Source organism: Bradyrhizobium sp. USDA 4473, from assembly GCF_054063335.1.
Genome location: NZ_JBSSGE010000001.1, coordinates 7,550,367 through 7,608,037, shown reverse-complemented (window position 1 = coordinate 7,608,037; position 57,671 = coordinate 7,550,367). Strand labels below are relative to the sequence as shown.

Sequence of the window (57,671 nt, the reverse complement as noted above, 5' to 3'; positions counted from 1 at the left end):
ACCGTTCGCGAGCAGCACTTCGGTGAAGCCGCCGGTCGAGGCGCCGACATCGAGGCAGACATGGCCCTCGACGTCGATCGGGTAGTGCTCGAGCGCGCCGGCAAGCTTGACGCCGCCGCGCGAGACATAGGGATGTGCCGGCTCGGCGGTGAGTACGGCGCCGGACGCGACGATCTCGGACGCCTTCGCAATCCGCTTGCCGTCGGCGGTGACGAGGCCGGCGTCGATCGCGGCGCGCGCCCGGGCCCGGCTCTCGAACAGGCCGCGTTCGACCAGCAGCACGTCGATGCGCTTGCCGGCGGAGGCGTTGTTGTCGTTGTCGCCCGCCTTGGTCACTTGTGTTTGCTCACTTGGCAGCCTGACGGCGCTGCGCGGCGGCGAGCCGCACGCAGGCCTCGAAGGAGGTGAGGTCGTGCCAGAGGTCGGCCGCCGGCTCGCGCGGGGTGACCAGCGGGCTGCCGTGCAGATCGAGCGCATGCATCATCATCAGATTGTCCGGCAAGCCAAACTCTTCCACGGTCAGACCCTCCGCGTCGATCAGGCGTCCGTCGGATGCCGGCGCCACCTGGCTCAGCCGTGCCACGCGATTGGCGTAGGACGTGGGATCGTTCGAATAGGCGAGGCACAGCTTGCCGCGTCCCGTCATGTAGCCGAGTTCGTAGACGGTGCCTGCGTCGGCACTGGGGCCGCGAAACGGCGTCAAGTTGGCGATGATGGCGTCGGCGGACTCCATCATCGCCTCGTTGCTCTTGAAGATGCTGAGCGACGCGCCGGCGACGGTCGGATCGATGCTGTTGTCGAGCGGGTACAGCCCGGTCAGCCCGTGATAGGCGCAGACCTCCGCCTTGCGGCGGCCGATCTCCACGGCATCCGGCAGGAATACGTCAGGACCTGCCAGATAGATTCTCATGGACGTGCCGGTGCTATGGCGTTTCGTGCAAACGGGAAGCCAGAGCTCCGTTCTGATTCAATCAGAACCGGAAGTCCTCGGGCCGCCCGGAACGATTACGCGAGCTTGACGGTCTCGGTCTTGTAGTCCTTGCCGAGGGTTTCGAACACCTTGGCAACGATGCTCTTGGCGTCGAGGCCGGCGCGGGCATACATCGCCGCCGGCGTGTCGTGATCGAGGAACACGTCGGGCAGGATCATCGAGCGGAACTTGAGCATGCCGCTGTCGAGCATCGCGTTGTCGGACAGGAACTGCATGACATGCGAGCCGAAGCCGCCGATCGAGCCTTCCTCGATCGTGATCAGGATCTCGTGGTCGCGGGCGAGCTTCATGATCATCTCTTCGTCGAGCGGCTTCATGAAGCGCGCGTCGGCGATGGTGGCGGAGAGGCCGTGGGCGGCGAGCTCGTCGGCGGCCTTCTCGCACTCGGCGAGGCGGGTGCCGAACGACAGCAGCGCGACCTTCTTGCCCTCGCGGATGATGCGGCCCTTGCCGATCGGCAGGGGAACGCCGACTTCCGGCATTTCGACGCCGCGGCCTTCGCCGCGCGGATAACGCAGCGCGCTCGGACGGTCGTTGATCGCAACCTGCGTCGCCACCATGTGCACCATCTCGGCCTCGTCGGCGGCCGCCATGATCACGAAGTTCGGCAGGCAGCCGAGATAGGCGTTGTCGAACGAACCGGCATGGGTCGCGCCGTCGGCGCCGACCAGGCCGGCGCGGTCGATCGCGAAGCGGACCGGCAGGCTCTGGATCGCGACGTCATGGACCACCTGGTCGTAGCCGCGCTGCAGGAAGGTCGAGTAGATCGCGCAGAACGGCTTGTAGCCTTCCGTGGCGAGGCCGGCGGCGAACGTCACCGCATGCTGCTCGGCGATGCCGACGTCGAAGGTGCGGTCGGGGAACGCCTTGTTGAAGATGTCGACGCCGGTGCCCGACGGCATCGCCGCGGTGATGGCGACGATCTTGTCGTCCTTCTGGGCTTCCTTGACCAGGCTCTGGCCGAACACGTTCTGGTAGGCCGGCGCATTCGGCTTGGCCTTGGCCTGGGTGCCGGTCGCGACGTCGAACTTGACCACGGCGTGGTACTTGTCGGCGGAGGCTTCGGCCGGGCCGTAGCCCTTGCCCTTCTGGGTCACGACGTGAACCAAGATCGGCCCGGTCTCCATGTCGCGGACGTTCTTCAGCACCGGCAGCAGATGGTCGAGGTTATGACCGTCGATCGGGCCGACGTAATAGAAGCCGAGTTCCTCGAACAGCGTGCCGCCGTCCATCATGAAGCCGCGGGAATATTCCTCGACGCGGTTGGCGCGGTTGGCGAGGATCTTCGGCAGGCGCTTGTTGATCTGCTTGGCGGCCTCGCGCAGCGAGCGGTAGGTCTTGCCCGAGTAGAGGCGCGACAGATAGGCGCTCATCGCGCCGACCGGCGGCGCGATCGACATGTCGTTGTCGTTGAGGATCACGATCAGGCGCGAGTTCATCGCGCCGGCATTGTTCATGGCCTCATAGGCCATGCCCGCTGACATCGCGCCGTCACCGATCACGGCGATAACGTTGTTCTTGCCGCCGGAGAGGTCGCGCGCCACGGCCATGCCGAGGCCGGCCGAGATCGAGGTGGAGGAGTGCGCGGCGCCGAACGGATCGTAGTCGCTCTCGGTTCGCTTGGTGAAGCCGGAGAGGCCGCCGCCGGTGCGCAGGGTGCGGATGCGGTCGCGGCGGCCGGTCAGGATCTTGTGGGGATAGGCCTGATGGCCGACGTCCCAGATCAGGCGGTCGCGCGGGGTGTCGAAGATGTAGTGGATGGCGGTGGTCAGCTCGACGACGCCGAGGCCGGCGCCGAAGTGGCCGCCGGTCACCGACACGGCATCGATGGTTTCCTGGCGGAGCTCGTCGGCAACCTGCCGCACCTGCTCGACCTTCAGCTTGCGCAGGTCATCGGGCGTGTGAATAGTGTCAAGAAGCGGCGTTTTACTAAATGTGGTCACAGCGAATTTCCAATTTTTGCCTGTCGGAACGAACCGCCCGACGCGAGATGGGTTGGCGCGCACATCGCGCAGCGAATGCCAGACATCGGGTGCCGCCCCGGCAGACCGTGCCTGGTTGTAAGCCTCAATTCACTCCGGATTGGACCACGTGATATGCATCACCTTGGTCGCTCTTCACCCGTCCCGGTTCAGTTTTGTCGAACCATTTGAGATGCATGCCGCCCGAAAAATTCGGGCCGCCGGCCACCCTCAAATGCCCATAGAACTGGAAGCATTACACCAAAGCTGTAGCCAAAGCCAACCCGATCGGGGGTGCAGGGTTCCTATGCGCCGCATTGAAAAGCCTAGCCTTTTCAATGCCTGCGTCGGGTTCCGGTTCCACTTCGCCCATTTTTGCGGCAACCGGACGGTCCGGATCGGCCTGATTCGCGGCCGCACCCGATCGCCGCGGTGAGCTCCGCGTCGTCACGGAATGCTGGAAACACGCAGCAACAATCGCCCGCCGCGGCGGACATCGTGTCGCACGATCGAAGGTGCGAAAAGCCCGCGGCGCTACTGCACGTCGAGCGGCTCGGTGCCGGTCGGCTGGCCCGAGGCGTCGGTGGTGATCTTGTCGACGCGGGCTTCGGCCTGGCGCAGCAATTCCTCGCAGCGCCGCTTCAGCGCTTCACCGCGCTCGTAGATCGCAACCGATTCCTCAAGCGGGACCTTGCCGTCCTCGAGCCGCTTGACGATCGATTCGAGCTCCTCGATCGCGCGTTCGAAGGACAGCTTCTTGACGTCGGCTTGAGTGTTTTCGGCCATTCTTTGCGTTCCCGATTGCGTGGATCAGATCGCAACCTGATCTTGTCGTCCAAACATGACCCGTCGCAGGCCATGTTTGCCCCGGCGCAGAATCAATCGAATTTTTGCGGACGTATTGTGGCGGGTATTTACGCGCCCATCAATGCGGTGACATGAGATGCCACCGACTCTTTCAGGCCCTCGAGGTCGTAGCCGCCTTCCAGCACGGAGACGACCCGGCCGCCGGCGCTCTTGTCGGCAACATCCATCAGCTTGCGCGTGACCCAGCCGAAATCCTCAGCCGTGAGGTTGATCGAGGCCAGGGGATCGCGGTGATGCGCGTCGAAGCCTGCCGAAATCACGACGAGTTCGGGCGAGAATTTTTCGAGCTGCGGCAGGATCAGGTTCTCGAACGCGGCGCGGAACTTGGCGCCGCCGTCGCCCGGCGCCAGCGGCGCGTTGACGACGGTGTCGTGCTCGCCGCGCTCGCCCGAAGCGCCGGTGCCGGGAAATAACGGCATCTGGTGCGTCGAGCAGTACATCACGGTGGGGTCGGCCCAGAAGATATCCTGCGTGCCGTTGCCGTGATGGACGTCGAAATCGACGATCGCGGCGCGCTTGATGCCGTATCTGCGCTGCGCGTGGCGGGCGGCGATCGCGACATTGTCGAAGAAGCAGAAGCCCATCGGCGTCGACTTCTCGGCATGATGTCCCGGCGGGCGCACCGCGACGAAGGCGTTCTGATGCTTGCCCTCCATCACCGCTTCGGTCGCGGCCACCGCGCCGCCGACGCCGCGCATCACGGCTTCCCAGGTGCCCGGCGACATCGAGGTGTCGCCGTCGATATAGATCATGCCCGAGGTCGGCGCGATGTGACGCAGCTCGCCGACATAATGCTCGCCGTGGCAGAGCAGCACGGTGTCGAGGTCGCCCTCCGGCGCGAGGTCGCGCACCAGCGCCTTGAAGCGGTCCTCGCCGAGCACCTCGGCAACCGCGCGCAACCGGTCGGGGCGTTCGGGATGTCCGGGCGGGGTGAGATGGTTGAGGCAGGCGGTGTGCGTCAGAAGCAGTGTCATGCAAATTCCCGGCGCAATGGAGGCGCGTGCGAGGACGCATGATCCGGAAAAGTGCGCAGCGGTTTTCCGGACAAGATCATGCGCGAACGACCCCTAATCTAGGCCGTTAGCGGCGTTCCGGAAAGGGCCCGCCCTGAGCCGGTCCTCACCTTTTCGGGACAGCGACCGAACGTGGAGGCAAAAGCCGAACTCGTTCCACGTCATTGCGAGGAGCGACGCGACCAAGCAATCCATGCAGCCGCATGCGCGGATGGATGGATTGCTTCGCGGAGCCTGTCATCCGGCGGCGCCGCGCGCCGACCGGGTGGCTCGCAATGACGAAGGATGCAGGGGTATTCCATGCCCGCACGTCTTTCAATTGATCCGCTTAATTGATCCGCTCGATCCGCTTTCCGGCCGCCGGGCCGACCGGGCTGTTGACCTTGAAGTACGCATAGAGCGCGTCGACGTCGTAGATGCCGAACTGCTGCGCTGCTCCTTGCTTGAATACGGTGAAGCCGTCGCCGCCTTCGGCGAGATAATTGTTCACGGTGACGCGGTAGCTCGCGGCCGGGTCGATCGGCTTGCCCTCGAGCGACATCCGCTCGGCGATGATGCGCGCGCCGTCGCCCTTGCTCGCATCCCATGCATAGCCAAAGCCCTTCGAGACCTGCAGGGCGCGCGGCCGTTTCGGGTCGGCCCATTGCTGCTCCAGCACGTCCTTGAGCTGCTTGCCGGTCAGCGTCATCGTCACAAGCTGGTTGCGGAACGGCTGGCTGGCGAAGATATCGGCATAGGTGACCGCGCCGTCCTCGCGCTTGACGATGTCGGTGCGCACGCCGCCGGGATTGGTGAAGGCGATCACCGCGCCGCCATTCGGCTCCGAAGCGGTCGCAGCGAGCTGCGCGTCGGCGACGATATCGCCGAGCACGCTCTCGCCGGTCTCGGTGGGCGTACGCGATAGCGTTTCCGTGACCGAGCCGGCCGCGCGATTGGCGATCGGCGCGGCCAGCCGGTCATAGGATTCCAGGAGCGCGCTCTGCTCCGGATCCTTGGCCGTGCCGCCGATTTTCACGATGGTGTTGGCGGCCGTGGCGCTGATCACGTCACGGCTCTTCGGATCGAGCTTGAGATCGATTGCGGTGACCAGCGTGCCGTATTTGTCGCCCGATGTGACGAGACGTCCGTCGATCTCGCAGACATAGGCCTGGTGGGTATGGCCTGAGATCACGACGTCGACCGCGCGATCGAACTTCTTGACGATGTCGACGATCGGGCCGGAGATCCCTGGGCATTCATTGTAGTCGCCGGTCGGGAAGCCGCCCTCATGGATCAGCACCACGATGGCCTCGACGCCCTTGGCCTTCAGCTCAGGGACCAGCGCATTGACGGTGTCGGCCTCGTCGTGGAAGTCGAGGCTGGCGACGCCGGCAGGTGACACCAGGTTCGGGGTGTTCTTCAGCGTCAGCCCGATGAAGGCCACCGGAATGCCGTCGAATTCCTTGATCTCGTAGGGCGGAAAAACCGTCTTGCCGGTGCTCTTGTCGAAGGTGCTCGCCGCCAGGTAATGGAATTTGGCCCCTAGGAAGGGATGCGGGCCCCGGCACTGGTCGACCGGGTGGCAGCCGCCATTCTGCATCCGCAGCAGTTCGTCCTTGCCCTCGTCGAATTCGTGATTGCCGACCGAGGAGATCGCAAGCCCCATCATCGAGAGCGACTCGATGGTCGGCTCGTCATGAAACATCGCCGACAAGAACGGGCTCGCGCCGATCAGGTCGCCGGCGGCGACGAAGATGTTGTTCTTGTGTCCCTCGCGCAACTGCTTGACGACGGTCGCCATCCGCTCGGAACCGCCGGCGGGCACCATGATCTTCTTGGTCGCGTCGGTGGGATCGGTGATGCGGATGCCGCCCGGCGGCGGCCGCAGGTAGCCGTGGAAGTCGTTGATCGCGAGAACGCGCAAGTCGACCGGCGCTGCGCCCTGCGCCAGGCAGGGACTTGCTGCGGCGAGGCCAAGCGCGAAGAACGCGGCGAGGGGCGTGAGGCGGGGCTGTCTCATGACCTGTCCATGGAGCACACGATCATGGCGCGACGCCACTACAATTTTGCGACGCTTCGTTTCAATCCTTCGCGCGCGCCATGAACGCCTTGAAGGCGGCGATCGCCTCGTTGGAGCGCATCCGCTCGCTGAACAAATGGTTCTCCTGCTCGATGCGGCGGGTGACGTCCTCCGGCGGCAGCCGGATCAGGCGCCGCGAGGTCGCCACCGCCTCGGCCGGCAGCGCGCAGATCTCGCGCGCCACCTTGTGCGCCTCGACCTCGGCATGTCCCGGCGCCACCACGGTGTTGACGAAGCCGGCGACGCGGGCGTCGTCGGCCGACATGGTGCGGCCCATCACCAGCATCGCAAACGCCCGTTGGTGGCCCATCATCCGCGGCATCAACAGGCTGGAAGCGCCTTCCGGCACCAGCCCGAAATTGGAGAACGGCGTCGAGAACAGCGCGGTCTTGCTCGCCAGCACGTAGTCGCAGTGAAACAACATGGTGGTGCCGATGCCCATCGCGACGCCGTCGACGGCGGCGATGATCGGCTTCACATTGTGGGCCAGCGAATACAGGAACTTGACCAGGTCCGAGGCGGGCGGCGTGTCGCCGGTCGAGGTGCCCTGCGCGAGCAGATCCTCGATGTCGTTGCCCGCAGTGAACACGCCGGAGCCCCCGGTGATGATCAGGCAGCGGATCTTCGGATTGTTCTGCGCCTTGTCGACCGCATCGCTGATCGCGCGAAACATCTCCTGGGTGATCGCGTTCTTCTTCTCGGGCCTGCGCAGCCGGATCACGCGTGTGGCGGCTTCGTCGGTCACTATGACATGCGCGGTCATCAAGCGGTCCCAGGGTCGGCCGGCGTCGTCGCCGGGCGGAAGCATGCCGCCATCCTACATGATCCGGTGCAAGCCCCAAGGGCTCCAGGCCGCTTTTCCCGGTAGGCGAGCATGAGAACGGCGCAATGCAGTTAACCGGATTTCCGCGACTGCGGGCGGGCGACGTTGGTCGTAGGCCGGTCTCGCGTGGTGAGGCCGAGGGGCCGCGCCATAATGGCGCAGTGGCGGCCGGCCTGCGGCGGCGTACCGCGCTCTCGACGAGTTTAAGTTCGGGCGAGAAACATTCCGCTGCCCGCAGCATTCCCCTCAGGTCCAGCTGGAGCCGACCTGGTGGTTCCGCGCTCGGCCGATGCGTGAGGAGGAGAGCGGCATGCAGATCTCCGGACATTTGGAACTATCCCGGCGCCATCTGTTGATTGTCGGAGCCGCCTCGCTGGCGTCGGTCGCGATGCCGCCGCCCGCAGCTGCCCAATCTGCCCCAACCGGAGCGCCCGTGATGACGCGAGTATCCTTTGACGTGAACGGCGAAACCCATCAGCTCGAGCTCGACACCAGGACCACGCTGCTCGATGCCCTGCGCGAGCACCTGCATCTGACCGGCACCAAGAAGGGCTGCGACCACGGCCAATGCGGGGCATGCACGGTGATCGTCGATGGGCGGCGGATCAATTCCTGCCTGACGCTGGCCGTGATGCATCAGGGCGACGAGATCACCACGATTGAAGGTCTCGGCACGCCGGACGGGTTGCATCCGTTGCAGGCGGCGTTCGTCGAGCACGATGGCTACCAATGCGGCTATTGCACACCGGGGCAGATCTGTTCGGCGGTCGCGGTGCTGGCCGAGGTCAAGGCCGGGGTCCCCAGCCATGTCACCGATGACCTCAATGCGCCGGTGCGATTGACCAATGCCGAACTCCGCGAGCGCATGAGCGGCAACATCTGCCGCTGCGGCGCCTATTCCAACATCGCCGAGGCGATCAGCGAGGTCGCCGGGAGGAGCGCATGAGATCATTCAGCTATGAGCGCGCGACTTCGCCGCGCGACGCGGCCGCCGCAGCTGCCGGCACCGCGCACGCGAAATTCATCGCCGGTGGCACCAATCTGCTCGACCTGATGAAGCTCGAGATCGAGACGCCGGCGCACCTGATCGACGTCAATGACCTCGCGCTCGACCGGATCGAGGAGGCCGCGGACGGCGGCTTGCGCATCGGTGCGCTGGTGCGCAACACCGATCTCGCCGCGGATCGGCGCGTGCGGCGTGACTATGGCGTGTTGTCGCGCGCGCTGCTCGCCGGCGCCTCCGGCCAGTTGCGCAACAAGGCGACCACCGCGGGCAATCTGTTGCAGCGGACGCGCTGTCCGTACTTCTATGACACCAATCTGCCCTGCAACAAGCGCAAGCCCGGCAGCGGCTGCGCCGCGATCGGCGGCTTCAGCCGCCAGCATGCGGTCGTCGGTGCGAGCGACGCCTGTATCGCGACCCACCCGAGCGACATGGCGGTGGCGATGCGCGCGCTCGACGCAGTGGTCGAGACGGTGCGGCCCGATGGCACCACGCGCAGCATCCCGATCGCCGCGTTGCATCGTCTGCCCGGCGACAGCCCCGAGCTCGAGACCACTCTGGAGTCCGGCGAATTGATCACGGCGGTGACGCTGCCCAAACCGATCGGCGGCACGCAGGCCTATCGCAAGGTCCGCGACCGCGCCTCTTACGCCTTCGCATTGGTCTCGGTCGCCGCGATCGTGCAGCGCGACGGCAGTGGCCGCGTCGCGCTCGGCGGCGTCGCGCACAAGCCATGGCGCGTCGAGGCGGCGGAGTCGGAATTGCCAAATGGTGCCAAGGCCGTCACCGCACGGCTGTTCGCCGATGCAAAACCGACCAAGGACAATGCGTACAAGCTGCCGCTCGCCGAGCGGACGCTGGCAGCGGTGCTGCGCGAGGCCAGAGCCTGAGACAGGCTTGAAATGAAGGCTTGAGATGAGGGCTTAAGATCATGCGTTTTGAACATCCCGCCACCTTCAATCCGATCGACCAGCTCAAGGTGGTCGGCCATCCGACCAACCGGATCGAGGGGCCGCTGAAGACCACCGGCACTGCGACTTACGCCTATGAGCGGCACGAATTCGAAGCGAACCAGGCTTATGGCTACGTAGTCGGATCGGCGATCGGCAAGGGACGGATCGGCTCGATCGATCTCGAGGCCGCGAAGGCTGCGCCCGGCGTGCTCACCATCGTCACATCGGACAATGCCGGCAAGCTCGGCAAGGGCGAGCGCAACGCGGCGCCGCTGCTCGGCGGGCCGGAGATCGCGCATTACCACCAGGCCGTCGCCATCGTCGTCGCTGGAACCTTCGAGCAGGCGCGCGCCGCCGCGCAACTGGTCCGGATCGACTACGTCAAGGGCGACGGCCGGTTCGATCTTGCCGCGGAGCGCGACAAGGCTGGGACGCCGGATCCGAAGATCGGCGGCCCGGCCGATACCGCCGTCGGCGATTTCGCCGCCGCCTTCGCCGCTGCGCCGGTGCAACTCGACGCCACCTACACCACGCCCGATCAGGGCCACGCGATGATGGAGCCGCACGCGTCGGTCGCGGCGTGGGACGGCGACAAGCTCACGGTCTGGACCTCCAACCAGATGATCGCCTGGGGCGCGGAGGATCTGGCGAAGACGCTTGGCATCCCGAGGGAGAATGTCCGCCTGGTGTCGCCCTATATCGGCGGCGGCTTCGGCGGAAAACTGTTCCTGCGCGCCGACGTCCTGCTCGCAGCACTCGGTGCCCGTGCGGCCGGCCGTCCGGTCAAGGTCGCGCTGCAACGTCCACTGATGTTCAATAACACCACCCATCGTCCCGGCACCATCCAGCGCATCCGCATCGGCGCCGAGCGCGACGGCAAGATCACCGCGATCGGTCATGAAAGCTGGTCCGGCAACGTCAAGGACGGCGAGCCCGAGATGGCGGTGAGCCAGACCCGGCTGCTCTATGCCGGCGCCAACCGGATGACGGCGACGCGGCTCGCCGCGCTCGATCTCCCCGAGGGCAACGCGATGCGCGCGCCGGGAGAAGCCTCCGGCATGATGGCGCTCGAGATCGCGATCGACGAGCTCGCTGATGAGCTCGGCATCGATCCGGTCGCGCTGCGTATCGCCAATGACACCCAGGTCGATCCGGAGCACCCGCAGCGGCACTTTTCGCAGCGGCAGCTCGTGCAGTGCCTGAACGAGGGTGCAGCGCGGTTCGGCTGGAACAAGCGCAATCCGAAACCGGGTCAGGTTCGCGACGGGCGCTGGCTGGTCGGCATGGGCGTTGCTGCGGCCTTCCGCAACAATCTCGTCACCAAATCGGCGGCCCGCGTCCGCCTCGACCGGCAGGGAAGGGTGATGGTCGAGACCGACATGACAGACATCGGCACCGGCTCCTACACCATCATCGCGCAGACGGCGGCCGAGATGATGGGCGTTCCGCTGGAGCAGGTCGTGGTGCGGCTCGGCGATTCGGATTTTCCCGTGTCGTGCGGCTCGGGCGGGCAGTGGGGCGGCAACAATTCCACCGCCGGCGTCTATGCCGCCTGCACCAGGCTGCGGGAGACCATTGCGCAGAAGCTCGGCTTCAACTCCGCAGAAGCGGTGTTCGCCGACGGCGCGGTCAGCTCGGGCAATCGCACCGTGCCGCTGGCGCAGGCCGCCGGCGCGGGTGACCTGGTGGCGGAGGATGCCATCGAATATGGCGATCTCGCCAAGACCTACCAGCAATCGACCTTCGGCGCGCATTTCGTCGAGGTCGGCGTCGATGCCGACACGGCGGAGATCCGCGTCCGGCGGATGCTGGCGGTGTGCGCTGCGGGCCGCATCCTCAATCCGAAGGCGGCGCGCAGCCAGGTGATCGGCGCAATGACGATGGGCGTCGGCGCCGCGCTGATGGAGGATCTCGTGGTCGACAAGCGGCACGGCCTGTTCGTCAATCACGACCTCGCCGGCTATGAGGTGCCGGTCCACGCCGACATCCCGCATCAGGACATGATCTTCCTCGACGAGACCGATCCGATCTCGTCGCCGATGAAGGCGAAGGGTGTCGCCGAGCTCGGCATCTGCGGCGTCGCCGCCGCGGTCGCCAATGCGGTCCACAACGCGACCGGCGTGCGGGTGCGCGACTACCCGATCACGCTCGACAAGCTGCTCGCAGGGATGCCGGTCTAGCCGCGTCCGACGAACGAGCCGATGCCGCGGCCGATCGCGGCGCCGTGCTGAAACAATGCGCCGAGATGATCGCCGGGGACCGACATCGCGTACAGGCCGTTCTCTGCGGCAAAGCGCTGCATCGGCGCGTGCGGTCCGTCGTCCTGCCCGTTCCACAGCAGCACCGGAACGCGCGACGACAGCACGGCGTCCCTGGCACCGTCGACCTGGCCGAGCGCATTGAAGCAGGCGCGCACTCCGCCTTCGAGATCGGACGTCACCCATTCGGCGAGCTCCGGCACGGTGCGGCGGGCGAAGGTGATGAAGGCGGCATAAGTCAGCGGCCCGGCATTGCCGCGCGGCAATCCGGTGAGAAAATCCCAGCCGCCGATCGAAAGCGATGCCAGCCGCGCCGGGAAAAACCGGGCAACGCCGACCGCAACCCAGCCGCCCATCGAATGTCCGACCACATGGGCGCGCTCGCCGCCGAGATCGTCGATCACGGCGACGATGTCGCCGGCGCGCTGTTCCTGATCGTAAAGTTCGGGATCGGCGGGCTTGTCGCTCGCGCCGTGTCCGAGCGAGTCGACGCAGACGACGCGAAACCGATCGGCAAGCGCGTCGACCACGCCGCATTGCTTCCAGCTTGCGGCGTCGAGCAGCAGGCCGTGTTGCAGCACGATCAGCGGCCCGGATCCCTCGACGGTGTAATGGATGCGCTGGCCCCGATGATTGGCGAAAGGCATAGATGGAGTTCCCCACGTTTCACCAGAGGTGAGCGTGGAGATGGGCGACTTCAAGGCCCCGTTTAGATCGGGAACCGTTGCCATTGCACGATCGCGGGCGGAACCGCGCTCAGCCGCCCACACGGCGGCTTCCGTCCATCCGAGCTCGTTGAACTCGGCCGCGCGCAGCGGAGCTTCGCCGGCGGCGAAGAATTCGTCGAGCTGCGGCGGCTTCACCGTGGTTTCGGACAGCATCGCGTGGGCCTGGCCGCGATGATGGATCTGATGCTGAAACAGATGCATCAACAGGCGGTCGCGCCGCTCGATCTGCACGGATGTGTCGCGATTGACCTTGACCAATTCGTCGAGCCGCTCAGCCGTCAGCGCATCGCAGTGAGCGATCAGCCGCTGGTCGATCGCGCGCTGCGCGCTCTTCAACGCGGCGACCGCGGGGTAAGGCACCTCGTTCGCCCACGCCTTCGGCCCGAGCCAGCCGCTTCGAGCGCGTCGACATAGAACAGATCGATGACATGGATGTGGTTCAGCGTCGCCTGCAGGCTCGGGAAGAACCCGGTGCGCGCCGCGGCGAACTCCGCCTGGCTGAGTTCACCGCAGGCCGTCAGCAGGCGATGATTGGCCCAGGCATTGTTGTAGGCAAAAGCGCGAAAGGTCTGAACCAGGCCTGCTGGCATATCGGTCCTCGCTGATTGACTGTGTCAGGCGGTCGCAGCGGCCAGGCGGCCGACCCGCGATAGTGATCGTGGTGCTTGCGTTGGTGACCTGATCCTCGCATAGCTGGCCCATCGTGGTGCACTTCATCCGAGGACAGCAGCAGATGCAACTGGCAAAGACGGTGATCGACATCGGCCTCTCCTCGAACCAGCTCGAGCCGATGCTGCGGTTCTGGCAGCAGGACGCCGGCCTTCGCTTCGATCATATGCAGCCGATCCGCCGCGGGCAGAAGCAGTACCGGCACGACGCGCATGGTTCGGTGATCAAGCTCAATCATCATCTCGAGCCGCTGCCGGATGCGCCGCCGAGCGGCTATCGCGAGCTGATCGTTGCGCGCGAGGGCGTCGCGGCGCCGCAGCGCATGGTCGACCCTGACGGCGCCCGGGTTTGCCTGGTGGCACCCGGACATGACGGCATCTCGCAGATCGCGGTCCTGATGGCGGTGCGCGACCTTGCCGCGCACCGCAGGTTCTACAGCGAGCTCCTCGGCTATGCCGAGCAATCGTGGTCGGGAGGCCCGGCGTTTCGCCTTGGCGACAGCCTGATCCTGCTCACGGAAGATCGTGCGGCGACCGTCGATCCGGTCCGGTCGGCGCGGGGCTGGCGCTATATCACGTTGCAGGTCGCCGACATCGACGCGGTGCATCACGCGCTGCGCGCCAAGGGCGTGCGCGAGGGCCTTGCGCCGGTGACGCTCGGCGAGGTCGCACGGATTTCCATGATCCTCGATCCCGACGGCAACTGGATCGAACTGTCCCGCCGCGCGTCGATCGTCGGCAGCCTGACCGACCACAAGGCGCCGCGGCCGGACGCGACTTCAATCTAGCTTGCGGACATTGCCCGCGGGCCGTCGGCGTGGCTGGAGTGTCGGACTTCCCGAGAGCAGAGGTTGTCAGGCCGCTATCAGGCCATTAGCAGCTCTTCTGTTGCAGATGCTGGATGCAGGTACATGTCGTCGAGGCCGTCAGCTTGACGTCATAGTACGGAAAGTTCGCGTTGGCGGGGCTGTTGGTCGAGCAGCGCGGGAACAGGTAATAGCTGTCCGCGAGCGTCAAGGTCCCGCTGATGGTGAAGCCGAGGTGGGGTGTGTAGCCGTACGACACTTCGCCCAGGACAAACGAGACATTGTAGTTCTGTGTCCCGGTGAGCGACGCAGGCAACGTGATTTTCTGCCCGACCGGCCGTCCCGTGCCGTAGCTCGTTCCGTTGTACGATTCGCTCCACTGCACGGTCGCGTTGCCGTTGTTGTCGGTGGAGACGCCGGAAACGGTAATCGTGGTGACCGAGCTGCCGTTGGCGGTTGTTGGATACGGCGCGAGAATCGCGGTCGAAGCGCCGAGGATGTTCTGCAGCTGGGTCGCGCTGACCTGGGTGTTCTGCGAGACCATGTCGGCGACCGAATGAGCGGCCGCGGTGACCTTGACGTTGATGGCCATGCCATTGGCGAGCTCGATGCCGCCGACATAGAGCAGCAGCATGAAAGGCAATATCATGGCGAACTCGATCGCGGCCAGGGCCTCGGTATCGATCAAGAACTTCCGCACGCGAAATGACGGGGGTCTCATGAAAATCACCTGTTACGAAGACGGCTCGTTCTGGAAGGCGGCGGTAGCCAGGATCAACCGCGTGTTGTTCGGCTGATTTGAAAGATTGAATCCGAGTGGTCCGAGGAAGACCGGCCACAAATACATCACCCGGACCACGACGATGTCTCCGGCGTTGCCCGGATTGAATTGCATGTTGTTGACGTTGCCCTGGCTGTCATACGTCGGAACGAGAGCCGAGGTATCGGCGCTCGACCAGCTGCTCGCGACCCGCACGTCGACGAATATCTTGCTGCAGGTGAACAGGACGGTGACCTGATTGCAGACGGTCTGGTGAAAGGCGGCCTGTGTCGCCTGTGCCGATTGGGTCTGCCCGGTCAGGATTTGGCGGCTCGATTGCTGCACTACGGATTCGAGCAATTCCTGCGCAAAAAAGACGAGAAACGTCTGCAGGATCGCGATAAGGAGCGCGATAAAGGGCGCCGCGACCAGCGCGAACTCGACCGCGGTGGCGCCCCGGCAATCCCTGACGAATCCGGCAGAGCGATATCGATGTTGTCTTGCCAATGCGAGTGTCACGTGGGTCTCGGCGCTTTGTTACTGCGTGAGGCTGGCTGTGCTTGAGGCGACCTTGATGAACAAGTCCGTCAACGCCGTGGAGATGTCGCCGCCGGTTTGAACATCGGAGAAAAGGCCGGGCGAGGCGCATGCTTGCAGGTTCTGCGCGATCTGGCCGGTTGAGGAGGATGGATTGTTGAATTGGGCGATGTGACCCGTGTACCAACTGTCGGTCGGAAGTTGCAGATACTCGGTGTAGAGGATCGCGATCCGGACGCCCCGGTTCTTGATCGTCGTGCACATCGTGGTGTCGAGCGGCTGCTGGCATCGATAGCTGGAGCCCACCGCCTGCAGCGTCGCGTTGGCGTTGCAGGACGAGCTGAGGGCAACGATCTTGTCGTCGACTCCGTCAGTGACGAGGAAGACGACTTCCTGCGGCGTATCTCCCGATTGATTGCTGCCAAGACCGGGGTTGGGCATCAGGTTGTTGACGCTGGTCAGCGCGTTCTCGATGTCCGTGCCATAGTCGGTGCTGCAGCTTCCCGAGATCACGCAGTTCTGGTGATCGACCGTCATCAGCTGAATGTTCGAGATGGCCTGCCCGGCCGTGGACGGGCTGGTCGGCGACTGCAGCGTGTTGAAGTTGTAGTCGAAGGTGTAGAGGCCCGCCTTGTAGGTGGTGTTGTTCAAGGCCGACATGCATTGCATGACGCCGCCCGACACGCTGGTCTGCGGGCAGTTCGACCATGACACGAGCAGCTGATTGACGGCATTCACCACGAGATCGATGCGCAAGGTGACGCCTTTGTTGCGCGCGATGGTCAGGTTGTCGACGCTCGAGGACTTGGCACCCGAGTCGAGGTTGGGATGCGTCTCGTGGCAGGCGAAGCCGCAGTTTTGCGAAGCCGACGGCTGCGCGGATGTGTAGGAGATAAGGTTGTTGATGTCGGTCTGCGTCGCGCCGATCGCCATCGAGGGCGAGTCGTCGAGCACCAGATAGAAATTCATGTTGGGCGCGCTTGCCGCCTTCGCGGTCGAACTGCCGTTGATCGGCCAGGCCGCACTGCGCAGCAGGGTGCCGAAATTGTTGATCGATGCGGCGCTGTACGAGACCGTCACGGTACGTTGCAGGCCGGAGTCGACGATGTTGATTGTCGGTGACGGGGCCGAAGTCAAGCCCGACATGCTGTTGGCGGTCGACGCGAAGACGGCGGCGGCCGCGGCCTTTGCCGTCGAATCCGTTTGCAGCAGCATCGCGGGCCTGACGGCTGCAATGGCGGCCGCGTCCGCCGCGGCATCCAGCTGGTTCTTCTTGCGCAGCGCCTGCGTGTAGTCCGTCGCCATCCCCAGCAGATAGATCAGCGGCACGGTCGCGAGCGCGAAGATGATCGCAACGTTGCCCCGGCGGTCTGTGGCGAAGCGATACAACCCGGAGCGCATCATGGACTTCATCTTCCACTATCGGTTTCAATAAAGCGATTTGCGGCAAACTCTGAGCGGCCGGAGGTATCCGGTGCTGTCAGAAGTTCTGAGGATGAAGCTCTTAAGCAATGCTTACGCACCCATATGAATCTCTATGGGGTCATAAAAATCTTTGCGTCGATGCGTGCGAGTGCAAAGTTTTTCGGCATCGGCTTACACGAAACTTACGGTGAGCTGACGCAAGGCTTACTGCGCTGCTGTTTGCGGATATTCGAACCGACGCGGTTTGTGCGCATTACTACTGGTTTCGCTGGCGGCCGGTGCAGGGGTGACCAAGGGGCGTTGCCGGTTCGACGGCGGTGAGTGAGGCGCGATATGTGCGCCAACCAAGCGGGCCGAGGACAGCCGTGATGGTGGAAGACTGCCGGCGCGCTATCCCGCCAGCACCGCATCTGCCCCGGTCACCGCCTCGGCGCTCTCCGTCACCGTCTTCTCCAGCGACGGCGCCTGCACGGCGATGTTCTCGGCGAAGAAGCGCGCCAGTGCGACGTAGCGTTGCGGCTCGGCTTCGCCATTGGCCTTGGCGGCGAGCGCCTCGCCGGCGAGCATGCAGCCGCCGAGCGTCGAACCGAACAGCCGCAGATAGGGCGTCGCACCTGCCAGCGCCTCGTTCGGTGCGGAGGCCAGCCGCTCGAGCAGCCATTTGCTGCTGCGTTCCAGCGCGGCGTGGGCGTCGCGGAGCTTTGCGCCGGTGGTGCCGAACGCCGGATCGTTCGAGGTCTCGACCTGCTTGATGGTCGCATTGAGCTCGTCGAGCAGCGCCCACACCGACGCGCCGCCATTGGCGCCGAGCTTGCGGGTGACGAGGTCGATCGACTGGATGCCGTTGGTGCCTTCATAGATCGAGGTGATGCGGGCATCGCGATAATGCTGCGCGGCACCGGTCTCCTCGATGAAGCCCATGCCGCCATGGACCTGGACGCCGAGATAGGCGACCTCGTTGCCGATGTCGGTGGAGAAGGCTTTCGCAATCGGGGTCAGCAGCGCGCCGCGCGCAGCGGCCTCAGCGCGGACCTTGGCATCCTCAGCGCGCACCGAGACGTCGAGCGCGACCGCGGTGGCGTAGCAGATCGTGCGCGCCGCCGCCGTCATGCTGCGCATCTGCATCAGCATGCGCTTGACGTCGGGATGCACGATGATCGGATCCATGCCGTCGCCCTTGTGGCCGACGGCCTTGCCCTGCTTGCGCTCCTGCGCATAGGCCAGCGCCTGTTGATAGGCGCGGTCGGCAATGCCGACGCCTTCGAGGCCGACGCCGAGGCGCGCCTGGTTCATCATCGTGAACATGCAGCGCATGCCGGCGTTTTCCTCGCCGATCAGAAAGCCGATCGCGCCGCCCTTGTCGCCCATCGTCATGGTGCAGGTCGGCGAGGCGTGCATGCCGAGCTTGTGCTCGACACCGGAGGCGTGGATGTCGTTGCGCGCGCCAAGCGAGCCGTCGGCATTGACCAGGAATTTCGGGACCAGGAACAGCGAGATTCCCTTGGTGCCGGCAGGTGCATCGGGCAATCGTGCGAGCACGAAGTGCACGATGTTGTCGGTCATGTCGTGCTCGCCATAGGTGATGAAGATCTTGGTGCCCTTGATGCGGTAGGTGCCGTCTCCGGCGCGCTCGGCGCGGGTGCGCAGCGCGCCGACGTCGGAGCCGGCATTGGGCTCGGTCAGCTGCATCGTGCCGGTCCATTCGCCGGTGACGAGCTTCTCGAGATAGATCTTTTTCAGCTCGTCGTTGCCGTGGGCATCGAGCGCCTCGATCGCGGACAGCGTCAGCAGCGGACAGAGGCCGAAGGCGACGTTCGAGGCGCTCCAGATCTCGGTGCAGGCGGCGTTGATCGCGAGCGGCAGGCCCTGGCCGCCGAACGCTTCCGGCCCCGACACTGCGTTCCATCCGGCGGCGGTCCAGCGCTGATAGGCATCGGGCCAGCCGGGCGCGGTAGTCACCTTGCCGTTGTCGAGCTTGATGCCGTGCTCGTCGCCGACCTTGTTCAGCGGCGCCAGCACATCGGAGGCGAACTTGCCGGCTTCTTCCAGCACCGCAGCGGTAATATCGCCGTCGAAATCGCCGTAATGGCCGGCCGCCACGGCGGCCGCGAGCCCCGCACCGTGGTTGAGGGACAGCAGGATATCGTTGATCGGCGCACGGTAGGTCATGGCGTTACTCCCGACGAGGCGTTTGGGAATTGTCTTCCCATGAAACCGGCGGCCTCTCAACAGTCCGAGCGGATAGCGCACGGTCTGTTTCGGCCGCCGCGGCGTCTCTCTATAATGGAGCCGGCATCACCTTGCGGCTTTCGTGCCTTTTCGACCGTCGCGCTGTTGAAATGGCGGGACTCACCCTATAGACCGACGTGGCCGTCGATCGGCGCGTTGGGGCGTAGCCAAGCGGTAAGGCAGCGGATTTTGATTCCGCCATTCGGAGGTTCGATCCCTCCCGCCCCAGCCATCCTAACGCTTTGATTATTCAGGAAGATTTTGATGGTTCTTGTTGTGTGTTCTGAACGCTGTCCGCAGTTGCATTCTGAACGTCTGTTGCCATTTGGTTCGCGAGCAGGTGCGCATGCCGCTTCCGAGTTGCGGACAGCATGCGGGCTTCGGTCCGTTTGGCATACCCGGCATAGCTCTCCCGGGTACGGTGCGCGGACAGGGCGCGACCCTGTCCTTCGGTGAGTTCCGCCTCCTCGAGCTCGGTCATCCCGCCGTGTCGGCAAGCATCCAGGGTGAACTCCTTGGGCAGCCCGATGTCTTTCCTCATCCGCTGGACGATCTTTTGCATGCCGGAGAACGAGTAGGGCTTCGAGACGGATTTTTGATCGTCGTCCGAGGCGCGGCGCTGGTGGGGCACGATCTCGCGTAGGATCATCGGTACGCCGCGGCGCGTCAGCTTACCCAGCACTCCCTCGGCTTCCTCGTAGAATTTTACGACCTCACCGGTGGCCAAGCGCTCTTCCAGGGGATGGTCGATCACGGCACCGGTTTTGTGGTGTTCGATCCGAATGGTCGGCTTGGGCCCGGCTCGGTACCCGCTCCATTTGATGTGGCCGGCTATCACGTTTTCCGGGCGCTGCAACCACTCGAAGCAGATTACAGCTGCTGCTGCGCATTCCGGCTCGCCGCGCGCCACGCAGCCATGCGCGAACATGTAGACCTGCTCGCGCGTCACCGCGTGCTTCACGAGCTTGATCCGGGTCGCCATGGTAACGCCCATCCACGGATTTGGAACGTCCTGGGAAAACTCGGCCGGATGCAGGCGGTGAACCACGCGCCAGGCTTTGCGGCAGAGCACGATCAGCTTTTCGGCGGTCCGGAGCCGGTTGCCCTTTCCACCCCTGACGAACGTGTCATACAGCTTGTCAGCGCTTAGTGGTGTCACTGACTTGATCGGCCGGCTGCCCACGCGATCGCCGCGCTTGGTCAGCGTGTCGCAGATCTCGCGCATATTCCATTCGTAGTTTCGGCGCGACCGTGGCTTGACCTTCTCCAGGTACGCGCGGCTCTGCCGATACTCACGGAAGAGCCAGTCGATTGTACCGATGCGTGGCGCTGCTTCGCTCGAGACCGGGAGTCCTTTGCGGGCATCCATCCATTCATCGAACAGGCCGTTCAACGTTTCGGCCCGGCTGCCTTCTCCGCAAAGCCTTGGCATAGTCGGTGCCCAAGGGCTCATTCGGTACCGGGCAGCCCATTTTCCGATAGCGTGTCGGGACATTGTAATAGAACGCCGTCCGACCGGTCGCCAGCACCTTCGGGATAACGTAACGAGGCAGTTCCACGCTCACAAATCCTCGGCGAGGTCGCCGGGAACGAGGTGCGGAGCTATCGCCCGGTCCAGATCGTCTCTCAACCACAGCTGGCGTCGTCCTTCTTTGATCCGTGGTTGAGGATACTCGATGCCGACTCGTTTGAGAAATGCTTCGACGGAAGATTCTCCGCAGTATCCAGCTGCGATTGCCGCAGGCATGCGGCGGGGCCAAGAACCGATCGGAATGAGGGCAGAGCGTCGCATCGCGCAAACCAAAACGCTGACGTCACATGAAGTAGATTATGGGTGGCGACGGGAATGACGACGATTTCGCGCCCATGGAAGAGTCTATTCGGTGCTTGTTCTACGGTCGAGCTGTTGATCGCAATTAAACATCGCGCAGGGAGATTGCTCAACTGCTGGCAAAGCTAAGTTGCTGCATCTTCCGCCCAAGTCAGGCCGCTTGCGGCGCCCCGGTATCACTAGCCGCTGCTAGGTCAAGCCGATCATATTCGTGTCATCTCTCTGCTGCTTCGGATCGGTTGCGTGGGCGCGTGCGGCTGTCGCCCCAGCGGGCTCTCGTAAACCAAGCCGCACGGTGGCCTCGATTCCTCGCGCAAGTAAGAGAGTATAATGTGTCGCTCGCCGGAGGCACTCGCCCGCGGGCCCGCCGTCATTGCATGCCGGCGTCGTTATCACTGTCCCGCGCTCGGGTGCCTTGTTAACCGGTCTCGCGACTGCAGTCGCCTCGGAGCCCGCGGTCATTGCATGACCGCGTCGCTATCACTGCCCTCTCGCCGGCTGCCTTTTTAGTTCTCTCACTTGTGCTTCCACTTCGCGTCCGCAGCTCTGCCGATCTTTCTCATGGTTGGATCTCAGGGGCGCTGCCCCTCGCGCGCGCCAGGGTGAAGCGCCGGCTTATGCCGGCGCCGATCCGAGCGGTCTCCCCGGTCTTCCGCGCTGTTTTCATTCTGCCGACCTTGGACGACATGGCATGCGCTTGTGCAGACCCGCTTCTGGCGAAGCGGCCCTTCGGGCGGGCGATCCCCCTCCGCCCGGGTCGCCCTGGCACCTGCTACCCATAGTGTAGCCGCGGACCGGTTCTGCGGCGAATGAAGTACCTTTTGCTTTTCTGCAGCCCAACAGGAGAAGCATCTATGCAATGCTACATTGGATTGGATGTATCGCAGCGTCAGACGGCAATCTGCGTTGTAGATGCTAAAGGCAAGATAGTTGTCGAAGGGAAGTCACTGACGCGGCCAAGCGACATTCACGGCTGGCTTGTCGCCAAGGACATTCAGATCTCTTCCATCGTCAGGATCGGCATTGAGGCAGGAGCGATGAGTGCATGGCTGCACATCGAACTGACGAAGCTGGGGCTGCCGTTGATATGTCTTGAAGCCTTTCAAGCGCACCGGTTTCTCAAGACTTACCGCAACAAGACGGACAAGAACGATGCCCGCGGTCTCGCGCAGCTCGTGCGTATGGGAGGAGAGTTTATCCGGCCCGTCATCGTCCGCGCCCGTAGCAGCCAGGAGGATCGGACGCTGCTCACCTTACGGCAACAGTTGGTGCAGCAAAGAATCGGGCTCGAGAACAACATCACCGGCAGCCTCAAACCGTTCGGGCTCCTCGTGCCCCGCGGCAACGTCAACAGCAAGACTTTCCGCGAGCGAGTGATGGCGGCTCTCGTCAAGGCCGACGAACTTGGCCTCACGTTGAGCGATGGAATCATGCCGTCCCTCGACCTCTACGAAGACCTCTGCAAGCACCTGGCCATTCTGACCCGGCGTGTGGAAGCAGTTTCCAGAGACAGCCCGGTCTGCCGGCGGCTGATGACCGCGCCGGGGGTCGGGCCGATCATCGCGCTGTCCTTTGTAACAGCCGTCGATAATCCGCTGCGCTTTTCCAACAACGAAGATATCGGTGCCTATTTCGGCCTCACACCAAAGCAGTACCAGTCGGGAGAAACAGATTATCAAGGGAGCATTTCCAGGCTTGGCAACTCCATGACGCGCGTGCACTTGGTTCAGGCCGCCACCGTCCTGCTGTCTTCGAGCAGGAAATGGTCAACACTCAGGGCCTGGGGAATCAAGGTTGCCAAAAGGCGCGGGTTCAACAGAGCGCGCATTGCCGTCGCTCGCAAGTTGGCCATCGTCCTACACCGGATGTGGATAAACGAGCAGGATTTCCGTTGGAGCAACAAGACAGAAGGTAGCGAATTGGCCAGCTCCGCAGCGGCTTGAGGAATCCTTTCGGCCCACGCCGAAAGGTATCTCCGCGAGGGGACGGAAGGGATGGTGACCGCGCAGACCGGGATGGCGCTAATTGGCCATGTGTCGATTAGCACGCCGAGCTACCCATGGCGGCACCCTCTTCTGAACGAACCCTATCATGCGGCCAGCTTGACGAAATTGCGCTGATTAGACCGCGAAGAGACCCAGGCTCCCTCGTAGAGATTCTATAGATAGCGCTGGCTGTGACCGGCGTGAATGTTTGGACAACGCTTGACCGTCTTGACGGCCAAACCCTGTTTTGCGTCTTTGCATATGCGGCCACTTCTCCAGCAGCCCGGCGCGGTGTTTGTCCGTCTCCTCGTCGGGACACTTTATTATGTGGCCTCCGCCGCAAAGGCCCTAAGGGCTTCGCCCTCGCGCGCTGCAAGCCCCTTCCGCCCAGAACGCAAGAAAACTGCCGCCAAGCGAAGGGCGTCAATTTTCTTGCGTTCTGGTTCCCCGCGAAGGGGCTTTCCGCTTGCTACCCCAATCTCGCCGATGGGCAGGGTTGCAGCAGCAGCTGCTGCAACCCTGAAGGAAGCGTGACCGATCTCTTGCCAAATCCGCGGCTAGAGACCCGGTCTCGCCGACGGGCAGGGGCGCAGGCGGAGTGCGCCCTGCACCCATGGAAGCAAAAGGAAGAATGATCATGTCGGCCAAAACGTTTGGAATACCTGATGGAACTGAGGTTCGCATTCCGCTCGGCAAGCTCAAGAAGTCGCCGAAGAATGCGCGCAAGACGCCGCACAGCGAGGCGGCGATCGAGGCCTTGGCGGCGAGCATCGCCGTCAAAGGCATCCTGCAGAATCTGGTCGTCGAGCCGGAGGTCGACGGCGATGGGGCCGCGACGGGGTTCTTCTGCGTGACCATCGGGGAGGGCCGTCGGCTGGCCCAGCTGTTGAGGGTCAAGCGCAAGGAGATCAAGAAAAACGAGCTGATCCGCTGCGTCATCGATACCGCGAACGATCCCCACGAAATCAGCCTGGACGAGAATGTCACCCGGGAGCGGATGCATCCGGCCGACGAGTTCGAGGCATTCCGGAAGCTCGCGGATGAGCGCGGGCTCGGTGCGGAGGAGATCGCGGCTCGCTTCGGTGTCACCGCGCATGTGGTGCGGCAACGCCTGCGGCTCGGCGCGGTTTCGCCCAGATTGGTGCAGCTCTATCGCGACGGCGATCTGACCCTTGAGCAGCTGATGGCGTTTGCGATCACGGATGATCATGCCCGGCAGGAGGCCGTTTATGAGCGCCTGCCCTTCGACCCGGATGCTGCCACCATTCGCCGTCTGCTCACCGAAACCCACGTTCCAGCCACGGATCGGCGGGCGCGTTTCGTCGGGCTCGAGGCTTATACGGAGGCGGGCGGCACCGTGCTGCGCGACCTCTTTACCGAGGATCGCGGCGGCTATCTGGAAGACGTCGCGCTGCTCGATCTCTTGGTGACGGCAAGGCTCGGCCGCGAGGCGGATAACCTGCGAGCGGCCGAGGGATGGAAGTGGACGGAAGCCCATCTCGACTTCCCGCATGCCCACGGCATGCGCCGGGTCTACCCGCATCCGATCGAGCTTTCGGCGGAGGATGAGGCCGCCCTCCAGGCGGTTCAGACCGAGTTCGACCGGCTGACCGAGCAGCATCAGACGGCCGAGGAACTGCCCGACGACGTGGACGCACGGTTCGGCGAGATGGAGGCAGAGATCGAGCGGCTGGAGGCGAAACGGCAGGCCTACGATCCCGCCGACGTCGCGCGCGGTGGCGCCTTCGTGGCTCTCAATCACGACGGCACGTTGCGGGTCGAACGGGGTTTCATCCGCCCGGAGGACGAGAAACCCCATGCTGAAACCGGCGCGGAGAGCGGCGCCGAGGCGCGGGATGACGAGGACCGGGACGGCGAGGAAGGCGCGCAGGATGGCGAGGACGACGAAGGTGCGGCCGACGAGGAGGACGAGAACCAACGGCTATCCGACGCCCTTGTTCGCGACCTGACCGCGCACCGGACCTTGGGACTGCGCCTCAATTTGAGTGAGCAGCCTGATGTTGCCATCGTGGCGGTTACCCATGCGCTTGCCGCGCAAATCTTCTATCTCGGAGCGAACGCGCATGTGGTCGGCATCCAGCCGGTGCGGACCGATCTGGCCGCGCACGCCGATGGGATCGAGGACACACCGGCCGGCAAAACTTGGTCGGATCGCCATGGCAATTGGGCGCGGCAGATGCCCAGAGACGTCGCCGGACTGTGGGAGTTCGTGGCCGAGCTCGACCACGACAGCCGCATGGCGCTGTTCGCGCATTGCGTCGCGCTCACGGTCAATGCGGTCAAGTTGCCGTTCGACCGGAGGCCGCGCGCGCTGGTGGCGGCCCGCCGTTTGGCCGAGGCCGTGGGCCTCGACATGACCGCCTACTGGCGGCCGACGGTGCGCAGTTATCTTGGCCGCGTCACCAAGGCGAACGTCCTGGAAGCTGTCCGCGAAGGCGTCGGCGGGGAAGCGGCCGAGCGGCTGACGGACATGAAGAAGGCCGACATGGCGCAAGCCGCCGAGCAGCTGTTGGCGGCGACCGGCTGGCTGCCGACGCTGCTACGGACGGCCGTCCCGCAGGGGCAAGGCGGTCTCCAAGGCGAGGCGCAAGGCAACGAACTCGGAGCGGGAGCTGCGGAGTAAAATCAGCGCCGGGGGCCGCTTAGGCGGCCCCCGGCAGGGCTCCAAAATTGCGGCCGCGCACCTGACGGTGCGCGGCCGATACAGTGAATGCAAAAGCGGTGACTTCCCACGCAAACGCCTGCTCCGATCAGGGGTACGATCCGTCTGATTAATGCCGATTGCAGTAGCTAGGGTGGCTGTACCGTATACCCGCCGACCTTCACCAGCGAGGCCCAGATCGGGGCCGGGAAGCTCCGATTCGTGCCTTCACCGCACCTGTCGAGAGCGCATTGGGGCGGACAAATAGTCTGGCAGTGTGACCGGTTTCCCGTGCGAACATCTGGTCGGGTTTCCTTGCGTCAATCCGGCTCAGTCTTCACTGACATTGATGTGCGGACATCGCTTTGCGCGAGCCGTTGTAGCCGTTGTCAATGCCGCGTAGTCGCCGGTCGCCATGATAATCTCCGTCAGTTCCGATGAGGCTCGCGTCCAACGCAGTCACGATTGGGCTGATCAAGCCCCGGTGGACGGCAAGCGCCTCGATCGCCTTCCCGCAACAGCTCACGCCTGCTTTTTTCCCCTGCCGCGAAGGGGCGGCATTCCTCGCGGGAAGACAAAAAAGCAGGCTTTCGCCGTCCTCCGCTGGCGCTGCGGGCCTAAAGGCTGCGGGCCGATCGCTCCCCGGGCAAGGGATCGCCATCGAGGCTGCGATGGACGCGGCCCGAGCAAAACAGACGGAGATTATGATGGCGACCATCGGCACTTTCACCGCTTCCGAGAACGGCTACACCGGATCGATCAAGACGCTTACGCTCAACATCAAGGCCAAGCTCGTCGCATCCGAAAAGGACAACGACAAGGCGCCCGACTACCGGATCTTCGCGGGCGCGACCGAGTTCGGCGCGGCCTGGAAGAAGACCGTCCGCGACAGCGAGCGCGAGTATCTCTCGGTCAAGCTCGACGATCCGAGCTTCCCGGCCCCGATCTACGCCTCGCTGGTGAAGGTCGAAGGCGAGGAGGGTTTCAGCCTGATCTGGTCCCGCCGCAGCGGCGACTGACGCTAACGGATCATCGGCCCGCCTCCTCGGAGGCGGGGCTTTTTTGCGTTTGTTGCGCCGCTTTGAGAACGAAGCGGGAGGGCATTTTGTGCTCGGACAAGGGGCTTCGCATCGGGAAAATGCGATCGATGGAAGGGTTTTGGCGTAGCATTTTGGATCGATCGCTTGGAATTTTGCGGCGGATCGGGCTCTGATTTTCGATCCAGGGGCGTGATATTTCGTTCGTCTCGCTGGCAGGAATGACGTCTATGCGCGTGCTCTCAGAGCTCGATTTGCCGTCCGTTTGTTGAACGAAAGGGCTGTATTTCAGGCCGTTCCTAGAAACGCGCTACGGCAGAGAGAGGAAGCGAGAAGGGGTGAGGTGAAGCGGAGATAGAAAGCGATTGGAAGAGCAAGATAAAAGCACTGTCGCCGAAGGGCGGCCAAGTGGTTGTCTGCACATCCAAGATTTGTCGCCAAGGGCGCGCTACGTATCACCATAACGTATCCAAGTGGCTCAGTCTCCGTGTGAAAATCGTCGGCATGCTCCGTTGGGGTTTGTTGTGCGGAGAATTCCGGAATCTCGTCGGCGGCAGCGCAAGCGAATATCTCGAAATGGGCCTTTATGTCGACGGAGCTCACCGCGCAACGGTCGCTTCCAAGCCACGTCCAACTGTTCTCAGGACCGTTCGATCGGTCGCTACTGTATGGCCCGCCTCGAGCTTCTCGGAGTTGGCGCGCCGGCGCTCTTTGAAGGGCCGAGCAAAGTACGATGATGAAGCGCGGGCTTGAATCGAGGGCTTGACGGCGCGTTCGATCCAGCCTGCAGTATGTTGTAGAATGGCTCGAAGGCTTCACTTTCTATAGGTTCTAAGCATCCATGTCAGACTGGCTCTCTTCTGCTCTCGACTACATCCCCACATGGATCGACTATCAGCGGGAACTATTCGATCAGCCCGGTGTGTCGCTGGCGATCGCTCACAAAGGCCAGGTGCTGCTCGAACACGCGAGCGGCATGGCCGATCTCGCAACCCGCGAACCGCTCACCCCCCGTCACCGCTTTCGTGTCGCCTCGCACTCGAAGACGTTCACAGCGGCTGGGATCATGTTGTTGCGCGAGCGCAATAAGATCCGGCTTGACGACCGCCTGGGTGAGTATCTGGCAGATCTTACGCCGCAGGTTTCCGGTGTCACCATTTCGCAGCTGCTTTCGCATGCCGCCGGCCTGACCCGTGACGGACCTGACAGCGGTCAATTCTCGGACCGCCGGCCCTTCCTCAGCGAGGCGGAGTTTCGCGCCGATCTCTCCGCGCCACAGCCCCTCGCGGCCGGCGTCACGTTCAAATACTCCAATCACGGTTTCGCGTTGCTAGGCAAAGTCATCGAGAAGGTGACCGGTGAGCCCTATGGCCGCTGGACCTATGATCACGTCGTCGCCCCAGCGGGCCTGACAGAGACGACGCCCGACTTCGATCCGACCGTCTGTCGTCCATTCGCCCATGGCCACTCGACGCGCCAACCTTATGGCCGGCGCTTTGTGATCCCCGGGGATAATTTGACGAACGATATGGCGTCGGCAACAGGCTTTACGGCGACCGCCGGTGACCTCGCGCGGTTTGTCGGACAGCTTTCTCCCGCTGCCCAATCGAGCATATTGACGACGGCAAGCCGCCGCGAGATGACGCGGCGCCATTGGCGCGATGCCCACTCACAACTGGAGCGCTACTACGGTCTAGGCACGATTTCCGGTCCACCGGGGCCGTGGAGCTGGGTCGGTCACGCCGGTGGCTTCCAGGGAACTTTGACGCGCACGGTGGTTCTGCCGGAGCAGGACATAGCGATCAGCATCCTCACCAACGCCATCGACGGCCTCGCGAACGTCTGGTTCGAGAGTGTGATCCACATACTCAAGAACGTTCACGATCTTGGTGCGCCCGGACCCGAAACTGCTCACTGGCGTGGCCGCTGGTGGACCCTGTGGGGTCCATTGGATTTGGTGCCTGGCAAACATAAGGTATTAGTTGCGACGCCAAGCCAACTGTCTCCTTTCCTGGACGCGACCGAACTAAACCCATCCGGGATCGACGAAGCGGTCGTTGCGTCGGCGCAGGCATTCGGCGATCACGGTGAGGCCTGCCGCCTCATCCGCGGCCCGACCGGCACGATCGAGGAGGTCAGGATCGGCGGCAAGCACTTAGTGACTGAAGATGCGATCCGGTCCGAAGTACAACACCGGTACCAGCCGAGCTCACGCGCAGTTTAGGCGGCGTTCTGTCGTTGCGGGCCGCGTCGCTTAACAGCTTGACTGTTGCGCGTGACCAGCTGCGGGGGCTACCTATCGGCTTAAGTCTGAGTTCGTGACCCTGACCGCTCGTAAGTCCAACGGAAGGCAGTCGCGCCTCGAGGAATTGAACTTGGGCGAGCTTGCTGATCGAAGCAGGCACAGGATTTATGTCCAAACACCGCGCCAACTTCTTTGGCGAGGTTGCGGACGTCGCTGCAGCTTTCGATGCGAACGATGCCAGATGATCGAATCTGCGTGGGCGATGGTCCGTTCTTGCCCTCGGCGGCGGTCTCCCTCATCCCCTCAGCTTGGATCGGGTGGCGTAAGCGGTCACCATGTCGCGTTTAACCGGCGCGGCGGCGCCTTCCCACAACAGTCTGACCGCAACGCGTTTCGCCGACACGAGGGTTTGCTAATTCGACCCATGCTTCATAACCTGTCGGACAAGTTCTACCGACCGCTCAAGCCGCTCCAACAGCAAAGCCAAATCCGTCGCCGAGATCTCCTCGAGGTGCAGATTTTCGACTGAAAGCAACTGGGCGACGAGCTGGTCGATCGGCTCTGCTCTCGACGTGGAGCCCGCACTGCCACCCACGCTCGATCTAACGTGTCCGTCGGGGGTGATCGTCATCGCAAGCGTTGACTTGGCTAAGATGGCGGCCTCAACGATCGCTGCAGGTAGCTCCACATTGCAGATAATAGCCGTCCGGAGGCGATAGCCGGCGCGGTACGACATCGGACCCAAAGGTCCCAATTCGCCAACCTCCCAAAACGCTTCCACTATGTCAGTCATCATGCGCAGGCTTCGGGAGCCAAGTCGCAATTGTGGCGATCTTGCAGGTGGCCATTGATCCTCAAAGGGGCAACTAGATCAAGCAATGATGTAGACGATAGTCAACATTTGCGGCCAAAAAATGGGACTCAAAGTCCGTGGATCGATAGTCGTCTCCGACGTTCTTTGGGCCGATGCCCGTCGGGAAGGACGATCAAGGAATAATCGGAGTCGTGGCTGACAACGTCAGGTCCCTCAGAAAGACGGCTGGACTGTCGCAAGAAGAATTAGCCCATGAGGCGGGGGTGGATCGGACCTATATTAGCCAGGTCGAACGCCGCCAAAGAAACGTGACAATCGTGGTCCTGGCGAAAATCGCAAGAGCCCTGAACGTGACACCTGACAAGCTGCTACTCGCGTCCTCATCTCGGAGAAGAGGTCCCTGAGCGTGGCATAAATCCACCTCGCCACACGGACCAATCCAGAGCGACCTGGATCCGGGCGGCTTTCGGCTGATACGAAGTGACGTCCGCCTGAGCCGAGTAATTCAGCAAAAATTTAAGTGGGCCGGGACGCATGACTGCTCCTGCACAATTCGTCAGGCTCATAACCTGAAGGTCATAGGTTCAAATCCTATCGTCGCAACCAAGCTTTTCTCAATCAGATCAGTGAATTAGCCCGCCTCTGGCGGGCTTTTTTATTCGTTACAAACCCTTCCCAAAGCGTACGAAAAGAAATCGTTGTTTCTCAATTTGTTAGCGCGATTCCGCGCGCGATTACGAAGGATTGCAAAGGAGTCCATGGCACAAAAATGGCACAAAATCTGAGCGCGTTGGACCGGCTTCGTTCACGCCCGTCCCCGACAGCCAGACGCTCTGCGCAGCTACTCCGATCCTGTTAATCTCAGCCCATGGCAACGGCAAAATTCATCCTGCAAGGCTTCTCCGCGAGCACGCATATCGACGGGTTGCGATGGCTGTTCGACCTGCCCGATGTCCAGAAGGTTTTGATCAGCGTTGCCTTCGTTTCAGAAGGGGGCGTGGAGCGTATTGAAGAACATGTGGCTCAACACGCAGCTTGTGCGACCGTGTTCGCTGGCATTCGAAACGACGCTACGTCGTATCAAGGTCTGGTCCGGCTAAATCGCATTGTGGACGAGCTTTACACCGTCGATACGGGTTCGCGAACGCTGATCTTTCATCCGAAGCTTTATCTGGTGCGCGCGAAAGAACATGCGCGTTTGATGATAGGCAGCGCAAATCTGACGCTGGCTGGGCTGAACAACAACATTGAAGCCGGAATGTTGCTCGGCTTTGATTTGAACGAAGCGGTCGATAAGGCTGAGATCGATGAGATCGAGAGGCTCTTCGCCGCCTCAGTATCGGACTATCCCAACCATGTTTCCAGAGTGACCGACATCGGTGATCTGGACGAGTTGTTGGCCGCGGATCGTCTGGTTGATGACAGTAAATATTTGAGGTCACAGGAAGCGGTCGAGAACGATGAGGTCGTTCCATCGACTGATCGTGAACATGCCGATGAAGTCGATCCAGATGAGCTGCCGCGAATAAAGTTGAAGACAAAGTTTATCCGCAGCGGGATGATCAAAACCAATTCGTCCCCGAAACGTACCGATGAAATTGAGGTGGAGACATCTGTCGTAGAGATCGCAATACCAGCGCCAACTCCGGTCGCGGAAGTTGTGGCGGAGCAGGATGACCCCGCGCCTTATGTATTCATACCGTCGCGAAGCAGCAGAAGCGGCGAAGGCCCTAGGGTGAGGGCAGGGCGGCTGCGAGACGAAGCTAAAGCGCGGGGTGATAAATGGTATTTTACAGGCCAGCCCTGCGTTTACGGACATGTTGCCGATCGGCTCGTCCGTAATGGTAAGTGCCGCGAGTGCAATCGGTTGGATTCGGAGCGTTCCAACCGGCTCGGCCTCTATAGATGAGGTGAGTGCGATGGATACGCAGTGGGGCCGAGAGTTAGGGGGCTTTCTGCTTAGGCATCGTCCACGATCCGGCGCAGCATGCCGGCGGTCATCAGCTCTTCGACAGCGACGAGCGTGTCCGTGATCGTGGGATCATTGTGGCCCTTGGGATTGCGAATCTCGCCGAAGGCGCCGGTGAACAGATCACAGCGGGCAAGTTGGCGGGAACGCTGCGCGGATTGATCCCGAAGCGGCCCGTTGTTGGCATCGAAGGCCTTTTTCATCAAGGGTGCACCGAAGTCCGCGCTTGTGAAGCCGCCCTTTGTTCGCACGGCGACTTCCAGCGACTTGAAGGCTTCGAAGATAGCCGTGTCGTAATCCCCTACGGAGAACGCGTTCCAGGCGGCGTCGGTCAAGCTCGGGTGAAACATGTCGCGCGTAAACTTCGTCCGCATCCGAACACCCGTGTAGTCTGTTGCCGCGCAAGCCCTTCTGCCCTCGGCAGACGGGACTCGAAATCCGTTCTTCCCGTTGTAGGAATCTGGTTCTTCTATGAAGCCTGCGTCCTCCAGCGCTTTCCACGCCCGACCGATCACGCGCCCAAGATCGGACCTCGCCTGCGCGTCATAGGCGTAGCCGCCGGGCTCGAGGAGTAATGTCGGGACAGTATCCCGCGTGATCATCGGGTGCATCCCGTCGGCGCAATACTCGACGACAGCACGCAGCAGCACACGCTCGACCTCAAGCATCGGGGCGCCGCGCAATTGAGCGACGGTCGGGAAATGCGCGATAATCACGTTGATGAAAGTGTTTGGCATATTGCTCGGGGTTGGATTTGTCCTGTCCAAACCTAGCATTGCTTCTTCGTTGCCGCCGACAAAAATCAACCCGGAAAAGATCCGTCGCGATTCCTCGACCTAGCTCCCCGTGGCCGCTACCGCTGTTGTCCCGCGGCGAGGCGAATGTCTTTGATGATCATGAAGAGATGGCGCGGATCGGTTGGCGACGGAGCAAAGCCGAAATGCCGATAAAAGGCCGCCGCCTGGTCATCCTTGGCGTGAACCGCAAGCGCGCGTATGCCGACCACGTCGGCGACTTGTAGCGTTCTTCCCAGTGCATCAAGCAGCAACCCCGCGCCGATGCCGCGCCCTTGCGCGGAGGAGTGAACCGCAAGCCGCGCGAGAACCAGAAGCGGGATCGGATGACGCGGCATCCCCTTCACGACGCGCTCCGGAGCGTTCGCGTGGTGCACCTCGCCCGCAACAATGGTGTAGAAGCCGACAATCTCCTGACCGGCGAGGGCAATGTAGGTCTGCGACGAATTCGATTGTTGGGCGCTCAGTGCGTGCCGGACCAAGAAGCGATCAAGTTCGGGCTGCCCGCAGGTGAACGGTTCAACAGCGTGAGTACGATCCAGCTTTTCGATGCGAAGCGAACTGGTCACGGTTCACTTTTTACATCGAAGACAGACGGCTCGCGGAAGAGACGTTCAAGGCGCGTATGCCGGCGGGGTGGCGCGTCGAGAGCGGCGATATAAGCGTCCCAGTTCTTGCCGTCGAGCGTAAAGACTCGGCGATCGGCAAGCCGCTCCTCAGCTTCACTAAGTGCTGTATCAAGTACAAATTCGCTGACGGATTTGCGTTCGGCCGTCGCCGCAGCCTGCAACGTCTGCTTTGCAGCTCTGCTCAGCCGCAAATCCAGCTTTTCCGTTCGGTTGGTGCGTTGAACCATTGTCCACCTCTTCTGCATCATCATATCACAATTCGCCAGACAATGTCACGACAAATTGGAGGCGCTAGAGATTGATGTAACATACTGAAATAATTGACTTATATAGAATATATGGGGATGGAATCGATTGTAATCGTTGAGAATGTTCGGCAATCGTTCTATGGTGATCTGGGGGCAATGGAGGTTTCCCGAGTGCGCAACCGCGACGATTTTTCACCCAAAACCAAAAAAGCGCTGGCGCTCCGCGCGGGATACACCTGCTCGTTTCGAGGATGTCCACGCTCGACTTCCGGCCCGAGCGAAGACGCTCCCGACGCCGTCAGCATGACCGGAAAAGCAGCGCATATCCACGCCGCGGCGCCGGGTGGAAAGCGTTATCTGGCGTCCATGACGCCGGAGGCGCGCAAGGACATCTCAAACGGCATTTGGCTGTGCAGTCATCATGCCGATCTGATCGACGATGATGGGGTTACTTATACGGCGGACGACCTTCGCGCGATGGAACGCGAGCACGAAGCCAACTGCGAAAAGCGCCCATCGAGAGGGTATCCAGAGAGGGCAATCTGTCGACGAACTGATTGCTATCGGTCCCGACATTGTCTTTTGCGGCGAGCTGACCGGTGCCGAACAATCGGAGTGGAGTTTTCATCTGCAAGATTTCGTCGATGGCGATCTTCATGCGCTACTCACGTTCATTGCAAGTTACGACCGCACGCCGCCTATGGATCGGTACGTTCTCGTAAGCAGCTTGGGCGATGGCCGCGTGATGACGGGAGCTCCATCCTTCAAGAAACGGCAAGGCGGCGGCTATGAAGCCGTGGCTTCAAGCGCGGAGCGCATCCGCGCAGCGGACCTACCAACTGACTTTGCTCTCTCAGAAAAGCACGACCTCTTTATCACGGAGCGCGGCAACATTGCCGAGGTGTCTGGCGTTGAAGCCCTGCCGCAGAAGATCAAGACGTGCCTATCGAGCCAAAAAGGCGAGAGCCCGTTTCATAAGGACTTCGGGACACGGATTCCCGAATATTTCCGACTCCTCGCCGGCTCACCCTGGTTCGAACAATATCTCAAGCTGGAGGTCATTCGCCAAGCCGCAATCCCTTATGTTGATCCGCTCTATAGCCGCCAGTACACGCCGCTCCTCTGTGTCGAGCGGGTCTTCGGGGTGAAGCTGCTCGCCGATGCGCCCACCAACAATTGGCTCCCCATCCGCCTGGACCTTGACGTCAAAGGGCTCGGTCGGTGGCAGCACGAGTTATCCATCTGCGTGCCCAAGGAAGATGTGAGGTGGTCGTCTTGGGATGAGTTGATGGCCGGTCCTTTGCTTCAGACGCAGTCCTGACGGGCGAAGGCGGCGGAGTGCCAATCAAGAAGAAGCAAAAAGCAGTTCAACGGAAACGAAAGGCGAAATCAGCTTCGGTAACGACGCGATCGACCGCCGGTCCTGATTCGCGTTCGAGGATCAAATCGGCGCCTACCTGCTCCTGCAAGCGCTGATGGGAGAGGCGCTTCCCGGGTCGGAGGACGCAATTGCGAGTCGCCTCCAGACCCAAACGAAGGCCCTGCGCTGGAGCATTGACGATTTGCTCGCCACCGGAGATCCAGGCACGAACAACGAACGTCAGCTCGCGATCTCCTGCAAAAGTAGCCATCAGGTCACGGGAGCCGGACGGCCCAAGGATTTTGTCCTGGCTGCGTGGGAGCAGTGGTCGAAAGGCGGCAGGGGGCCAATGAACCGCGATCGCGACAGCCTCATGCTAGCGACGCGAGGCTACCATCCCGCGTTCGAACCGGTTTGGGCCGACATCAAGAATTGGGCCGCGGGTGATGGTGACGTGGCGCTGCGCCGTATCGGCGAAACCGCCGGGCATCGGAAAATCTTTGGCAGCATCAGAAATCCGGTCAGAACCCGCAAACGAACCGTTCGCGACACCGAGCTTGTCAGATTCATTCGACGCCTCGAGGTGATGGCCACGGATTTCGACCTGGCCAATTCCGAAGATCGCAGGACTGCGATAGGTCGCTGCCGCACGCTCATCGACGGCGGAACGCTCGCTGACGGCCGAAAGCTGTGGAGGGCGCTGGTTGAGGCCTGCCGGGACGCGCGCCTCGGTCACGGTACGGTCGAAGTTGCAAAACTGGTCAGCGATCTCGCGAGGGAATTCGATCTCAAGGACCATCCTAGCTACGAGTCCTCATGGCGGTCGCTGGAAGCGTTGACCGCGGCTTACAAGAGCAAAATCGAGGTAACACTCCCCAACCAATTTGCGATTGGCCGACAGGCCGATGTTGCCGCCGTTTCCGCGCTGATCGCGCAGGGTAAGGTAACCGTTGTCTATGGCGAGTCCGGCTGCGGCAAGTCGGCGCTGGTCAAGATTGTTCTCGATCGCGATCTTCCCGAATACCGGCAGGTATGGCTCGGGCCCGACGAGCTGAGTGTTGGGCTCAGTGAGCTTGATCCAACCCGGCTAAATCTCGCGCACCCGCTGCCGGAAGTACTGAAGTCTTCGTCTAGGCCGGCGAATGTGCTGGTGATCGATGCTGCCGAGCGCCTGACGCGCGAGGTGAAGGACGTGACCCGGCAGTTAGTCGCCTCGCTCATCGCCGACGAAAATCCCAGCCCCTGGCGGGTCGTCATCGTCGGGCAGACGGAAGCGTGGTCAGAGAGCGCACTTCAGGCGATCGCCGACGTTCTCGAGCCTCCCAATCTGGAGGTTCGTCCGGTCGCGGCCGAAGACGTACAGGCAGCGCTGGAGTCCGTGCCACGCCTGAGCTGGGCCGCATCGCACCCAGATATCGTCGCGGTATTGAGCAATCTAAGAACGCTCGCTTGGGTCCTAGAAGCCGAGCAGCGCTTCCGGCCGCAGGATGCTCGCCAGCTTGCATCCTACACGGCGATTGCCGACCATCTTTGGCAGTTTTGGACCGACGGGCAATCGAAATCCAGAGTCCAAAATTTCCTCATTCGTCTCTCTGTACGCGAAGCCGCGTTCGAGCACAGCTTTAGGATAAGCGAACTCGGAACTGAGGATGCGGCTACGCTCGATCAATGTCCTCCTCGCACCCCGCTCCGGCGTAACGATCGCAATCGCATCGAATTCCAGCACGATCTGGCGGCGGAATGGGCCCGGTTTCAACGTCTCAAAGAGATCGCCGACCAACCCGCGCAATGGGCGGCCTATGCGACTCAGCCGCGCTGGCTTGGCGCGTTGCGCATGCTTGGCAGCTACCTTCTCCGTGAGTCCGTGGACGGGCGGGCGGCATGGGATGTCGCTCTTGAGCAGCTCGAAAGCCAGAAAAACGCGCTTGCCGTCGATATTCTTCTTGACGCGCTTTGCCTCGATCCCCTTGCCGAGCGGCTTTTAATGGCTCGCGCCGATCTGCTGTTGCGGAACGACGGCGGTTTGCTCGATCGCTTGTTGAGAAGATTTCAGCATATCGCGACTGCACCCGGCGGCAACACCAAGCTGATCGCTGACGCTATCAACACCGACCCGCGCCTTTTTGGGGCCGAGGGGCCAGGGCGGCAGCCGGCGTCGCATCCCGGAGCAGCCAGCCGAACGCCGCGGCAAGGAAATCCCAATCCAGCCCGGCGGAACGTCGATCGTCCGGCGGCGGCCCTCGCCGCCAATCTTCGCGCGTGAATTCCCGGCGCCAACGCACGCGCTCCAGGCGTTCAAGCCGCTTGGCGATGTCGACGGGCGCGATCTGCGCCGCGGTCGTCTCAACATCGTTCAACCGCCGGGATCGAAGCCAACCGAGCCATTTTGTCCAATGGACCGCCTCGCCCTCGTCATATCCGTAACGGGGCGTCAGCATCGACAACGCCGACCAGAGAATGCCTAAGTAAAGCAGGCGCCACCTGCGGCGGCTTGCGGCCCGGCGGGCTGCTGCAGTGACCCGCGGTGCGCGGCGCGGTACGGATGCGAGCACAACTCCAACGGACAATCAGCCTGTACCGCATGATAGCATCCAGCTGCAGTGCCGCCCTACGGTCTCGCGGCCAGCTGACGATAAGGCGGCACACCCAAAACAATGAGGGGTTAGCTTAGAGCAACGGTTTGGGACGCGGGATCCGCGACGGACGATCAATGATGAGATTTGCTGTTTGGCTTGCCATAATATTGTTTGCGTTGGGTGCATCGGCCAGCACAGCGATGCCTCCGAAGGCGATTAGACACAAGCCGGCCAGTGAAGCCTACGAAATGCGAGTGTCCGTCGTATATGGAGAGCGCACCACGGAGTTTTCGGTCACATCATCGGGCAACGATGGCTTGCTCAAGATCTTCCAGAGAGGGATTGAGGGCAAAAAGAAACTGGACAAGTCCGAAATCGAATTGCTGCTCGACACGTACGCGAATCTGCCCGCCGTCGATGATGTTCCGGACGTTTGCTATCGAGCAAAAATAAAAATTGTGATGGTGCGATCGGGTCGGCCACAAGAAGTGAAGGCGAGCTGCTTTGCCGCCGAATCCTCCACGGAGCCGGCATTCCGGCACTTCGCCAACCTGCTTGCCCAGCCGTTCTGATCCATGGTCGCCGGGACCGGCGGCTGGCAATTCGCCGGCTTATTGTGCGGCCGGTTGCTTGTCAGGGAAACAGTCGTTCAGAACTGCTGGCGCGTCCTTCAGTCGAGAGCGCATGAGCTTCCAGCTGTACTGGTAATCCCGGCAGACCCGGTCCGAGAGCAGGCACAGGTCGTAATTGTCGCGATTATGCGTCGTCGCGAATTGCTTAGGCAATGATCCGATTGCTGAAAACAGGAATATGAAGCCGGAGGACTATCGGAGCGATCAAACCACGCGCGGGCAGCCGCGTGCGGCTGGATTGATGCGACCACTAGAACGAGCGCTGTCGACAACCGGATCATATTGATATCCACCGCACCAGCCATAGAATTGGAGTGAACAGGCCCTACTCGGCTATCGTTCCTGGACAGGGCCAGGCCGCAGCAATTGCCGCATCGAGACCTGCGTACACATCGAGATCGCGTTTTGATGGATACTTCCTCGCCCACGCGATGAATGCCTCCGAGAAATCCGCGTCGGAAATTGATGATGCCGTCGTTGCGCAGGCGGCTCCCGGGCGGCGCTCGTTCGCGTCCGCCTCCCGCCGGCCGCCGTTTCTGATCATCACGATCCCCCAAGCGCCGACGAGATTGGCGCACTCCTCTCTTTCCAAGGGTTCATGACTCTCGCATTTCTCGAGAAGCGCCCCAACCCTGGTGATGGGGCGAGCTTCCGATATCGGATGTTGCATCTCGCGCTCTCTCGAGAATTTGGCCGCTGCCCGGCCGATCAATGCCGCTTTGTAGATCAGCGCGTCCTTCGCTCTATGGGCCTGACAGAGCATCAAGAACGGCTTGCATCCTTGGGCACAACGAGCGTCGTACCTTGTCAGGCAGCGATCCCGACACGCGATGGAACGTAGACAAGAATAGCCGCCGAGGGGCGAGCTGAACTTGCCCTCTTCCGCCAGGGTGGCCTGCGGGACAATCGACACAAGAGCGAGCGTTATCAACAACCGGACCATCGTGGAGCCTCGCTCCACTTTGATCGAGCAGAATTGCGCCAAATCTCTGGCTATTGGAGCTGAGTCAAAAAAAGATTCCCATGACCGTGTCCTGAACGGGTTATGTGACGGAGCGTACCTCATCGGAGAAGCGCGGATCCTGGACGGACACTCCCGGCCGGCGTGGTGAAGTGGCAAATGGAGTTGGCGCATACTTGAGAGCAGCAGGACGAGTTCGACCTGGCGATTGTCCCCCGTCTTTGCAAAGATGCCCTTGCGCTGATTCCGGCCGGTTTCCTTCGATACCCCGATTCGATCACAGACGACCTCTAGCGCGTCTCCGGTGGCCAAATGCGCCGCCAATCGAGCTTCGGCGCCAGTCAACTGGAACGCACGCCGCAGGTTGACCTCGGGCGTCCTGCGCCGCGCCGCAGGATCCACCAGGACGACGGCGGCCTTGGCGGCGCTAAACGGATTGGCACTCAAGCTCGGCAATTTCAACGGATACGCAAGAGTTGGGGACCTGCTTCACGCGGCAGATGGCACTCGGCCTCACAACCCATTTGGGTCATGAACAGTTTGTCGGATGCGCTCTACGTGTACGGTTGTTCATCCGCAATCGGCTACTATTGATAACCTCAGCCGCCCTGGATGCCATAAGATCTGGACGATGGTTTTGGCGTTTGTGGACGTAAGAAGCGACGAGACAAGAGGCGCGGGCAATTTGGCGAGGAAACGGGATGAGGGGACAACGGCTCGGGCGAGCGATCCTGACAATATTGGTTGCCGCGTCTACGCCGATGGCGTGCGTCGCGGACGAGGCCGACAATCAGTCGCTCGTCACCGCGTTCAACGCTTCGGGTCATGATTTGTTGAAGCAATTCGTTGCCACGCCTGGCAACGTTGTGTTCTCGCCATATTCAATTGGCTCCGCCGTGGCCATGGTACTCAGTGGCGCCAAAGGCGATACGGCCATCGAGATGGCTTCGGTGCTGCATCAAGGGCTCGACCGCGACCGAATGGATGCCGCCAATGCCGATGTTTTGGGCCGTCTCAAGAACGAGGGCACGCCCGCGACGGCGCCGACATGTCTTGAGACGGAGAGGGCGTCCTCTGTAAGTTCGTGCGAGCGTGTAGAGCAGCAGGATCGGGGATCATCGGGGCGAGTTCGGACCCAAGGCAAACGTTACGCAGGCTCTCCGATTGTTCGAAGCTCTGCCAGTCTCGGCATTGCCAACGCGGTGATGCTCACCAAAGAAGCCATCGCTTCGGACGCTTACATCAAGCGGATTGAGCAGAATTACGCAGCCAAGGTCTTCCGCAATGCGAAGCTTGAGGAGATCAATGGCTGGGTCAAGCGAATGACGGAAGGCAAGATCGATTCAATTCTTGATCGTCCAGCGAAGGAAGGAATTGTGCTGGTCGATGCGATATACTTCAAGCAAGCATGGCAGAGGCCATTTGCCCTCGGGGAAACGAAAAACGACGACTTTCATTTGTCGCCAGCGCGCACGATCAAGGCCGCAACAATGCACCAGCGCAGCTATTTCCCCATCGTTTCTCGGCCTGGCTTCCGTGCGATCCGCCTGCCCTATCTGACGTGGGCGCTCTCGATGGTGATTGTCCTGCCAGATGCTGTCGACGGAGCGCCTGCTCTGGCGCAGCGGCTGGGTACGAGCGAGGTATCTGCCCTTTTCAGCGCGCTCAGGCAGGAAAAGGAAGTCAACACGTATGTGTCCTTGCCGCGTTTCAAGATCCGTTTCTCGGCCAAGCTCAAGGACAGATACCAGCAACTTGGGCTGATGCGGCCGTTTGACGAGGCTCGTGCTGATTTTTCCGGAATCACCGGACGCTCGAAGGAGCTCGTGAGGGTTTGGATCGACGACATCCTGCACCGGGCTACTCTCGAAGTAACCGAGAACGGCAGCGAAGCGGCGGCGGCAACAGCTGTCTCAATGGCTGAGATTACAATGGCTAACAAGCCAGAGCCGTTCACGGTCGATCGGCCGTTCCTGTTCTACGTGGCCGATGATCGGACGGCGGCAATCCTGTTCGCCGGATGCATGAGCAATCCCGGCGAAACGAACTAATCATTTTCTCGTTTATGAAGGCCGATACGCCTTTCGGATATATTGTAGGAACTAGGCGGCCCGCCCCCCTGAAATTCAGATGTTCGACGCGGGATGAGCGTAGCGAAGCCCACGCGGAAGCACTGCGAAATAAGGCGCGCCAGTATCCCGCTGCGCGCCATTCGCACTCTGCGCTTGCTCATTGGCTATTAATGGCAGTGCTTGCGCTGTTCTTCTTGGTACGTTCTAAGCGTGCCCTGCCAATCGCTCTCATTTTCGGGATGACATTCACGGGAATAATAGATCCATGAATATGCGTTCACCACTAGCTCATGCCAATAGGAGCAAGAATCCTCTTTGAATCGTCTTTTAATTTCCATTGACCGCCTGTCCAAAGACGACGACATGCGAAGGCACCCTTCATCGTCTCTACAAAATGCAGACGTTGCGATCGTAAGGAATCCGAGCGACAGGAGTACAACGCGACGAGGTGGTGCGGCTCTCATTTGATTGCTCCGCTCGCTATAGCGCTTGGTGGGGCCAGGCGAAGCGAACCCTTTTTGTGTTGAGTATGAATGCGAAGAGGTCTGCAACGGGACGCAACCCATGTCGTGGCCCCCTATTTAATAAGCCTGACCGTTACAGAAACGGCGATTGCCGATAGATCCGTCACGCTCACATTCCTGAGTGCACATGTCTGTCACCATTGTGTAGCAGTAATCATCAGTCGCATCTCTTGCACCCATACACACACGATATAGGCCGACTCCCCGAAGACCTTGCAGGCCCGCGCATGTGATCGCGCACGTGGTTCTTATTTTTTGTCGAGTATAGCTCCCATCGCGTTGGCATTCTCGGCTCGCCGCAGAGGTGGGCTTAGCCGGCGCGGAAGCGGCGTCATCTCCCTGCGCCACGGCTTTAAGCGAGCGGCTTTCGTACGCGTTCGGATTGCGCTTGAAATCCTCCTGGGTTCGCTTCTGTTCGGCCTCAAAGATCTTTGAATCTGTCGGGATTCCGTCAGCAGCCGCGGCAAACCCGGCGAGAGGAAGAGGAAGCGACACCGGGTGGCTATCCCCATTTATTGCCTGGACGACCAATTCTTTCCCGTCCTTTAGAGCGGCGATCAACTCGGGAGTGGCGTCATAATCGGAGACGCAGCCGTTCGCAAGGCAGGTGACGAACGGCCTCTGAAGCGGCGTGCCATTGTCAATGATGATCCGCGTGCCTTGGGCGAACTGCATCCCGAGCGGTAGGGTGACGCGAAATATCTTCTTGGGATCACTATCGGGCTCGATGAGGACCGCGGCGAGTACCGGTTGTCCGCTCTCGATGCGGGCGTCCTTCCCGGTAAAGCAGATCCTCTTCGCATCTTTCCCAGTTAGACAGAACTTTGCCCATGGCAGCAGATAGAAAAGCATATTGCCGGCATCTCCGTCGGCACCCGCGTTGAGTGGGAGGTATGCGCCGACGATAGCGAGACCGACGCATAGGACGCGAGCATATCTCCAGGCGTATCTCGAGCGGACTTGGGCGGTCGCGAGCGCGGTCTGACGGCTGGCCTGCGTCGACGCTGCAAGCGCAGCCGCCCAAAGTTTGGGTTTATCGATCATCCATATGCCTCCAGCCGCTAACGTCCAAACGACCGGACCACAACCAACTGTTCGATTTGGGTCTGTCATCCTCCGCGCCGACGCATCCAAACAGGCGCTCCATTACGCTAGTGCTTGGCGGCGCATCGTCGGCTGCTCTTCCTGATGAAGAGCTTCTCGTGGTTGGTCCGATAGCCCTCCCGCTTGAACAGAAATAATCGCTGACGCCATTCTTTCGGCACAGATCGGCGGCCGAAACGCCGGCCTCGTGCTGCTTCAAAATCGCAATGACCTGCTCTTCCGAGAAGCGGCTGCGCTTCACGGTCTCGTCGTTGTCGTAGGCCAGAAACAAACTTCAAATTGGACCAAGCCCGCGGGACGAGGTCACAACCTCTGAGACGATGCGCCGAAGGCAATTCGGCGATCTGAAGCCGACAGCCTTCGGACGAATCATTTGTGCCTTCCCGCTACCCGCCGACTCTAATGGCAAGTGAAAGGAGGTTGCCCATCCTGTGATGCACAGGTCGTGCCCGGGCAGCAATCTGACTGCTTGTTGCAATAGGCATACTTCGGACTGCATGCCATTTGCTGTCGCTGCGGTCGAGCCGTATAGTTGGGCTGCTTTTGCCCTTGTGATGTCAGACTTGCCAGATGGACATCTGTCGCGAACGCAGGCGCTGCGAGGGCAATGCTTCCCGCGATCAACAGTGCTTTGGGAAAGTTCATTGATTTACCCTATTTCTGGCTGACGGGGCAGCGTGGCCCTTGCGGGACCGCGCTGTCGCCAAAGCCACGTCGTCGAGATTGACGCTCCCTTTGCCGGCGGTGCAAGCCGATCTGGAATTTGAGCGGCAGCCGCGCCGGCGAGCGATGAGTTCAACGGCTCGTCCTTGTACCGGAGTTGCCCGATGAGGACGGTGGATGATCGGGGCATTTGCAATTAGGTCCGGTCGTGCTGTCGCAACACGAAGTGTCGCCCGCGAACACGGGCGGCGCGGCCAAGCCGACAGCCGCGATAATCAGCAGGGCTTTAACAACTTTCATATCGAGATCCTTCTTCCAATCGGGGTCTCATACGCTGTCCCCCAACTTGATAACTCTCACATGGACGACCGGGGTCGGCATGACCTGTTTGGGTTATGCGGCCACCTCATCAGTATCCTTTCGTTGCAGGCGGACAGATATCGCCCGCCAGGGCGCGCCTTTCTGGCAACCGTGCGCTACCCGCGGGTCCGGGCCACCAGGGCAGCAAGCTCGCTCTGGCGGTGGGTCCCGGTCTTGGCGAAGATTGCCTTGATCTGATTCCGTACCGTCTCCCGTGATACCCGCAGCTCGCCTGCGATCTCTTCCGGGGACACACCAGCCGCGATCATCGAGGCGACCTTGGCTTCTGCCCGGGTTAAAGAGAACGCTTCCGAGATGGTTGCGAGGGATGATGGCCGCGCCGCCTCCAGGTCGGTCAAGGTGATGATGAACCTTGCGCCAAGGAAAGGCGCACTCGCCGCTCCATTGACCGGCAGAAGCTTCATGAGAATTGGCTTTTTGGTCTCGCGCCTCGCGACGATGATGTTTCCAACCTGGCTCCTCGACCCGCGCCGAAATTCGTTGCTGCCGGCCGCGTCCGAGGTCATGCGTTCGAACGCCTGGCGGGCCTTTCCGTCACGGATGACCAAGCGCGAGTTACGGACCAGAAGCTCGGAATCGAACACGGCATCGGCTCCCGCGTTGATGCCCAAAACGACGCCATTTCGATCCAGCGCCAGCGCGGGCGACTGGACCAGCTGTAGACCATCCAGCACGCCGGTGAGCACGCACCGCCCGACTGCTGCCGACAAGTTCGCAACCTCGCTAAGAGTTTGCGCAAGTGGCGACAGCCGAAGCATGTCATCCCGTTCGAACGGCCCCTGGGCATCAGTCCGCTGAAGGGCAATCAACCAGGGAACCCCCATAACGGGGAATCGAATCCAACCTCCCCATTTCAGCTTTCCCTTTCGGAGAAAGTCGTTGAAATAGGCATCCTTGCGGAAAAGCTGGCGCATTTCGTCGTAGCTGAATAGGTCAGAATCGCAGAAGGCGGGAGCGACCGGATGGGATGAGGCAAACAGATTCTGAACGCGCGGGACACGAATATCCCGTAGATGCCATCCTTCCTTGAAATAGATATTGGTAAGGTCCTCCATCGACGCCGTATACGGGACGTCTGACGTTCGAATACCCGCCTGTCTGAGGCTGGCTCCCTCTGCGCCGACAACGCGGCACATCTCCCCGAGCAGGTCTCTCCACCTGCCCGGGTCGACCGCCGCTTCACCTAGTCTGGCATGGACCCGCGAAATCCCAGAAAGCTCAATAGATTGACTACCCATGCAATTGCCGCGAATCCCGCCGCCAGCCTGAAAGCTGAACCCAAATGTTGCGGAAGTGTGCGTGTCAGAGCATCCCCCATTTGTGGTATGCCTATGTAGAAGCAACAAATCGCGATGCTTCGGAATGGTTGCCAATAAGAGCTTTCTTGATGCGCACAAAAATCATGCATTCCAAATGGGCAAGGGGCAGGTTCGGCGAAGCTGCAATACTCCCTGATCAACGGTTCTTCCCCGTAACCGACACCTGTACCGCGCGGAGACCGCTCTCGTGAGTGCAGCCCCCTCGGGTAGCCATCTTCTGAACGCGGTCGAAGCCATCTATGATGCCGCACCCGATCCATCGCACTGGCCGGCAGCGCTTCAGGTGATTGCAAACTGCTTCGGAGATGTGGGTGCGGTACTGCTGTGGCAGCGGGACGACGGCTCCTACGGCTCGATGGTCTCCGAGACGCTCGTGAACGCTCAAGATGATTACGAAAGGAATTGGTCCAACCGCGACCTGGCAGCCATCCGGGCAGTGGAGCGCGGTTATTTCTTCAACGGTGAGCCGTTTACGAATCGGCACATCCTGTCAAAGGAAGAGGTTGAGAGCGATCCTTTCTTCGTTCAATTCAGAGCAAAACACGGACTTCAATCGTTCGGATGCATAGCCGTGTCGCCTGACCCGCATGTCGGCGTCATCCTCAGCATACAACGCCGGGCCGGCCTGTCCGAATTCTCGGACGCCGAGCTCGAAGTGGTGAGCCGAATCGGCCAGCACATCGAGAAAGCGCTGCGTCTTTCGATCCGGCTGCTGGACGCAGAACTGGCAAAGATTGGGCTCGGCCAAGCGCTCGCCCGCATCGGGATTGGCGTCTTTGCGCTGGATTCACTGGGACGCGTCGTGTTCTCCAATCCAGCCGGGCAGCGGCTGCTCGGGGATCAACTGCAACTTGTCAATGAACAATTGCGTATCGGCTCCGGCGCCGAGCGTAAAGCGATCGATGAGGCGCTCGCCCGCACACTCCGTGGAGACCCGCGCGAACTGATCGACGCCCCGAAGCCCATTCTCGTTCATTCGAATCGAGCAGATCGTCGGCTGGTCGTCTATCTGCTGCCAGTCGTGCTACGGACCCGTCTCGCCGAACAGTTTCTCACCCATACCCGCGCCATCGTACTTGTGATCGAGCAGAAGCGCGATGAGCCCGCCGATCCCGCGGTGGTCCGCGATGTGCTCGGGCTGACTTTAGGGGAGGCGCGGATTGCAGCCCTCGTTGGGTCCGGCATGCCGCCCAAGGAGGCCGCCGAGAGGCTGGGGATCACCGAAGAAACGGCCCGCACCGTGCTCAAGCGCGTCTTCTCCAAGGTGGGCGTAGCCCGGCAGAGCGAGCTGGCCGCCGTAGTGGCGAAGCTGGTCCTTCGCTAACCGCGAAAGCTGCACGAGAATGATCCCTTCCTCGCGAGGGTAACCCATTTGGGTCATGAAGGCGTTTGCCCCGACTTTATTCGTTATCCGGCGACTTCCTTCGCCGACGACACGCAGATCGCCGAACAGCTGCTGGAAAGCGCAATCGCATGCCCGGTACCACCGGTCACCGTTCACGAGATGGACACCCCGCTGACGGTCTTGACGCGTTCAACGTTTAAGGGGAACGGCATCAGTTTCCGGGCGATCAAGAATTCGCGAACCCTCTTCAACAACGATGCCGTATTGAGGTTCGCTGGCGATCCCGCCGCCCGCCGGGACGCCCGGGGCAAGCCGAGGGAGACCAACAGCCAAACCATCGACCAGGCGAATTATGGTGATCTACTGCCTCCTGAAACCAAGGAGGATCCAGAGGGTCGCTATCTCACGATGGACTGCCGGTCCAAGCAGGAGTGCGTGCATTCCGAAGTCTCCCGAGACTTTGGCGCGCCTGACGATCGTCACAGCGAACTGACGCTCGATCATGTGTATTTCCGGTTCTGCGACGAAGCCACCCTTCAGAACGCTAAGGCCGCCTTCGACGCATTGATCGCGACCGCAGAGCCCATAATGAAGCAGCTCGCCACGCGCACGGTAAAGCCTACCGTCGCTGGCGGCTTCATCAACTTGCGTGAGGGACCAGGGCTTGACCGAGACGTGATCATCCAGATTCCGGCCGGAGAGACCATTGCCGTCGACGAAGAGGGCTGCAAGCCAGGCAGCGACGGGCGAACCACATACCCATTTTGCCCCATAACCTGGAACGGCAGGCATGGTTGGGCGTCCTCCAGCGGCTTCAATTAAGGTTCGGGAGAGCTCGGGGTGCAGCTATCATCGACTACGAAACAGCCCAGGCCAAAACTGTTGAGCCAACTTGCTCTGTTCAGCGGCCACGCCATCATCCTTTGGCTCGGCGCCATCACCCCTTCTTCCGCACAAGACATCTCCAGCATCAAGAGCACTCTCGCAGCTAAACAGTGCCCCGCGGCCGAATATTCCCATCTGCACTACGACAGTCGAGGCTGCGGCTTCTCGGGGCAGAAGGCTTGCGATCAGCAATACAGCGCGCCTGGCCAAGCCTGGCAAGATTGCTACCATCAGCTCCACCTATGCCAGGAGCAGATCGACGCCGACAATAAAGTGATCGACGAATTCAACCGCGTCTATGCCGCCTGCAAGGCCAAGCAATCATCTTCCGCTCCGCCGAGCGTCTCCGGTTCTTCCGATCTCGCGCGAGCCGCCTCGCCTCTCAGCAGGCAAAGGACTCAGGCGCCGACGATATTCGCCGGCAGCAAGACCGGCAGTTCAACGACACGGTGCAGTCAACGAAAAGACAGTACCAGCAGCAGAAGACCGCCGACGATCTTGCCCAGTGCGAAGACCGTCACGAGCAGGACTTTGCGACCTGCAACGGCAACATGGACCAATACTACAAGGAGAACCGCTTCCCGGCCAATTGGGTGAAGCTGGAAGGCAGCGCGTGCAAGAACACGGCGAATGTTCGCCTCAACCTGTGCAAGGCACTCGCAAAAGGAGATCCGGATTCCATGGCCGACGGCCTTCGCGAGCTCTTGCAACGGACAGAGATGACACACAGAAGTATCAACGAGAACATCTCTAGCTACATGCCGCAATCTACGCCGGCCGACGATTCAGATTCAGACTATGTCTACCAGGCTCCTGTTCAGTCGTACAAAGGACGAACCCAGCAAGCGCAGCCTGCTCCAACTCGGCCGGCGCAGCCATTCATTGCAGCCCCAAATCGGGGTTGCGTTGGGGACTCCACCGTCTGCTCCGGCGGCGGTGGAAGCGCGCCTCGTCCGTACGTTCCTCCACCGCAACCGAAGTTTGTCGGACCATCAGGAGCCGTCCGATGATCCGACGGCTCAAGCTCGCGCTCGGCGCGGACTACAGCTCAAAACTTGAAGCTGCCCCAGTCAGCAAAGCCTTTCGGTCGCGCCGTCAACCCGACGGCCAGGTCGAGGCGCTGCTTTCGGCAACGAAAAGGCGGGGGCTATCATTCGCCCGCAGCCAGGCATCGTCGCGTCGCTCGAGCCATCCGGAGGCGGTCAAGTCGCGGCCCGAAAGGCGGCGTTAACAATCCGGATCCAGCACTCGCCATCCGCAGTCGGCCAAAGAGCGACATGGATTGACAGCTCGTCTCAGCTCGGATCGGCCCGGAGAGACCGTTGCAACCGGCGTCAAGCATCCACGGTCATCCGGCGATCGGTGGGTCGAGCGGAAGCCGGCAGCGCACGATGGTCTGGCCTTGCTCGCGGAGCAGCTGCAGGGCTCCGTCGAGCGCACGCGCGCGTTCGTGCATTCCGGTCAGGCCTCTGCCGAACGTCTGGTTTCGCGGCATGCCGATGCCGTCGTCGGATACCTCGATCTCGATCTGACCTCCGTTCACAGTCGCCGTGACCCCGAGCGTTGTCGCCTTCGCATGCCGGAGCACGTTGGTCACACCCTCCTGGATGACGCGGTAGGTGGTTTGTGAGAGCAGGCCGTCGAGGTCATCCAAGCGATGATCGATCCGAGATGTCACGCGGAGGCCGGGAGCCTGGGATTGGGCATTGCGCAGCAGCGCCCGCACGCTGACGGCTAACCCAAGATCCCCAATGTAGACCGGGCTCAGGCCTTCCAGCACACGCCGGTTCGCCTGCTGCAAGGCTTCCGTCGCGCTGAGAATGCCGTGCGCCGGCGAGCCTGGCTCAGGAGGGCCTTCAGCCTCGGGATCGGACAGCGCCGTGGCATTGGCGCGGATCGCGAACAGAAGCGGGCCCATCTCGTCATGGAGTTCCCGGGCCAGCTCGCGGCGCTCGTCGTCCTGGACCGCAACGAGCTTGCGCAGCAGGTCCCGATTGTCGCGGCTGAGGCGCTTCAGCGTCGCGGCGAGCTCGTTGGCTTCTGCACAGCTCTTCCGGATTTCTGGCGGACCGGCCAGCGGGATCGGAGTATCATAAACGCCATTTCGCATCCGGGTCAGTCCGGCACCAAGATGCGTCAGCGGGCGAAGCGCCGTACCCGTCGTAAAATAGGCGCTCAACCCGGCGAGCAGCATCAGCGCTGCGCTCGATCCGGCAATGGCCAGGAAGCCCACCCACTTTTCCAGGATCTCGGCCGACAGGTCAGGTTTGAAGACGATATCACCGACATGTGCCGTTCGGATAGCGACGGGATGGGCTGAGTCGAGCTCGGGAATCTGCAGCAGCGCGGTGAACCAGGCGGGAACGCTGCCATGGTAAGTGTCAGAGGGCACGTTCCGCCGGTCGGGTCCCGACGGCACGAACGCGATGGCGGCAGGGGGGCGAAGCGAGGCTGCGAACGCATCGAGCGTTGGTTGCGGGTTGTCCGCGGCCGCAAGCGCAGCATTCAGCGCCTCGGCTACGCGGTGGGCAGAGCGCGTGCCCTGGGCATTCTCATCCTCGAACTGTTCGGGCGAGAAGGTTTGCAGCGCAAGGCCGCCGAGCAGCAGCGCTCCGACAACCATTGCAGCCATGGGCAGCAACAGCCGGGCGCGAAGGGAAAGGCGGTTCCACAGTCGATCTGCGAGGCTTGGCACGGCGGGCTCCGTTCGGCGATTCTTCTCTTTCAATTTCCGCGCTAAGTTCTATTTAGGCTGAGGAGGCAACGTGCACGATACGGCCAAATCAGCTACGAGGATATTGATCGTCGACGACCATCCCGTCGTGGTATCGGGCTGCCGATCCCTGTTTGCCGCGGACAAGACTGTGAAGATCGACGAGGCTGCCGATGCCAGGGCTGGTCATCGAGCTTTCCGACAGAAGCGGCCGGACGTGACCGTCATCGATATCAAACTGCCCGATGTCTCCGGGTTCGAACTGCTGCGCAGGATTCGCAAGGACGATCCGGACGCCCGCATCATCATGTTCAGCATGAATGACGATCCCGCATTCGTCGTGCGGGCGGTGGAGATGGGCGCACAAGGCTATCTGTCGAAGAGCGAGGACCCGCGCCTGTTCTTGAAAGCGGTACGCAAGGTCGCGGCCGGCGAGCGGTTCATTTCGCCGCAGCTCGCGCAGGCAATTGCCTTCGCCGGCGCCGCGATCAAGGCCAATCCCGCTTCGCAGATATCTGCACGGGAGCTAGAAATCCTGCGGTTGCTCGGCCGCGGCGACAAGATCGTCGACATCGCAGCGGCGCTCGGCATCTCCTACAAGACTGTCGCCAACACCACATCCCTGCTCAAGCAGAAGCTTGGCGCGAAGAACCACTCCGACTTGGTGCGCATCGCTGTTGAAATGGAACTCACCTGACGTGCGCAGAAATTGACTGGCCGCGTGCGGTGAGGCGGCCAGTCCGTTGTCGCCGGCAGAACTGGCTGCATTCGTTGTGCAATGGAAGCGACGAATGCACCCTTCGTGCAATCGTCATGGGACCTTCTCAGCGGCTCACCACCTCGGGAACGACCAGCCTTGCCACCCTCCTTGCCATTCCGGGTCGCGGTAGCTTGCAACGCGCTGGCCGCGTTGTGCAAACCGTGGACTTCTCTCGCCCTGCGCGTGCCGGGGCGGCTTTGCACGTCGCGCGATTTGCTCGAGTGCCTTCGACGGAGGTGACCTAGGCGGGTCGGCCTCTGCGACAGCCGCCGGCCGCGGTGCGGGAGCTTGAGCAGGGAGGGGAGCCGAGGGCGCGGGTGAGGCGGTGACGAGCGAGGCGCTTGTATCCATCCGTATCGCTTCCGGCCATTGGTGCCGGGAGTGAATGCGGATCGTTGCGCGGTCGATGTCGTTGCGGGTAACGGCAGCCGGCGGTGCCGGAAAGTACCAATCCGCGACAAACAGCAATCCAAGCAGCATCGCGCCTGTAAGCAGAAAGTATCGAAACAGAGGCATCAAACCGTCACCGCAATGTCGGACCGCATATCGGCCCCGGCGCCGACCAACGGGAAAAAACGGCAATCGTTCCCGACATCTCTTTCGCTAAAAAGAGGCCGCCAACTGGCGGCCTCTTCGTATGGTTGGGGCGCGAACTGCCAGGTGGTCCCCGTGTCCCCGCGCCAATAACCCCGACCCTCGTGCTCACGGAAAGTGAACCGCTCGTGCGGTCCCCAACGCCAATTGTCTTCATGGACAACGACGCCGGAGTCTTTCGGGTAATCGAAAACCTCGTGGGTGTGCCAGCACACTTGCCCAGACCATACGATCGCAGCCGATGCGCTCATCGCGGAAGCAGCCAGGAAGCCGCACCAAGAACGATGCCGGCGGGCGTTTTGCCAATCAGCCTCGTGTCATTGTCTCCTAACGTCGAAACCCCTTGCCCGTACGCCAACACTCCGGAGTCAAGGCTGGGCCTGGTTTTCGGGAGAAATATGCAAACTGGCTGGGAACTGTCGGCCTCTGCCGCGGTTGATGGCTAGTACTAAGGCACACAATCAGCTTCCCCCAAAAGGGCTCCGGCGCGGTTCCTCGGCTGCGCCGGAGCTGACGTTTGCCTACGAGCCCAAGCGCAGAATGTCGCGTCGAACGGTGCGATGTGGCACCCGGTTAGTCCCATCACTTGAAGCGGGCGCCGGGTCAGACGTTTACGGACAGCAGGGATGACGGCAGTCGAAGGTCTCGCTGCTAGAGCGGCGCCCGAACCTGTTGGGCGGCCGGCAACGTGAAGTTCTTCATGGCTCTTGATTCCACGAATAGGCCGGACGTCACGATCAGGGCTAGAGAGAAAAATGCCACCACCGACAAGCATGCAAGCTGATCACCAGCGCCCATCGCAGCCACACTCCACATTTGTTTTCGATCCGTGAACGTGGCAGGAATCAGTTCGTTCCTTGGATCGGGAAAAACCGGCAATGCTCGTCGTGCGTTGCCCGACCTTGAGACATTTCTCGAGGCGGAGGTCGCTCAGGGCGAGGCGAGCGAATCGAAGCTGACCTTTGATGGGCTTCGCTACCGGCGGCAGTTGCTGGCAAGGGCCTGATGATACCCGCCCGGCAGAACCCCAGCCAATCGCGCCACGGTTCGCGTTGATCCTGAGCCATTCAAGCAAACGCCAATGAAGCAGCTCATGGATCTGAATGGCAAGCAGTTGGCGCACGGCCCGGAGTCGCTGGTGACGATGGCTGGTTCAGGAATCCGAGGTGGGAGCTCCAGGTGACGCGCTGTGGATTGACTGGATTGGCCCGCTACCGTGCCCGATTCTCGAGCGTGGTCCACCATTCGCGGACCTTGCCTAGCCGCGGCAGCAGGGCGCGCAGCGTCTCGGTGGCGTCCCCGACAAGGCCGACCTTCATCGGGAAGCGGATCGACAACATGTCGGCATCGATATCGATTTGGACACCGTGGGCGCGGCCTTACTTGGGCAGGAATTCCGAGTATGAAAAAAGCCGAGCCGACCATCAACAGCGTGTCGCACTGCGTCATCAGGTCGTAGCTCGGCTCGGTGCCGAGCAGGCCAATTGAGCCGGTCACCTAGGGAAGGTCATCTGGCAGCACGGCTTTGCCAAGCAGCGCCTTGGCGCAGCCGGCAGATAGCCGGTCTGCAACCGCGATGACCTCGCGGTCGCGCCAAGTGCGCCGGCTCCGACCAGCATGGCAATCTTATTGACGGCGTTGAGGATATCTGCGGCACGGTCGAGTTCGGCTTCGTGCGGAACGATATGGAGCGGGGTGTAGCCGATGCCGGAGCGTAGTGTGCTATGGGCGCGCGGCGGGTCTTCGCAATCCTTCACCTGGAGGTCGTTCGGGAGAATGACGGCAGTCACGGTACGCCGGGCGAGCGCGATCCGGGCCGCACGATCGATCAAATGGCGGACTTGCGCTCGCGAGGAGGCCTGGGCGACACAGGCACTCGCCACATCCTTCAACATCTAGACCAGGTCGCGTCGAACTGCGCCATTCGAATTGCCCCGTGAAGCAGGATCCTGAGGGCGCTTCGTTCCTCGCCCGTGTGCCGAGGCTGGCACGGCAGCCTGTCAGTCGACAGAGGCACTGCACGGCCCGCGCGCAAGCGGATGTCCGGTTATGCAGCAGGAACAGGTTGGGGCGCCAAACCCCTCCGCGGCGGCTCTTCGGAGGCAAACCGGACTATATATGCTCGATCTGAGCTTACTGCTCTGGACCAACGGTGTCATTTAAATCCTTTTTTGGTGCTATGATAAGTCGCTAACGGCAGCGCAGCATCCACATTTCGGGACTTCCCATTGACATCCAATGACCAGCCGGGACCTCAACGCAGGCCTCTCGTCAACGAGCCGGCTCGGGATCGTGCCGAGCGCTTGGCCAATCTGCTGGCCTCCATAGTTGAGTCCAGCGACGACGTGATCGTTAGCAAGAATCTAGACGGCATTATTACAAGCTGGAACAAGGCGGCCGAGCGCATCTTTGGCTACTCGGCCTCCGAGGCGATCGGTCGGCCCATTACGCTTGTAATCCCGGAGAACCGACTAAGCGAAGAACGTGAGATTTTAACGCGTATCCGACGCGGTGAACGGATCGACCACTTTGAGACCGTTCGGCGACGTAGGGATGGTAGCTCGATCGTCGTTTCGCTCACTGTTTCTCCCGTCAAAGATGCTCACGGCAACATCGTTGGCGCATCGAAGATTGCAAGAGATATTACCGCGCAGAAGCAGGCTCAGGAGCAGATTGGCATTCTCGCTCGCGAGGCGGAGCACCGAAGCAAGAACATCCTCTCGAACGTACAGGCAATCATCAATCTTTCCCAGTCCGACACTTCCGAAGGCCTCAAGGAGGTGATCAGCGGGCGCATCCAAGCGATGGCAAACGTTCACTCGCTATTTGTTGAGACACGGTGGATAGGCGCTGAAGTCTCGGCGATCGCCAAGCAGGAACTCGCTCCCTATCTCGATGAACACGGCGCGCAGGTTCGGATGGACGGTCTTCAAACCGTGTTAGAACCTACCGCGGCGCAGGCGATTGCTGTTGTCCTGCATGAGTTGGCGACCAATGCTATCAAGTATGGAGCGCTATCCAACAAAAGAGGCCGGATAGAATTGGACTGGTCGCGCGCCGATGATGGGCAGCTGGTGCTCCGCTGGATCGAATTGGGCGGACCGAGGGTAAAGGTGCCCCAACGCAAGGGATTTGGTAGTCGGCTCATCGAAGGGACGATCAACCCACTTGGCGGGAAGGTACTCTTTGACTGGCGCGCGGAAGGGCTTGTTTGCCAAATCGCCGTTCCGACGTGAGACGCCAACCGTACTGGCTTCGCTGCTCTTCCACCGTGGCAACTTCTGATCCGCGGCCTCTGCGGGGTTGCGCCGCGTCTAACGGCGGTCCGCTCATCGCGGCAGAGCGGACGAGATACCTAACACCGGCTCTGTTTGTCTGATGGGGAAATCTATTGCCGTTGAAGGGCAGGAATTGCTCAAGGGCCGGCGCGTCGTTCATGGATCATAGCGGCCCGAACTGCCCTTCTTCCACATATGCGCTTCAACGCTGAGGCCACAGAAGCGCGCCGCGATGCTCTCAGCTGGTAGCACGAAAAGCGATCGAGCGATGGCCGCAACATCGGGCTCGGGTCGGAGCACGATTAGTCCTCGCACGGCGCGGACGGCTTCGGATGTACTTCCACTACGATCAAGAGGCCGAGGGCCGCACCGTGGGAGCGATACCGCTAGCGGGCCGCAGCTCGAGCGGCTCCTGGCAAGCCTGTAGAGGATGGATCGCTGCGGCCACCGTTCGATTCTGGCAAAACCGGCGATCGCCCTCTCAAGACGGCCACGATGCCGTTTAACCGCGTCATATCAATCGGGAAAAATAGGAACCTCCCACCCAAGTTGTTGTTGGCAACGGCTACTTTGAAGTCCATTGGAGAAGACATGAAATGAAGAAGCTCATTGTATGCGGTGCCCTCGCAGCGTTCGCATTTGCTACGCAGGCCGCTAGGGCAGCTGAGTTCTATATCGTACGCGACGCCAGCACCAAGAAGTGCACCGTGGTCGACAGCAAGCCGACAACCACAACCACGACAGTGGTAGGCGACGGCGTTTACAAGACGAAGACGGAAGCTGAATCCGCGGTGAAGACCACGAAGGTCTGCACCGAGCAGTAAACCCTTCTCGTTTATAGTGGAGACTTAGGAATGCCCGTAATCTTGTTGTGGGGGATCCCCACGCTTATCGTTGTTGGCGGTGCTGGGTATTGGTTAGTTCACATGCACTGATCCTATTCGATCAGAAGCGGCTCGTCCTGAATGGACGGGCCGTTTCGGTGCAAAAAAAGCATTGCTGCAGCTCGGGCGCCGCTTAGACATGACATGTAAGAGCTGGCTCTATGGCTTTGGGCTTGGCGAAGGTGCGGGCGAGGGTTGCTGAGGCGTCGGAGTTGGTTGAACCAGAGAGGTGATTGGCTGATCCGTGCCGTTATGCGGAATGCAGGTCCCGGCATTCGCAAGTTTTCCGCCGGCTTCCTCTCGAGCTCGGCGGTGGTGGCGTCCACGGCGCCTGTCGAATTCGCCGTCATCTATCGTCGAGCGTTGACTCAAGGCGCTGTAGGCGTTCGCATAAGTCTGTTGCAACTGCTCCTCAGCGGTCAGGCAATCGGAGAGCTTCTCGAACACCAGATCGGTTTGAACCGGCGCTACGCCACCAACCAATACGACTAGAATCCATTTCATGTCTTCGCGATCCTAACATTCGAGCCTGCCTCGCAAACGTTTTGGGGAATCGAGGAGTTCCAGCTAGGTCTTGTGGTTCTCTGAGCGTTTCACCGACGACGCCCTGCGGCTTTTACGCGTAAGAGTAATCAAAGACATCGAAGGACAAATCGCTGAGTTGGATAACTCCTCCGCCGAATTCGTGACCATGCGCACTCCGATGAGGGGCGGAGGCTTCGTCGAGAAGACCTACTGACCTGGCGATCGCGGCAAGGCATTCTTCACCCGGTGTTCCGCCGGGTGCTTTCGGTTCTTGACCTTGATCAGTCGCAGGGGGCGACCGGTATTGCCGCAACTTCATGTCTCGTCAGGACTGAAATCTGGCGGCATTTCCGGTATCTCACCATCCTCGGACTTGTTGCACCGCGGGCATGGCGCGCCGGCACCACCGCAGGTGCAGGCATGCGGTCCGGTCCAAGGCTGATCCGGGTGATCAGCGGCCGTCGTCGCAAACGGTGCAGCGCGGTGAGCTCGTAGGTTTTCCCTTAGGCCGCAAAAGAAAGGATGTCGCACCTTCCCCTCGGCGGATTTGGCCCGGTACTTGATCTCGGCGAGCAGCTTCGGCTCGACCCAGATCCCTTTGTGCCTGTTGGGCTCGGTGTAGGGCTGCGTCTTGCGTGTTAGCGGCGTCAGGCGCTGTCGAAGGTCGGCGGCCGAGACTTTGTCAAAGCCGTGGTCGACTTTGCCGGCGTAGATCAGAGCGTCGCCCTCGCGCCGGCCGACATAGATGCCGTCCCAGTCGTTGCCATCAATGCCGGCGATGGTCAGCGTCTCACGCTGAGCACAGATCTTCTTCACCCAGTCGCGGCTGCGGGCGCCTATCGGGTAGACACTGTCGGCGATCTTCGATACGACGCCCTCACAGCCGAGCCTGCACGTATGGGCGAGCATCTCGACGCCGTCGCTAAATTGGATGACGGAGCCGGCGACGAGCTTCTTCAGCGCGGCCTTGCGCTGCTTCAAGGGAAGCTTCCGCAGGTCGCGGCGGTTGAGGTAGAGCAGATCGAAGGCCACCAGCACGATCTTGGTCGAGTGGCCGCGCAGCTCGTTCTGTAGCACCGAGAACTCGGTGGTGCCGTCGGCAGCCGGCGCAACAATCTCGCCGTCGATGATCGCCGACGCCGCCGAGATGTGCCATGCATCGTCGGCGATCTTTTTGAATCGTTTGGTCCAGTCGTGCCCCGCTGGGTGAATATCTTCATCGCCTCGTCGGCGAGGTGCACTTGCACCCTATAGCCATCGAACTTGATCTCGTGGATCCAGCGGGCGCCGCTCGGCACCTTGTCGATCGGCGTCGCCAGCGCGGGCGCGACGAAGCCTAGGAAGAGCGCCTTCGCTCCGATCGCCTCCGGCTTCCTCCGCTGAAACGCCACAACGCAACTCCACAAGATAATGAGCTGCTTCAAACGGGCGTGGTCGCCAACGTTCCAGTGGGCAATTGGAACTGGTGATCTCACCTTGCGTTTTGCCAGATTGCCAAAGACAGCGAAGAAGCTGACCGCCAAGCCGCAGCGGAAGTCTGCCCGCCCCTGTGATAGGAGAGCCGCATGGATATGAAAGAAGCCTCGGCGATGACGGAAGCCTCGGGGCTGATCGAGCAGGAGGACATTGGTCGGACTTCCAAAGCGCCCCGTCGTCAACCCCAGCAGCCGTCGCAAGGCGTCGCGCTGCGCTGGGGAGAGCAGCTACGTGAGGTTACCACGAAGGCGCCGTTGCAGTCGCTCTTCGTCGCCTTCCTGATCGGGATCTGGGTCGCGCGGCGGCGCTAACAGAATCCGCGAT

The 57,671-nt window shown here is 61.6% G+C and carries 46 protein-coding genes, 1 tRNA gene and 4 pseudogenes (1 of these 51 only partly in view); 24 read left to right on the top strand and 27 right to left on the bottom strand.

The features are described 5' to 3' along the window. The 7 genes from ACVW17_RS35620 to ACVW17_RS35590 all read right to left on the bottom strand — a co-directional run. Positions 1-336 carry the 5' portion of a TlyA family RNA methyltransferase gene (locus ACVW17_RS35620; protein ID WP_456798637.1) on the bottom strand. 426 nt of this gene lie to the left of the window's left edge, so the window shows 336 of its 762 coding nt (coding positions 1-336); its start codon is at positions 334-336; its stop codon lies beyond the left edge, outside the window. A gap of 10 nt (positions 337-346) precedes the next feature. Further along, positions 347-910: a nucleoside 2-deoxyribosyltransferase gene (locus tag ACVW17_RS35615; protein ID WP_456798636.1), complete on the bottom strand. Its 564-nt coding sequence runs from the start codon at positions 908-910 to the stop codon at positions 347-349. Between the two features lie 95 nt (positions 911-1,005). Continuing rightward, positions 1,006-2,934: a 1-deoxy-D-xylulose-5-phosphate synthase gene (gene dxs / locus ACVW17_RS35610; RefSeq protein ID WP_456756190.1), complete on the bottom strand. Its 1,929-nt coding sequence runs from the start codon at positions 2,932-2,934 to the stop codon at positions 1,006-1,008. Positions 2,935-3,486: 552 nt separating this feature from the next. Next, complete coding sequence (locus tag ACVW17_RS35605) at positions 3,487-3,738, bottom strand: exodeoxyribonuclease VII small subunit (RefSeq protein WP_028334494.1); 252 nt, start codon at positions 3,736-3,738, stop codon at positions 3,487-3,489. A 128-nt stretch (positions 3,739-3,866) separates the two neighbouring features. Continuing rightward, positions 3,867-4,793, bottom strand: a complete 927-nt coding sequence (locus ACVW17_RS35600) for a histone deacetylase family protein (RefSeq protein ID WP_456798635.1) — start codon at positions 4,791-4,793, stop codon at positions 3,867-3,869. Between the two features lie 367 nt (positions 4,794-5,160). Then, entirely contained in the window at positions 5,161-6,831 is a 1,671-nt protein-coding gene (locus ACVW17_RS35595; RefSeq protein WP_456798634.1) for a bifunctional metallophosphatase/5'-nucleotidase, read from the bottom strand. 61 nt (positions 6,832-6,892) lie between these two features. Continuing rightward, entirely contained in the window at positions 6,893-7,654 is a 762-nt protein-coding gene (locus ACVW17_RS35590) for a crotonase/enoyl-CoA hydratase family protein (protein ID WP_456756597.1), read from the bottom strand. A 370-nt stretch (positions 7,655-8,024) separates the two neighbouring features. Here ACVW17_RS35590 and paoA point away from each other — a divergent pair, with 370 nt between their 5' ends. From paoA to paoC, 3 genes are read left to right on the top strand one after another with little or no spacing between them, the layout of a single operon-like run. Then, positions 8,025-8,660, top strand: a complete 636-nt coding sequence (paoA, locus tag ACVW17_RS35585) for an aldehyde dehydrogenase iron-sulfur subunit PaoA (RefSeq protein ID WP_456798633.1) — start codon at positions 8,025-8,027, stop codon at positions 8,658-8,660. Further along, a complete protein-coding gene (locus ACVW17_RS35580; protein WP_456798632.1) occupies positions 8,657-9,607 on the top strand; it encodes an FAD binding domain-containing protein in 951 nt (316 codons plus the stop codon). The genes paoA and ACVW17_RS35580 overlap by 4 nt, the downstream gene beginning before the upstream one ends. 41 nt (positions 9,608-9,648) lie before the next feature. Continuing rightward, positions 9,649-11,850 (top strand): aldehyde oxidoreductase molybdenum-binding subunit PaoC, encoded by a 2,202-nt coding sequence (paoC, locus tag ACVW17_RS35575; protein WP_456798631.1) that lies wholly within the window; start codon positions 9,649-9,651, stop codon positions 11,848-11,850. Here paoC and ACVW17_RS35570 read toward each other — a convergent pair. Beyond that, entirely contained in the window at positions 11,847-12,659 is an 813-nt protein-coding gene (locus ACVW17_RS35570) for an alpha/beta fold hydrolase (RefSeq protein WP_456799011.1), read from the bottom strand. The two genes, paoC and ACVW17_RS35570, sit on opposite strands and share 4 nt — an antisense overlap. Positions 12,660-12,692: 33 nt before the next feature. Then, a pseudogene (locus tag ACVW17_RS35565) lies at positions 12,693-13,246 on the bottom strand (DinB family protein); the annotation flags it as partial. Between the two features lie 143 nt (positions 13,247-13,389). On the opposite strand from ACVW17_RS35565, the gene ACVW17_RS35560 reads away from it, so the two are divergent. Next, positions 13,390-14,112: a VOC family protein gene (locus ACVW17_RS35560; protein WP_456798630.1), complete on the top strand. Its 723-nt coding sequence runs from the start codon at positions 13,390-13,392 to the stop codon at positions 14,110-14,112. 85 nt (positions 14,113-14,197) lie between these two features. On the opposite strand, the gene ACVW17_RS35555 is transcribed toward ACVW17_RS35560, so the two are convergent. The 4 genes from ACVW17_RS35555 to ACVW17_RS35540 form a co-directional block, all read right to left on the bottom strand. Further along, entirely contained in the window at positions 14,198-14,851 is a 654-nt protein-coding gene (locus ACVW17_RS35555) for a TadE/TadG family type IV pilus assembly protein (protein WP_456798629.1), read from the bottom strand. Between the two features lie 12 nt (positions 14,852-14,863). Then, complete coding sequence (locus ACVW17_RS35550; RefSeq protein ID WP_456756180.1) at positions 14,864-15,409, bottom strand: TadE/TadG family type IV pilus assembly protein; 546 nt, start codon at positions 15,407-15,409, stop codon at positions 14,864-14,866. An 18-nt stretch (positions 15,410-15,427) separates the two neighbouring features. Continuing rightward, complete coding sequence (locus ACVW17_RS35545; RefSeq protein WP_456799010.1) at positions 15,428-16,831, bottom strand: TadE/TadG family type IV pilus assembly protein; 1,404 nt, start codon at positions 16,829-16,831, stop codon at positions 15,428-15,430. Between the two features lie 411 nt (positions 16,832-17,242). Then, positions 17,243-19,021, bottom strand: coding sequence for an acyl-CoA dehydrogenase (locus tag ACVW17_RS35540; protein WP_456756179.1), 1,779 nt, complete (start codon positions 19,019-19,021; stop codon positions 17,243-17,245). A 217-nt stretch (positions 19,022-19,238) separates the two neighbouring features. On the opposite strand from ACVW17_RS35540, the gene ACVW17_RS35535 reads away from it, so the two are divergent. Next, a tRNA-Gln gene (locus tag ACVW17_RS35535) sits at positions 19,239-19,313 on the top strand. 18 nt (positions 19,314-19,331) lie between these two features. Here the strand turns inward: ACVW17_RS35535 and ACVW17_RS35530 are convergent. Further along, entirely contained in the window at positions 19,332-20,474 is a 1,143-nt protein-coding gene (locus tag ACVW17_RS35530) for a hypothetical protein (RefSeq protein ID WP_456798628.1), read from the bottom strand. A gap of 1,292 nt (positions 20,475-21,766) precedes the next feature. On the opposite strand from ACVW17_RS35530, the gene ACVW17_RS35525 reads away from it, so the two are divergent. From ACVW17_RS35525 to ACVW17_RS35510, 4 genes are all read left to right on the top strand, one after another. Continuing rightward, complete coding sequence (locus ACVW17_RS35525) at positions 21,767-22,855, top strand: IS110 family RNA-guided transposase (RefSeq protein ID WP_456798627.1); 1,089 nt, start codon at positions 21,767-21,769, stop codon at positions 22,853-22,855. Positions 22,856-23,528: 673 nt separating this feature from the next. Then, a complete protein-coding gene (locus tag ACVW17_RS35520) occupies positions 23,529-25,541 on the top strand; it encodes a chromosome partitioning protein ParB (RefSeq protein WP_456798626.1) in 2,013 nt (670 codons plus the stop codon). A 725-nt stretch (positions 25,542-26,266) separates the two neighbouring features. Then, a complete protein-coding gene (locus ACVW17_RS35515; RefSeq protein WP_456798625.1) occupies positions 26,267-26,578 on the top strand; it encodes a DUF736 domain-containing protein in 312 nt (103 codons plus the stop codon). 859 nt (positions 26,579-27,437) lie between these two features. Beyond that, positions 27,438-28,820: a serine hydrolase domain-containing protein gene (locus tag ACVW17_RS35510; protein ID WP_456798624.1), complete on the top strand. Its 1,383-nt coding sequence runs from the start codon at positions 27,438-27,440 to the stop codon at positions 28,818-28,820. Between the two features lie 433 nt (positions 28,821-29,253). On the opposite strand, the gene ACVW17_RS35505 is transcribed toward ACVW17_RS35510, so the two are convergent. Further along, positions 29,254-29,637 (bottom strand): hypothetical protein, encoded by a 384-nt coding sequence (locus ACVW17_RS35505; protein WP_456798623.1) that lies wholly within the window; start codon positions 29,635-29,637, stop codon positions 29,254-29,256. Between the two features lie 170 nt (positions 29,638-29,807). Between ACVW17_RS35505 and ACVW17_RS35500 the strand changes: the two genes are divergently transcribed. Beyond that, positions 29,808-30,059 carry a helix-turn-helix domain-containing protein gene (locus tag ACVW17_RS35500; RefSeq protein WP_420965987.1) on the top strand — a complete coding sequence of 84 codons (252 nt, stop codon included), beginning with the start codon at positions 29,808-29,810 and terminating at the stop codon, positions 30,057-30,059. 464 nt (positions 30,060-30,523) lie between these two features. Beyond that, a complete protein-coding gene (locus ACVW17_RS35495) occupies positions 30,524-31,564 on the top strand; it encodes a hypothetical protein (protein ID WP_456798622.1) in 1,041 nt (346 codons plus the stop codon). Between the two features lie 50 nt (positions 31,565-31,614). Here the strand turns inward: ACVW17_RS35495 and ACVW17_RS35490 are convergent, their stop codons facing one another. The 3 genes from ACVW17_RS35490 to ACVW17_RS35480 are packed head-to-tail and all read right to left on the bottom strand — an operon-like array spanning position 31,615 to position 33,274. Then, positions 31,615-32,430, bottom strand: coding sequence for a TIGR02391 family protein (locus tag ACVW17_RS35490; protein WP_456798621.1), 816 nt, complete (start codon positions 32,428-32,430; stop codon positions 31,615-31,617). Positions 32,431-32,477: 47 nt separating this feature from the next. Next, a complete protein-coding gene (locus tag ACVW17_RS35485; protein ID WP_456798620.1) occupies positions 32,478-32,987 on the bottom strand; it encodes a GNAT family N-acetyltransferase in 510 nt (169 codons plus the stop codon). Next, the gene (locus ACVW17_RS35480; RefSeq protein WP_456798619.1) at positions 32,984-33,274 is read right to left on the bottom strand and encodes a type II toxin-antitoxin system TacA family antitoxin; all 291 of its coding nucleotides are present in this window, start codon (positions 33,272-33,274) and stop codon (positions 32,984-32,986) included. Before ACVW17_RS35480 ends, ACVW17_RS35485 begins: the two co-directional genes overlap by 4 nt. Before the next feature lie 460 nt (positions 33,275-33,734). Here ACVW17_RS35480 and ACVW17_RS35475 point away from each other — a divergent pair, with 460 nt between their 5' ends. Next, entirely contained in the window at positions 33,735-34,616 is an 882-nt protein-coding gene (locus ACVW17_RS35475) for a hypothetical protein (protein WP_456798618.1), read from the top strand. Between the two features lie 46 nt (positions 34,617-34,662). Here the strand turns inward: ACVW17_RS35475 and ACVW17_RS35470 are convergent, their stop codons facing one another. Next, the gene (locus ACVW17_RS35470; protein WP_456798617.1) at positions 34,663-34,926 is read right to left on the bottom strand and encodes a hypothetical protein; all 264 of its coding nucleotides are present in this window, start codon (positions 34,924-34,926) and stop codon (positions 34,663-34,665) included. A 78-nt stretch (positions 34,927-35,004) separates the two neighbouring features. Between ACVW17_RS35470 and ACVW17_RS35465 the strand changes: the two genes are divergently transcribed. Both ACVW17_RS35465 and ACVW17_RS35460 read left to right on the top strand, forming a co-directional pair. After that, the gene (locus ACVW17_RS35465) at positions 35,005-36,918 is read left to right on the top strand and encodes an nSTAND1 domain-containing NTPase (RefSeq protein WP_456798616.1); all 1,914 of its coding nucleotides are present in this window, start codon (positions 35,005-35,007) and stop codon (positions 36,916-36,918) included. A gap of 450 nt (positions 36,919-37,368) precedes the next feature. Continuing rightward, positions 37,369-37,803, top strand: coding sequence for a hypothetical protein (locus ACVW17_RS35460; RefSeq protein ID WP_456798615.1), 435 nt, complete (start codon positions 37,369-37,371; stop codon positions 37,801-37,803). A gap of 385 nt (positions 37,804-38,188) precedes the next feature. Here the strand turns inward: ACVW17_RS35460 and ACVW17_RS35455 are convergent, their stop codons facing one another. Then, complete coding sequence (locus ACVW17_RS35455) at positions 38,189-39,271, bottom strand: helix-turn-helix transcriptional regulator (RefSeq protein WP_456798614.1); 1,083 nt, start codon at positions 39,269-39,271, stop codon at positions 38,189-38,191. Between the two features lie 254 nt (positions 39,272-39,525). Between ACVW17_RS35455 and ACVW17_RS35450 the strand changes: the two genes are divergently transcribed. Further along, positions 39,526-40,875, top strand: a complete 1,350-nt coding sequence (locus ACVW17_RS35450; protein WP_456798613.1) for a serpin family protein — start codon at positions 39,526-39,528, stop codon at positions 40,873-40,875. 602 nt (positions 40,876-41,477) lie between these two features. Here ACVW17_RS35450 and ACVW17_RS35445 read toward each other — a convergent pair. From ACVW17_RS35445 to ACVW17_RS35435, 3 genes and pseudogenes are all read right to left on the bottom strand, one after another. After that, positions 41,478-42,464, bottom strand: coding sequence for an invasion associated locus B family protein (locus tag ACVW17_RS35445; protein ID WP_456798612.1), 987 nt, complete (start codon positions 42,462-42,464; stop codon positions 41,478-41,480). Between the two features lie 196 nt (positions 42,465-42,660). Beyond that, a pseudogene (locus ACVW17_RS35440) lies at positions 42,661-42,765 on the bottom strand (transposase); the annotation flags it as partial. A gap of 898 nt (positions 42,766-43,663) precedes the next feature. Then, positions 43,664-44,623, bottom strand: a complete 960-nt coding sequence (locus tag ACVW17_RS35435) for a helix-turn-helix transcriptional regulator (RefSeq protein ID WP_456798611.1) — start codon at positions 44,621-44,623, stop codon at positions 43,664-43,666. 451 nt (positions 44,624-45,074) lie between these two features. Between ACVW17_RS35435 and ACVW17_RS35430 the strand changes: the two genes are divergently transcribed. The 4 genes from ACVW17_RS35430 (at position 45,075) to ACVW17_RS35415 (ending at position 48,348) form a co-directional block, all read left to right on the top strand. Beyond that, complete coding sequence (locus ACVW17_RS35430; protein WP_456798610.1) at positions 45,075-46,211, top strand: helix-turn-helix transcriptional regulator; 1,137 nt, start codon at positions 45,075-45,077, stop codon at positions 46,209-46,211. 48 nt (positions 46,212-46,259) lie between these two features. Next, positions 46,260-47,054, top strand: a complete 795-nt coding sequence (locus ACVW17_RS35425) for an SH3 domain-containing protein (protein ID WP_456798609.1) — start codon at positions 46,260-46,262, stop codon at positions 47,052-47,054. Positions 47,055-47,114: 60 nt separating this feature from the next. Further along, positions 47,115-47,714, top strand: a complete 600-nt coding sequence (locus tag ACVW17_RS35420) for a hypothetical protein (RefSeq protein WP_456798608.1) — start codon at positions 47,115-47,117, stop codon at positions 47,712-47,714. A gap of 409 nt (positions 47,715-48,123) precedes the next feature. After that, complete coding sequence (locus tag ACVW17_RS35415) at positions 48,124-48,348, top strand: hypothetical protein (RefSeq protein WP_456798607.1); 225 nt, start codon at positions 48,124-48,126, stop codon at positions 48,346-48,348. Between the two features lie 117 nt (positions 48,349-48,465). Here ACVW17_RS35415 and ACVW17_RS35410 read toward each other — a convergent pair whose 3' ends face one another. After that, the gene (locus ACVW17_RS35410) at positions 48,466-49,812 is read right to left on the bottom strand and encodes an ATP-binding protein (protein WP_456798606.1); all 1,347 of its coding nucleotides are present in this window, start codon (positions 49,810-49,812) and stop codon (positions 48,466-48,468) included. Between the two features lie 70 nt (positions 49,813-49,882). Between ACVW17_RS35410 and ACVW17_RS35405 the strand changes: the two genes are divergently transcribed. After that, positions 49,883-50,527, top strand: coding sequence for a response regulator transcription factor (locus ACVW17_RS35405; protein ID WP_456798605.1), 645 nt, complete (start codon positions 49,883-49,885; stop codon positions 50,525-50,527). Between the two features lie 1,492 nt (positions 50,528-52,019). Beyond that, complete coding sequence (locus tag ACVW17_RS35400) at positions 52,020-52,190, top strand: hypothetical protein (RefSeq protein WP_456799040.1); 171 nt, start codon at positions 52,020-52,022, stop codon at positions 52,188-52,190. 107 nt (positions 52,191-52,297) lie between these two features. On the opposite strand, the pseudogene ACVW17_RS35395 reads toward ACVW17_RS35400, so the two are convergent. Beyond that, a pseudogene (locus ACVW17_RS35395) lies at positions 52,298-53,079 on the bottom strand (thiamine pyrophosphate-requiring protein); the annotation flags it as partial. Between the two features lie 408 nt (positions 53,080-53,487). Between ACVW17_RS35395 and ACVW17_RS35390 the strand changes: the two are divergent. After that, positions 53,488-54,420, top strand: coding sequence for a PAS domain S-box protein (locus tag ACVW17_RS35390; RefSeq protein ID WP_456798604.1), 933 nt, complete (start codon positions 53,488-53,490; stop codon positions 54,418-54,420). 638 nt (positions 54,421-55,058) lie between these two features. After that, on the top strand, positions 55,059-55,286 hold the full coding sequence (locus ACVW17_RS35385) for a hypothetical protein (protein WP_456798603.1): 228 nt from the start codon (positions 55,059-55,061) through the stop codon (positions 55,284-55,286). Positions 55,287-55,505: 219 nt separating this feature from the next. On the opposite strand, the gene ACVW17_RS35380 is transcribed toward ACVW17_RS35385, so the two are convergent. Both ACVW17_RS35380 and ligD read right to left on the bottom strand, forming a co-directional pair. Next, positions 55,506-55,850, bottom strand: coding sequence for a hypothetical protein (locus tag ACVW17_RS35380; protein ID WP_456798602.1), 345 nt, complete (start codon positions 55,848-55,850; stop codon positions 55,506-55,508). Positions 55,851-56,363: 513 nt separating this feature from the next. Then, a pseudogene (gene ligD, locus ACVW17_RS35375) lies at positions 56,364-57,262 on the bottom strand (non-homologous end-joining DNA ligase); the annotation flags it as partial. A 174-nt stretch (positions 57,263-57,436) separates the two neighbouring features. Here ligD and ACVW17_RS35370 point away from each other — a divergent pair. After that, positions 57,437-57,658 (top strand): hypothetical protein, encoded by a 222-nt coding sequence (locus tag ACVW17_RS35370; protein WP_456798601.1) that lies wholly within the window; start codon positions 57,437-57,439, stop codon positions 57,656-57,658. The last annotated feature ends 13 nt before the right edge of the window (positions 57,659-57,671 follow it).

What these genes read in the sequence shown, in the direction of transcription:
- ACVW17_RS35615 (WP_456798636.1), bottom strand. Translation starts at nt 910, where the DNA reads ATGAGAATCTATCTGGCAGGTCCTGACGTATTCCTGCCGGATGCCGTG.
- ACVW17_RS35605 (WP_028334494.1), bottom strand. Translation starts at nt 3,738, where the DNA reads ATGGCCGAAAACACTCAAGCCGACGTCAAGAAGCTGTCCTTCGAACGC.
- ACVW17_RS35600 (WP_456798635.1), bottom strand. Translation starts at nt 4,793, where the DNA reads ATGACACTGCTTCTGACGCACACCGCCTGCCTCAACCATCTCACCCCG.
- ACVW17_RS35595 (WP_456798634.1), bottom strand. Translation starts at nt 6,831, where the DNA reads ATGAGACAGCCCCGCCTCACGCCCCTCGCCGCGTTCTTCGCGCTTGGC.
- ACVW17_RS35590 (WP_456756597.1), bottom strand. Translation starts at nt 7,654, where the DNA reads ATGACCGCGCATGTCATAGTGACCGACGAAGCCGCCACACGCGTGATC.
- paoA (WP_456798633.1), top strand. Translation starts at nt 8,025, where the DNA reads ATGCAGATCTCCGGACATTTGGAACTATCCCGGCGCCATCTGTTGATT.
- ACVW17_RS35580 (WP_456798632.1), top strand. Translation starts at nt 8,657, where the DNA reads ATGAGATCATTCAGCTATGAGCGCGCGACTTCGCCGCGCGACGCGGCC.
- paoC (WP_456798631.1), top strand. Translation starts at nt 9,649, where the DNA reads ATGCGTTTTGAACATCCCGCCACCTTCAATCCGATCGACCAGCTCAAG.
- ACVW17_RS35570 (WP_456799011.1), bottom strand. Translation starts at nt 12,659, where the DNA reads ATGGCAACGGTTCCCGATCTAAACGGGGCCTTGAAGTCGCCCATCTCC.
- ACVW17_RS35560 (WP_456798630.1), top strand. Translation starts at nt 13,390, where the DNA reads ATGCAACTGGCAAAGACGGTGATCGACATCGGCCTCTCCTCGAACCAG.
- ACVW17_RS35555 (WP_456798629.1), bottom strand. Translation starts at nt 14,851, where the DNA reads ATGAGACCCCCGTCATTTCGCGTGCGGAAGTTCTTGATCGATACCGAG.
- ACVW17_RS35545 (WP_456799010.1), bottom strand. Translation starts at nt 16,831, where the DNA reads ATGATGCGCTCCGGGTTGTATCGCTTCGCCACAGACCGCCGGGGCAAC.
- ACVW17_RS35540 (WP_456756179.1), bottom strand. Translation starts at nt 19,021, where the DNA reads ATGACCTACCGTGCGCCGATCAACGATATCCTGCTGTCCCTCAACCAC.
- ACVW17_RS35525 (WP_456798627.1), top strand. Translation starts at nt 21,767, where the DNA reads ATGCAATGCTACATTGGATTGGATGTATCGCAGCGTCAGACGGCAATC.
- ACVW17_RS35520 (WP_456798626.1), top strand. Translation starts at nt 23,529, where the DNA reads ATGATCATGTCGGCCAAAACGTTTGGAATACCTGATGGAACTGAGGTT.
- ACVW17_RS35515 (WP_456798625.1), top strand. Translation starts at nt 26,267, where the DNA reads ATGGCGACCATCGGCACTTTCACCGCTTCCGAGAACGGCTACACCGGA.
- ACVW17_RS35510 (WP_456798624.1), top strand. Translation starts at nt 27,438, where the DNA reads ATGTCAGACTGGCTCTCTTCTGCTCTCGACTACATCCCCACATGGATC.
- ACVW17_RS35505 (WP_456798623.1), bottom strand. Translation starts at nt 29,637, where the DNA reads ATGATGACTGACATAGTGGAAGCGTTTTGGGAGGTTGGCGAATTGGGA.
- ACVW17_RS35500 (WP_420965987.1), top strand. Translation starts at nt 29,808, where the DNA reads ATGCCCGTCGGGAAGGACGATCAAGGAATAATCGGAGTCGTGGCTGAC.
- ACVW17_RS35495 (WP_456798622.1), top strand. Translation starts at nt 30,524, where the DNA reads ATGGCAACGGCAAAATTCATCCTGCAAGGCTTCTCCGCGAGCACGCAT.
- ACVW17_RS35480 (WP_456798619.1), bottom strand. Translation starts at nt 33,274, where the DNA reads ATGGTTCAACGCACCAACCGAACGGAAAAGCTGGATTTGCGGCTGAGC.
- ACVW17_RS35475 (WP_456798618.1), top strand. Translation starts at nt 33,735, where the DNA reads ATGATGGGGTTACTTATACGGCGGACGACCTTCGCGCGATGGAACGCG.
- ACVW17_RS35470 (WP_456798617.1), bottom strand. Translation starts at nt 34,926, where the DNA reads ATGGCTACTTTTGCAGGAGATCGCGAGCTGACGTTCGTTGTTCGTGCC.
- ACVW17_RS35465 (WP_456798616.1), top strand. Translation starts at nt 35,005, where the DNA reads ATGAACCGCGATCGCGACAGCCTCATGCTAGCGACGCGAGGCTACCAT.
- ACVW17_RS35460 (WP_456798615.1), top strand. Translation starts at nt 37,369, where the DNA reads ATGAGATTTGCTGTTTGGCTTGCCATAATATTGTTTGCGTTGGGTGCA.
- ACVW17_RS35450 (WP_456798613.1), top strand. Translation starts at nt 39,526, where the DNA reads ATGAGGGGACAACGGCTCGGGCGAGCGATCCTGACAATATTGGTTGCC.
- ACVW17_RS35445 (WP_456798612.1), bottom strand. Translation starts at nt 42,464, where the DNA reads ATGATCGATAAACCCAAACTTTGGGCGGCTGCGCTTGCAGCGTCGACG.
- ACVW17_RS35435 (WP_456798611.1), bottom strand. Translation starts at nt 44,623, where the DNA reads ATGGAGGACCTTACCAATATCTATTTCAAGGAAGGATGGCATCTACGG.
- ACVW17_RS35415 (WP_456798607.1), top strand. Translation starts at nt 48,124, where the DNA reads ATGATCCGACGGCTCAAGCTCGCGCTCGGCGCGGACTACAGCTCAAAA.
- ACVW17_RS35385 (WP_456798603.1), top strand. Translation starts at nt 55,059, where the DNA reads ATGAAGAAGCTCATTGTATGCGGTGCCCTCGCAGCGTTCGCATTTGCT.
- ACVW17_RS35380 (WP_456798602.1), bottom strand. Translation starts at nt 55,850, where the DNA reads ATGAAATGGATTCTAGTCGTATTGGTTGGTGGCGTAGCGCCGGTTCAA.
- ACVW17_RS35370 (WP_456798601.1), top strand. Translation starts at nt 57,437, where the DNA reads ATGGATATGAAAGAAGCCTCGGCGATGACGGAAGCCTCGGGGCTGATC.